The following is a 56,265-nucleotide window of genomic DNA, read 5'->3' as shown; positions in this document are numbered from 1 at the left end:
CGGAGCGGTACTGTAATCAAAAAAGGAGAGGCAACGCTTGAGGCGGCGGAAGTCGCCGAGGTTGCCAGTTTGGATGGGGTAGTTATGTCAAGCTGTTCCACAGCCCATACTCCGGGGCAAAGCGAAAAAAGCTGGCTTGCCCCTGCATGGGCTGGCTGGCTAAAAAGCCGCTGGAGTAGGAGAACCAGCGGCACGGATAACTTCTACATCTGGCTTTGCAGCCAGTTCTGAATACCGACTTTCTGCATGACGTCCAATTGCGTTTCCAACCAGTCGATATGCTCTTCTGTATCTTCCAGGATTTCCTTGAAAAGCTCTCGCGACACGTAATCCTTGGCTGCTTCGCACGCAGCAATTCCGCCGAGCAAAGTCTCGCGTGAAACCATTTCGAGCTTGAGGTCGCAAGCAACGCATTCTTCAGCTTTTTCACCAATCAAAAGCTTGCCGAGTTCCTGCAGATTGGGCAACCCTTCCAGAAAGAGGATGCGCTCGATCAATGCGTCGGCATGCTTCATCTCCTCAATCGATTCGTCGTATTCCTGCTTGCCCAGACTGGCGAACCCCCAGTTCTTATACATGCGGGCATGAAGAAAATACTGATTGATGGCCGTCAATTCATGTTGCAGTTGGCGGTTTAGCCACTGGATTATATCTGCGCTGCTTTTCATGTTTATGCCTCCTCAGGCGAGATCTCGAACAAGCGAGTGGGTTTATGTGGGATGGTGTTGCGTCAAGGTTTTTTGCATCAGTGCTTTTTCCAGCACCTCCTTGGCGTGACACGCACATATTCCACATTGCTCGCTCACGCCCAGGCAGGTCTTCAAATCCCGCATGCGGTCAGCGCCTTGGGAGACGGCTTCACGGATTGCGGTATCTGTTACACCTCTGCAGACACAAATATACATGATGAGCGCCCTAAGTCTACTATTTCCACTATTTGGTCAAAATCAGCTTGCCGTTACGGGTGCGCCGCAAACGGTATTGCTCGCCTTGATGCTGTATAAATACTTCGTCACCGTGCGAAAACAGGGAATCGCTGTAGATGCGCCTGTTCCGATCGGCCATCACGAAATTCTGTTTATCCACGTTGGTTTCCGGAATTGTCAGTAACTTTTCCATTTTGGCCGCTTCCGCAATTATTAATGAGAATGATTCGTAATTATATTCAAGTTTGGACGAAATGCAAGGAGTGCGTAAAAAAAAATATTAGAGCCAATTAATTCCAAGATCTGGTCGGGGCGGGCTACGACGGTAGAGCAATTCAAAACGCGGAAGACGGTTGTATTTTCAGCTGAAGCTCAAGAATTGATCAGAACGTCGTAAAATCATTTTGTGTTATGCTCTATTTGCACGCTCGCATGAGTACCTTCAGATGGGTTCAGCCCGTTTTTTCGGAATCGGCGGAATCGGGTGAAATGCCCCGCTACGAGGCGCAGGAATACTACGGATGCCTGCTGCCGCGAATGATGAAACCGGAACGCAACTTCCAGCTCTACCGCTAACGTCATGGCCATCTCAAAGCATGCCGCGCTAAAAATTCCGCTGGGGTTGCCAAACTCAGGATAATTGATACTGCCCGCGTATTTTGTCCAGTTTGTCCCGTCGCACTCAAACCCCTATCCTCCAATCGCATGCAGAACTTCTCCATCTTGCCGCGTGAAATGGCTGCAAGCCTCTGGCGTAATCGGGACCTGATCGCCGCCCTTGTTAAACGCGAAGTCATTGGACGCTACAGAGGCTCAGTCATGGGCATCGCCTGGTCGTTCTTCAATCCCTTGCTCATGCTGGTAATTTACACGTTTGTATTTTCCGTCGTATTCAAGGCACGGTGGGGTATAGGCGGAGAAGAAAGCAAAGCACATTTTGCCATTATTCTCTTCGTTGGCATGATCGTGCATGGATTGTTCGCCGAATGCGTCAACCGCGCGCCGGCATTGATTCTTTCCAACGTCAATTACGTCAAGAAGGTAATTTTCCCGCTTGAAATACTCCCTTGGGTCGCTTTCGGGTCGGCCCTGTTCCACACTGCCATTAGCGTCTGCGTTTTATTGATCGTACAGCTGGTACTAAGCCAACAGGTGCCGTGGACCGCCATTCTCTTCCCTTTCGTCCTGCTTCCACTGGTTTTGATTGCAATGGGATTTGCCTGGTTTCTGTCAGCCTTTGGTGTATTTGTGCGCGACGTGGGGCAAGTTACCGGCATGTTCACTACAGTATTGTTATTTCTTTCCCCCGTGTTCTATCCTTTAAGCATCTTGCCGCCCAAGTACCAGAGCTTGCTGCAACTCAATCCGCTTGCCTTTATTATCGAGGAAGGGAGAAAGGTGCTCGTTTTCGGGCAATTGCCCGACATTGGACAATGGGGCGTAATGATGGCGGCCGGAATGCTGGCGGCCTGGGCTGGTTTTGCCTGGTTCCAGAAAACCAGAAAGGGGTTTGCCGATGTTCTCTGAAGCCAAAAACATCGAACATGCCGGAATTTCACCCCGGGTTGAACAGGAAGAAAACAAGGAGCATCGGGGGAACGAAAAGATCGGCAGGGGGGAAAGCACGCTTGGCGATACGAGCGATATTGCTATCCGCGTTCAGAACCTTACCAAGTGCTATCAGATTTACGAAAAACCGCATCATCGCCTCAAGCAATCACTATATCCACGTATACAAAGGCTCATCGGCCATCATCCCAAGCAATATTATCGGGAGTTCTGGGCACTTAAAGACGTCTCGTTCGAGGTCAAAAAAGGTGAAACCGTAGGTATTGTAGGGCGCAATGGATCAGGCAAATCCACGCTGCTGCAAATCATTTGCGGCACGCTCGCGCCAACCGCGGGTAGTGTGGAAACGAAAGGCCGTATCGCCGCCCTGCTGGAGTTGGGCTCGGGCTTCAACCCGGAATTTACGGGGCGCGAAAATTTATACATGAACGGCGCCGTGCTCGGCCTGAATAGAGAAGAAATCGATGATCGTCTTGATGCCATCGTGTCTTTTGCCGATATCGGGCAGTTTATTGACCAACCCGTTAAAACCTATTCAAGTGGCATGTCGGTGCGTCTTGCATTTGCCGTACAGGCGCAGGTAGACCCCGACATTCTCATCGTGGATGAGGCGCTGTCTGTCGGTGACGCGAAATTTCAGGCCAAGTGTTTTGCACGTCTTCAACAATTGAAAGATAACGGCACAAGCATATTGCTGGTCACGCACTCAAGCGAACAAATCGTGACACATTGCTCTTCTGCAATCCTGATGAATGATGGCTTACAGCTTGAGATGGGAGAACCGCGGCGGGTAGTGAACCGTTACATGGACCTGCTGTTCGGCAAGGAAAAACGCACCGTCGACTCGCAAATAGGCGAGCTAGGCGATACAGCTCCGCAAGAAGAGATCAAAGCTGAAGTTTCATATCAACTGAGCCATACAAGTGACGTCTTTGCGAACCGTGCCGGTTATAATCCCCACGAATACCGCTGGGGTGACGGGACAGTATCCATTCTTGATTTCTATCTGGCCACGGACGATGGATCCTATCCTTCTGCTGTTACCGCAGGTCAGATCGTCACACTCGCGGTATCCGTAAAATTTCATTGCGATTTGTTACGGCCGATATTAGGCATCGCCATCAAAACAAAGGATGGGGTAACTGTATCCGGCACCAACTCCGAAATAACCGACGTCACCGATTTACACGTGCTTTTGAAAAAAGGGGGCTCGATACATGCCAAAATTAAATTCAGGTGTGGCCTTGCCCCAGGGGATTATTTTATTTCGATAGGCGTTGCGACAAGGGAAAACGAAGAGATCATCCCGCATGATCGGCGGTATGATTCAATACACTTCACCGTTCGGCCGCATAATTATTTTAATGGCCTCGCTGATCTTGAGCTCGATTTATCAATTGTTGAAATACAGGCATGACTCTGGCAACCCTCCTTTATCCAATTCGAGACTTACCGTTGCTTGATAAGTCAACTGAAAACAGGTACTGAATGTCTTTGTGCCGCGGATTACACACCATTCGAAGAATTGTGCAAGATGCAGACCGATGCTGTTGGCGCCTAAGCCATGATAGTTGACCTGACGGGAGAATGTGAAGACAGCTCTGTACTCGGTTTCTGGTCCAGACGGTTCTAATGATAAACCCTGTTCTAACTCCGGATTATGTCTTCGACATTGCCCTCAACGTTTGGGTGCGAGCGGAGTACGGCGGGATTTCATATAGCGATGGAAAAGAAGTTGAAGAACGTATTGCCGGGATCATCAATAACGCCGAAGATCTGACTACCTTATCGGCAGAGTTGGCATCGCACTGTACAGACTGGCCTACAACTTATCATTTATCACGTAAACGTGCCAACCTGCTGCGTCCGTTCGAGGATCAGTTGCGAGGGAAGAGCGTGCTTGAGATCGGTGCGGGTTGTGGTGCCATCACCCGTTACCTGGGCGAAACGGGTATGGAAGTGCTGGCGCTGGAAGGCAGTCTCTCCCGGGCCTCCATCGCGGCTTCACGCTGCCGTGATCTCGCCAACGTAAAGGTGGTAGCGGAAGCCTTCGATCATTTCAAACCCTTGAGTCAGTTTGACGTTGTCACATTTATCGGCGTCCTGGAATATGCGAGGAAATTTTTTCCCGGTAATGGCGTAGATCCCGTGGACGCCATGCTCGCAATGGCGAAAAGTTTGCTCGTGCCCGGCGGCAAATTGATCATCGCCATTGAAAACCAGCTCGGCCTGAAATATTTTGCCGGTTTTCCGGAAGACCATACGGGCAAGCCCATGTTCGGCATAGAAGAACATTACAGTAAAGATGGAGTAGTAACCTTTGGAAGGAAAGAGCTGGGCAGTCGCGTGAATAGGACCGGGCTTTCAGCGCAACAATGGTGGTACCCCTTTCCAGACTATAAGCTGCCGAGCCTGATGGTGTCTGAAGCTGGCGCTTTGCCGCAAGATGATATCGATCTGATTGTGGTCGTTCGCAGCGCTTGCATTACGGATCCACAAACTCCGCAAAGTATCAGCTTTAACCAGGGGAGAGCATGGCCGACCGTTATACGTAATTCGCTTCTGGGCGAGATGGCGAATTCCTTCGTCTTGCTGGCGTCCGACGCCAGCTTTTCTCAACAATGTCCACCGCTTGCTGTGCACTACGCTGCGGACAGACTGCCGGAGTTTGCAAAAAAAGTTGTGTTTAAGCGCGCAACAGACGGTACTGTCATTGCACATCAGATCGCGCTTTACCCCTCTGCAAAGCCGAACGGAAATTCAAGATTAAAGCAGCGGCTGGTTGATCAGCCTTTTGTAAAGGGTGAGCTTTGGCAAGACCGTTTGTTAGAAATCATGACGAGCCCGGACTGGACCGCGGAACAAATACACGAGTGGATGAAGGTTTGGTTTGATGCATTTTGCTCTCTCGCTGGCATCACTGATCGCAGGAACATTACTGATCGAAGAGTTTCGGGAAATTATCTCGATGCCATTCCACGCAATATGCTTATCGACAGGAGTGGCGCGCCGATATTTATTGATCAGGAATGGACTCTCGTTGACGATCTGAGTATTGGTCATTTAAGTTTTCGGGCGTTGCTGGCTTCATTCTCATCAATTGGAACGGTGGCCAAGCCTCGTGATAACGCGCAGTTACGGGTCTTGCCGCTAATCACGCATGTTATGCACTGCGTTAACATTGATCTGAGTGAATGCAGGATGAAGAATTATCTTCAACTGGAAGCCCAATTGGATCGACTGGCTACCGGAAAGCAAACTTACACCGGTGAAGCGCTTGTTACATGGCTCGCATCGCTTGAATTAAGAATGTTCGATACTCAGACGCCGGTGCATGAAAAATTGGCACGCCGTGATGAGCAACTCGCCGCTGTCAATCAGGCATTGGCTCAGCGCGACAAGCAACTTGCCACGGTCAGGCAGGATTTAGCTCGGCGTGAGGAACAACTTGGAGACATTCTTGGCTCAACGAGCTGGCGTATAACCCGCCCGCTCCGGGCAATCAAATCAGCACTGGCAGTTATTGGCAAACATGTGAATCGGGAAGGCTGATGGGATTCATGCGTTCCATTTGGGTCAACAGGTTGCTGCGTCAACTATATAGAAGCCTGCCATTGCCCTGGCATGTCAAGCAACGGCTCAAGGGAATCTACTTACGACGGCCTGGCGCGTGGAAAATACGCAATAAGGATGGATTCCAGCTTGACAGGAACAGGGAAGCGCTACCTCTGGTGGCGGCAAGCGCAAAACAATTCGACCCTGGCGATCCCTGGGTATTAGTGGTTGATTTACGGATACCTACCCCGGATCAGGACTCTGGCTCTGTACGCATGTTGGCGATCCTTCGTTTACTACAGGAAATGCAGTTCCGGATCACCTTTGTTTCCGATTCTGAGGAGTATTTGCCCGATTATCAGGAGGCATTGGAAAAACAGGACATCGATGTACTTCACGGATCTTACTCGGCGCACCGTCATCTAGCCGCCGTAGGCGGTAAATACCATTTTGTGCTGCTATCCAGACCAGAGGCAGCATTCAAGTATCTGCCCTATATACGAGCGTGCGCATTATATTCGCAGGTCATATATGATACGGTTGACCTTCATTGGCTCAGGCTCGAGCGTGAAATTCAGCTTTCGAACGATCGCAAACTCCTTAATTCGATAACGTATTTTCGACACATCGAACTTTTCAATACCGCTAGTGCAGACTTGACACTCGCGATTACCGACGAGGAAAAAAATCGCCTGCTCATTGAGCAACCTCAGGCCGATGTTGCCGTTTTGCCCAACATACATGAGATTTATCCGCCAAAAACACCTTTTGCGGGGCGCAGCGGACTGCTTTTTATCGGGGGCTTCTGGCACACGCCCAACCAGGATGCAGTTTTATATTTCATCGAGGACATCCTGCCGCTGATTACTGAAAAAATCCCCGATCTGATTTTCCATGTTATCGGAAGTAATATGCCTGCCTCAGTGAAATCCCTGCACTCAGCCAATATAGAACCTGTGGGATTTGTGCCCGACGTCGCTCCCTACTTTGAGTCTTGCCGTGTATTTGTAGCACCATTGCGTTTTGGCGCGGGGATGAAAGGCAAGGTAGGTCACAGCATCTCGCATGGACTGCCCGTAGTTACCACCCGGATTGGAGCAGAGGGCATGAATCTCCAGAATGAAGAACACCTTTTGATTGCTGATGACCCCCAGGATTTTGCCGATGCGGTAGTTCGACTTTATCGCGATGAAATTCTGTGGCAAAGGCTCTCCGCGGGAGCGATTGCACACCTAGAAGCCAATTACTCATATGCCGCAGCTCAAAAACGGATTGCCGATATCTTTGCCCGAACGCAAAACCAACCGGCCCAAGATGGGTGCACTGAAGACCTTGGCAGCGCGATTCCAACTTGCGGAGGGAGCGCATCATCTTGCTCCATAAAAGCCGGTGGAGCGACTGGATGAGAGATGTCGTACGGAAACCGGCAGAACGCCCGGTTTTGATAGCGGGAATATATCTTGCGGACAAAAAGAACGCTGCTCTTCACATTACCCGAGAGCTTGCTGACAGTAGCAACTGGAAGGTAGAACAGCGATGGGTGTCGCTCGGTGAGCGCCAACCCGACGCGGATTTGGCCCCCCTCACCGTGCAAGTGACGAACGCACCTTCACCGAAGTTCTTATTGCTGAATCAGATATTGAAAGCGGTCGAATTGCGCGATTTCGAGTACGTTATCGTGAGCGACGATGACATTGTTCTTCCGGCTGGCTTTCTGGATTCCTATCTCGCACTGGTGTCACGCCATAATCTTGCCGTCGCTCAGCCTGCGCGGACGCATGACAGCTATATCGATCATCGGTTCGTAGAGCAACTGGATGGCATTGATGCCCGTTGGACACGCTTCGTCGAGATTGGACCTTTATTCTCCCTGCATCGCAGTGCGTTCGATCACTTTTTACCATTTGACGAGGCCAGCCCCATGGGATGGGGCTGCGATTATGTATGGCCTCTTGTGGCAGAGAAACACGAGCTTAAAATGGGCATCGTCGACGCCGTGCCGGTTGCCCATAATATGCGGAAACCTGTGGCGTATTACGATCATGGCACCACCGGAACCGCAATGCGCGACTATCTCGCCGAACGGCCGCATCTTTCGAAAAAAGACGCCTTTTTTATATTGGAATCTTATGCCCGATAGTCTGCTGCGCACCTCCCGCAGCTCGGTTAAACCAGTGCTGAGTGTAGTAATTTGCACCTACAACCGCGCTCCATTATTGGACAGGGTGCTGGATAGCTTGTGCAGACAAACGCTGCCTTTGCGAGATTTTGAAGTTGTTATAATAAATGACGGCTCAATTGATGATACCGAAGCAGTGAGCGCATCCTACGCTTCAAAGTTGCCCCTTCGCTATATCTATCAACGTAATGCCGGATTGGCGAGCGCCAAAAACCACGGTCTTTTTGCCTCACGGGGCGACGTCGTACTTTTTCTCAATGATGATGACATTGCAGGCGAAGCCTTGCTGGAAGAGCATGTTAAAACGCATGCGGCGTTTCCTGCTGATAACTACGCTGTGCTTGGGTACACTGCACTTGATCAGGATATTAGCGACAATCCGCTCATGCATTTTATTACAGAGGTCGGCTGTTTCTTATTCTCCTACCCATCGCTGAAGCATGGCGATATCCTGGATTACACCTATTTTTGGGGTGGACGCTCTTCCTGCAAGCGCTCGCTGCTACTGGAGTTCGGTGTGTTTAACCCCGTTTTCCGATTTGGCGCTGAAGATATTGAATTGGGCTATCGGCTCTCCAAACAAGGATTGCGGGTCGTGTATAACGAGCATGCCGTATCCCACACGATCAGAAAAATTGATTTTGATGGTTTCTGCCACCGCCTCGAACGTCAAGGTGCTTCCAACTATGTTTTTAGCCAACTCCATCCCGAACCTGAAATTCAACATTGGTCGGAAGTAGCTGATTCAGAGCGAAACTGGAGCATGCTGGGCGGACACTATAGGGCCATAGTTAAATCAGCCCGCCATCTCGACTCAATGGCCAATTTGAAACTGGCATCTGGTCTGAATTTGGATGAAGAGATGCGCAACCTCCTCTACCGCGCATATTGGGCAGCATTCAAGGCCTGTAAGATAAAAGGGATCATGAAAAAGAAGGCAGCTTTCGCTATGCTGACGGAACACAAATAATTATTGCTGAGGAAAAAAGCCTGGGGCAATCTTTGGATAATTGTTATCACGTGCATCGTATTCAATAGCGTAAGCAATGTTATTGATTTGCTTTTTGATCCGGCGGAGTTTCATTATATAAATAGAAGCTAACTGATGAACATTCGAAATTTATTTAGGAAGTCAAATAAAAAACCAGCTATTTTTGTACATATTCAAAAAACCGCCGGTACCTCCATAATTGACCTGATGAAGCAACACTATCAGCAAAAGCACGTCATCAGCCACGGCGATTATCTGGACGGGGTTGATCATGCCCGGTTCAAAAACGATTCATGGATTGATGAACAACTTATAAGCAATTTCCGTAATATACCCTTTTTATCCGGCCATTTTGGCTATGATTTTGCCAGGCTTTTTATGCGTGAAAGATACTCATTCACGTTCTTGCGCGATCCTGTCGAAAGGGTTTTATCGTTTTATTATTTCTGTAGAAATCAGGATCCAAACGCATATGAAATATACAGACTCTGTCAGCAATTATCACTGGATGAATTTTTGAAAAGGGGATTGAAGCAGTCGGAAGTTAATGCTTACATATGGAATAATCAGGTTTGGCAACTCGCCTGCGGTTTTGGCAACCCTAAAAATCTTGATCTATCGTCCTTTGAACCAGAAAAACTTCTTGATATGTCCATCAAGCACCTTGATGAATTTTCTTACATTGGTTTTACAGAAACCTTCAAAACCGACTGTGAAAAAATTCTTGAAGACTTGGAAGCTCCTCTCCCTCAAAACATCGTTGCCTCAAATGTTAATCGTCGGCGCCAGCCATCAAAAGACTTGCCTGAATCATCGTTGACACTGCTGGAGCAGCTTACTCGGTTTGATCAAATTCTCTACCAAAGCGCGTGGTCCCGACGAGCTTAGCCAACTCATCCAGGCGAATTGCAAGAGCACAAGCCGGGCTCGAGCTGATTTTTTTTTGAACTACAACTAGAAAAACTATCGAGACTCTGCACTGTTCACTGAGTCAAGAAGTACTCACTATAACTGTTCGCTATGAACATTCCTGAATTTCGACCTTTAATTAAAGAGAGGAAATCTTCTGTGCTTATCTGGGAAGACGATTTACACCTGAAAGTTAATGACATCCATTTCCATTTAACTTGGGACTCGGCTGAGTTACACCGAGGGAGTTCCACAGTAGATGATTTTCTCCTGGGAAAATCTCGGGATATGGTAGAAAAAGCAGTTGAAATCGGGAAACAGCAAAATATCAAAAAAGTCTTGGAAATGGGAATATTCAAAGGTGGGAGTGTTGTTCTGTATGATCAAATCTTTCGCCCGCTCAAATTCGCGGCCATAGACTATATGCCACAGCCTGTCGATGCTCTAACACAGTACATAGCAAAGCACAGCAAGAACGATGTCATCAGGCCCTACTATGGCGTCAGTCAGGCTGATCGGCTATCCATGGAAAAAATATTATCTTCGGAGTTTCCGGACAGGGACATTGATCTTATGATTGATGACGCGTCTCACATGTACGAGGAAACCCGCGACGCTTTCAATATCTGCTTTCCCTATCTCATGCCCGGCGGAACATATCTCATTGAGGACTGGGCCTGGGCTCATTGGTCAGATGAGCTTTGGCAAGGTAAAAACTCACCGTTTTACGGTAAGACAGCTTTGAGCAATCTTCTTATCGAATTATTCATGCTAGCTGCCAGTCGTCCTGATTTGATTAAAAATATATTCGTAAATCATAACTCCATGCTCATTAAAAGAGGCGACGGAGTATTACCAACGGGCAACTTCAACATTGGCGACCATTATCTGTTAAGAGGAAAGCATTTTGGTGCCTGGCTGTAACACTCGCTAAAAAGGGTCGAATAACCATAAAGGAATTTGTTGGTAAACGGCTCACAAAAGCACAGCTTTATGTTGCAGCAGTATGGCTTGTGCAAGAGCAATATTATGTCGCTAATAATCATACTCGAGCGCTTGCTTTGGGTTACGTGCAATTTTTATAATGCTCGGATTTACTTAAATACTGACTCTTTTCGAAGAATTGGGATTCACCTTAGCGAACACCGAAGACGCATGAATATTGAAAAACGCAATGTTTACGAATATGCGGTGGATCTCACGGGGCAAACCGCGCCTGTGTATGTAATCCAACTGGTTGGACACTCAAAGCGCGTGTTGGAAATCGGTTGTGGACCCGGTTCGATCACCAAGGTCCTCGTCCAACAAGGGCAATGCCGGGTAACAGCTCTTGAGCTGGATTCAGATTCAATAAAAAAGGTGGAACCCTATTGCGAGACAGCAATGCAGGCTGATTTAAACTCGGAGGAGTGGCCTCATCTGCTTGATGGCGTCGAACCATTCGATGTTGTAGTGGCAGCTGATGTGCTCGAACATCTGTATGATCCTTGGACCACTCTCAAGCGCATGGCTTCTCTCATTGGCCCGAACGGCTATCTGGTGATTTCGCTACCGCATGCTGGCCATGCCGCGGTAGTGTCATGCCTGATAAATAGCGATTTCGAATATCATGACTGTGGCTTACTCGATCGCACGCATATCCGCTTCTTCGGCCTGAAGAACATACAGGACTTGTTTGCACAGGCCAATCTCAAAATAATTGAGGTAAGGTACGTCATTACGCCGCCAGAAGAAACGGATTTGGCAGCACACTGGTCCCGGCTCCCTGCCAAGGTACAAAATGCAATAAAGACCAGCGAGTACGCCAACGTGTATCAAGTGGTGGTTAAAGCAGTCCCGCTTGATTATCCCGGTGACGCATTGTCGGTAGCACCGCCTGAACCCGAACTTCCGCGAGCGCATATAGCAAACCCGGTATGGAGAACGCGGATCGGGCAACATTTGAGCCCCCAGCACAAGCAGCGTATTCGTAAAGGTCTAAAGTTGCTCGGAATAAATTTATGACGATGCATTGCCAGACACCGAAAAACGATCGGGAAGACTTTGCATTTCGTGATGGACTTGCTCCCAGGTTAATCGCTTTTTACCTTACCCAATTTCATCCAACACCGGAAAATGATCGCTGGTGGGGCAAGGGATTTACCGAATGGACCAACGTCACGAAAGCAGAACCTCTGTTTGATGGCCATCGTCAACCCCATCTTCCAACCGACTTTGGTTTCTATGACTTGCGGGTGCGGGAGACAAGACGCGACCAGATCAACGTTGCAAAACAATATGGTATAGACGGATTCTGCTACCACTACTACTGGTTCTCCGGTAAACGGATACTGAACCAGCCGCTGGATGATATGCTTTCCGATAGTGAAAGCGATATGCCGTTCTGTTTGTGCTGGGCCAATGAGAACTGGACCCGACGTTGGGACGGGGCTGACCATGAGGTTCTTATTGCCCAGGAATATTTGCCGGACGACGACCTTAATTTCATCAAGTCGCTGCTCCCATTCTTCGAGGATAAGCGTTATATCCGTATAGATGGAAAACCGTACTTTATCGTGTATCGGCCGCAACACCTCCCGAATGCGCGTGAGTCGGTTGCAATCTGGCGTGAATACTGCCGTTCCATTGGTTTGGGCGAAATTCACGTATGCGCCGCATTGACTCACGGCAACGAAGACTATACCCAATTTGGATTCGATAGCGGTGTCGAGTTTCCGCCGCACAATCCCCGATCAGCCCATATAAACGATCAGGTGAAATTCTTCAATCCGTTTCATGGCAATCTGATGCAGTACGATGAAATTGCCCAGTCATATCTTGACAGAACTTATGATGCGTCATATGTTTTTAAAGCCGTGTTTCCATCCTGGGACAATACGGCCCGTACTAAAGAACGGGCGCTCGTCGTGCTGAATGGGACGCCTGAAAATTATGAATACTGGCTCTCGGCGACCATTGACCTGGTGAAGCAATCGAACAGAAACGATGAGCTCGTATTCATCAATGCATGGAATGAATGGGCCGAGGGCTGTCATCTTGAGCCTGACCGTTTCTACGGCGATGGATTTCTTCAGGCTACTCTGAATGCAAAGACGGGGCTGCGCCGGTTTGCCGCATGCCCGGATATAGGCTTACCTCCTGCTCATAAAGTGGAACCTCGCAGGTTTTGGCGGGAAATATCGGAGGTAGCAAACTATCATTCCCGACTGAAGATTGAAAACCTGAAGCTCTCCGTGAACCAGATACCATGGTTGCGCTTTATATTGCTCCCTTTCGTCAGGGTGGCGCGGATTTTCCTGTCGCCAAGATAATTTCTGAAGTTGTTAGCAGGATCAGGAATCAATGACGTCCTACCATTCCTGAAAAAAATGAATCACAAAATTCTCTGCGTCGTTGGCACACGACCCGAGGCTATAAAAATGGCTCCAGTCATTCTGGCGCTAAAAAAAAATCCGGACATTGAATGCCGCATCCTGGCAACTGCGCAGCATCGAGATCTCCTGGACCAAGTCTTGCGTATCTTTGAAATTGAGCCGGACATCGACCTCGATATCATGCGTCCCGACCAGGCGCTAACAGCTCTTACTGCGCGTTTATTGCTCAGCCTCGATGATGTGCTTCAAGTCGAGAAGCCTGATGCCGTACTTGCTCAGGGCGATACCACTACTGTCATGTCAGTTGCCTTAGCCTGCTTTTATCGCGAGATCCCGTTCGGCCATGTCGAAGCAGGCCTGCGTACCGGCGATATGTCGAATCCGTTTCCTGAGGAGATGAATCGAGTGGTAACGGCCAGGCTGACGAAGTGGCACTTTGCCCCTACAGAGAGCGCGAGGCAGAATCTGCTGAAGGAAGGTATCGCGGATAGTGATATATTTGTAACTGGCAATACGGTGATAGATGCGCTGCTAAGCGTGGCTGAACGGGAAATTCCCCTTCCCTTCCCGCTCGCCCTGGATAAGCGCCTCATTCTGGTAACGGCGCATCGGCGGGAAAACTTTGGCGAGCCGTTCAAGCAGATTTGCCGGGCCATTCTGGCACTGGTGGAGCGAAATCAGGATGTGCACGTTGTATATCCCGTGCACCCTAATCCTAACGTTTATGATTTGGCTTCTCAGCTCCTGGGCAATCGCCCAAGAATTACGCTTTGCGAGCCACTGGATTATCTGCCATTTGTCCAGATCATGAAACGTGCATATCTCATCCTGAGCGATTCAGGGGGGGTACAGGAAGAAGCGCCTGCGCTGGGTAAGCCCGTGCTGGTTCTTCGCCGCAAGACCGAGCGGCCGGAAGCCGTTCAGGAAGGTGTTGTGCGGCTGGTAGGGGCGGATTTCGACGAAATCACAAGTACAACGCAACGCTTGCTGGATGACGAGGCAGCTTACAAGGAAATGGCTCGCGGCGTTTCGCCCTATGGCGATGGCAAGGCGTCGAGTCGAATTGCCGCAGTATTGCGCACATATTTCGCAGCATGCGTCTGATTTATCTTTCGCCAGTTCCGTGGAAGAGCTTTTCGCAACGCCCACATGAACTGGTCAGATATTTTCACTCATTCACGGAGGGTGAAGTTCTCTGGGTTGATCCTTATCCCGGACGCTTCCCGGCGCTGTCCGATGTGTTGAGCCAGCGTCCAGAATCCGGTGGAATGGACTGCGATGTTCCAGCATGGCTGACAGTTGTAAAACCAAAGGCAGTACCCATCGAGCCCTTGCCATTTTCAGGCACGGTCAATGGCCTGCTTTGGGGAGATGTTGGATTGGCGGTCAATCGATTTGCGGATAACTCAACCATTCTGGGGATTGGAAAACCTACCGTTCTGGCATTGCACCTGCTCGCAAAGCAGTGCTTCAGCGCGTCGTTTTACGACGCAATGGACGATTACCCCGCCTTCTATAAAGGTTGGTCGCGTCTTGCAATGGCAAATCGGGAAAGGAGGATAATAAGTAAGGTGTCAACGCTCCTGGCGTCGTCTTCAGCACTTCAAGAACGGCTGCGGCATCTTGCGCATGATGTCCGCCTCGTCCCGAATGCCTGTGCAGCAGAAAGATTACCTGCGCTGCCAAAAGGGCGTCAACGGATGAACGATCAGATTCCCGTGATCGGCTATGTGGGCACGATTGGCCAATGGTTCGACTGGGAGCTGGTTATTGCCCTGGCAAAATCCAATCCAAATACAGTAATACGTCTTATAGGCCCCCTCTATGTGAGGCCGCCGGCGCTACCCCATAATATTTGCCTTGAACCCCCGCTTCCTCATTCTGAGGCGCTGCATGCCATGTCTCGGTTTGACGTGGGCTTGATCCCGTTCAAAAGAAGCACGCTTACGGCTTCAGTAGATCCGATAAAATTTTATGAATACCGAGCCCTTGGGTTGCCGGTAGTGAGTTCAGCCTTCGGGGAAATGGCGCTCAGGAAAGAATGTGAGGGCGTTTACCTGATCGACCGGAATTCCGACATGATAAAAGTAGTTGGCCAAGCCTTGTCCAACTGCCCAACCCCGGAAAATACGGCACGGTTTCGAAAAGATAATTCGTGGGAGAACCGGTTTAGTGAGGGGCGTATCTTTGCATCCGGTTACAGAAGCTGATATCGCTGCCTTTTCCTTTTCTCCGGTTTCTGTTGCGGCCGGTTCATAAATTGGTTGCCGAGGAAAATACGCGCATAGATCAACTCCCGGTCTCGGTCATAGTAGTAAATTACAATGCCGGACGCCTTTTGGCGGAATGCATACGTTCGGCATTGCCATCAGTCAGCGAAGTATTGGTAGTAGATAATGCGTCTTCCGACTTTAGCCTTGAACTTTGCGCCCAGCGCTTTTCCGAAGAGCCGAAACTCAAAATCATCCGCAACACAGTCAACCTCGGTTTCGCCGCCGCCTGCAATATCGGTGCCGCGCAGGCTACCGAACCGCATCTCTTATTCCTCAATCCTGATTGTTTTCTGAACGCTGGCTCTTTGCAGCGCATGGTTCAAGTACTGGAAACGTTCCCGAAGGCGGGCATGGTGGGTGGATTATTGATCAATGAGAATGGCTCCGAGCAGGCCGGGGGCAGGCGCGCCGTGCCTACGCCCTGGCGTTCCTTCGTCCGTGCCTTCGGGCTGCACCGTCTCGGCCGCTACTGGCCCAGGTTGTTTTTCGATTTCCACCTGCACAAGCAGGCCCTGCCGAATGGCCCACTTGAGGTGGAGGCAATTTCCGGCGCTCTCATGCTGGTGCGCCGGGCTGCAATTGAAGATGTGGGTCTTTGGGACGAGGATTATTTTCTCCATTGCGAAGACCTGGATTGGTGTATGCGCTTTCGGAACAAGGGATGGAAGATTGTTTTCGTACCCGATGCGCCCGTCGTCCACCAAAAGGGGACGTGCAGCCGGGCTCGTCCCGTATTTGTGGAATGGCACAAGCACAGGGGAATGATGCGGTTCTACCGCAAGTTTTTCCGGAGTGACTACCCTGGCGTTGTGATGTGGCTGGTGGCGCTGGGCATATGGTTGCGGTTCTGCGCTATAGCCGCACTTCATGGGGCGCGCCGTGCTGGACGGTTACTCGGGCTTAAGCGAGAATGAACATCAGGCAAGCTTCCCGCCACCAGTCAGGCTGCTGGATAGCGGTCCGGAATATTCAAGACACTTAAACCGCGCTTAACAAGTCAATGCCCGAGTCCGCTTCTTCCCTTAAAATTATTGTTACGGGCGCCACCAGCATCATAGGCCACTACCTGCTGCCACGATTGATGAATGCCGGGTACGAGGTTCACGCCATTAGCCGCGGTGGCGAAAAAAACCCGGCCGCGACCGGCAATACATTGATCTGGCATCAGGCGGATATAATTCATCCGGAGCAACTGCCTGGAGTTAAAGCCCGGGCGCTCATTCATCTGGCCCCGCTCTGGCTACTGCCGAAGCTGCTGCCTGTTTTGAATACGTGCCGGATTAAACGCGTAATTGGCTTTGGTTCAACCAGCCTGTTTAGCAAGGCAAACTCTCCTGATCCATGCGAACGGGAATTGACGGTTCGCTTTTCCAAAGCGGAAGAGGCTATCCGTCATCACTGCGGCATTGCACAAACGAACTGGACCGTATTTCGTCCAACCTTAGTTTATGATGGCGTACGAGACAAGAATATCAAGCGAATAGCATCTTTTATCCGGCGCTATGGTTTTTTTCCATTGGTGGGAGAAGCGGCCGGCCTGCGCCAGCCCGTCCACGCCGATGATCTCGCGGAAGCGTGCCTTCTGGCGCTAGAGCAACCGGCGACATTCAACAGGGCATATAACTTGAGTGGCGGAGAAACGCTGACTTACCGGCAAATGGTCGAAAGGATCTTCAGTTCTCTTGGAAAGCCCGCACGTTTTATAATCCTTCCTCCCTGGATGTTTCGTGGCGCAATACGCGCGATGACGTTCCTTCCAGGCAAAAGAGGCATGACGCCGGAAATGGCAACCCGGATGAATGCCGACCTGTGTTTTAAGCATGCCGATGCGACGCGTGACTTCGGCTTCTTGCCAAGGCCTTTCTTGCCCTACGCAAAGACCTGCAGGAGTTCGCCGGATGGTTGGAAGTGAAACCTGGCCCATCAAGAGCTGAAAATCGCATGAAGGCAAACCGGCCAGGTAGATAAGCACTGGCATTGTCTGGTTATGGTCGAGGCTCGGTTTTACGCCCTGTGGGAAGCCGAACCCAGGCCGTCGACAATCCGCCTGGACTACCAAACGTTAACCCTGGCCCTATATGGATACCACTATTCCCGAAAACGAGATCGAGATCCGGGCCATTCGAGCGCAGGGCGCTGGCGGGCAAAATGTCAACAAGGTATCGAGCGCAATTCATCTGCGCTTCGATATAAGCGCTTCCTCGCTACCCGATCACTACAAAGAGCGTTTGCTGAAACTGAATGATAACCGGATCACCCGGGAAGGCGTTATCGTTATCAAAGCCCAGCAGTATCGCAGTCAGGAGAAAAACCGCGAGGAAGCATTGAAACGGTTGCATGAGCTCATCGAGAGCATAGCCGAACTGCCTGCAAAACGTACACCAACCAAACCGACACGTAGTTCGCAGAAAAAGCGGCTCGATAGCAAGATACACAGGGGCCAGATCAAGATTATGAGAAAAAAATTGCTGTCCGACCCTGCCTCATGACAAGCCAGCCGAAAGTTTCTAATGAGACGCAAGCTGACGGGCGCTTTGCCCTGCCTGCAACGATTCAGCGTGCGGAGTGACCGGACGTGCAAGCTGATTTCCGGATTGCTGCACGCCTTTTTCCGGACCACGTGCGTTTTCCACATACTGGAAGACGACAGAGAAAGCCGTTCCCACGTTTTGTTCGCTGGTAACTCTGATTTGCAGTTTATTATTTTCCGCAACTGTTTTTACTATCGATAATCCTATCCCGCTCGATGTCCTGTTATGCAGGGCAGCCCTGGGAGTATAAAAATATTCATCAAAAATATGTGGCAGATCGTTTTCCGCGATCCCGATCCCATGATCGACAACCGTTACCACGGCCGTCAGGTTTTGCCTGTCGACAGAAGTGCTGATTTCTACCGTCGCCCCGTCGTAAGAATAGGCTATTGCATTTGAAATAATGTTCTCGAAAAGTATTTCAAGCTGATTTGGAACACATGCCACAACGAATTCTTCGGTTAACGCTTCCAGGCGGATGTGCCGGGAATTGGCGATGGGAATCAATTTATCGATGCACTTTCCGATCACCGCTCCGATATTGACGCGCTCCAGATTGTCGACATCCCGGGCTGCCGCTTTCAGACGTTCAAGCTTGAGCACATCAAGAATCAGTCCTGCCATGCCTGCGGCGCGATTATCAATCTTGACCAGTACATCCCTTATTTCAGGCGAAACTTCCCCGCAATAATTTCCTTTTATCAGATTTATCTTGCTGCGTATCGCATCGAGCGGCGACTTGAGCTGATGTGTCATCAGCACGGCATACCGGTCTTTCTCGACCTGGGCGCGGCTGATCTGCTCATAGGCATCCCGAAGGTGGCGCTCATTCGTACGCACGACGATCGAAAGTCTTGAAACAACGTACCAGACAATGAAGAAGAGCACATCGAGAGTAAACATCCATAAAAGAATGTTGACTTTAAGCGGGGTAAGAAAGGATGCGCTGGAATCCGTCAGCACGGATTGAGGGGCCAGAAAAAGAAGCGGGCTTTCTATCAACAAGACAACTGCATACATGGCACAAACCAGAACCGTAACGATCAAGCTCTCCATGGTCGAGAAAAAAATACACGACAAGGCAATGTGCAGCACATAAAAAAAAGGGGCGGGTGTGCCGGTGCTGCCAACATAGTGGACGACAACAGACAGGCATAGCAGATCGACAATGATCTGGGTCCAGATGTTTATGGAGGGGGAGTTATACTTCGTTTGCCGGCGAAAATCGAGGGCATAAATGTAAAGTATGTTTGCGATGCATAACACCGCCGTTATCGCAATTGGCCACCCTTGCTGATGCGTGATCCCGATTGTGGTAAGCGTATCTGAAGCGATAAGTGCGGCTATCTGAAAAAGGAGGAGGACGGCGATGAAGGCCCATCTGAAAATAATGAACCACTTGGCGTTACCGACCAAAACCTCATCGCTCAACTTCGAGCCGGTTACTCCTATGCCAGGAAACGAGAAGCGCTTGCTGGACGCATTCCAGGAAAATTCGACAACCGCCATATCAAGTTCTCAAGGAAGAACCTGCTTTAAAATTCAGCTATCCAGCCGGCTGCGAATAATGGCCAGGAAACTGACCGGCTCAACCGGCTTTTCCACGATTAATATCCACTCATCGGATATGCCATTAAAATAAGGACGGATTTCTTCGCCAAGAGAAGTCATGAATATCATGTGAAGCTCGGGAAAACGTTTTCTCACTTCCACGTACGCTTCCAGACCCGCATCCATTGTTTCCACCATTACGTCGAGAATCGCCAGATCGGGCGGGTTGTCCGAATCCTGTAGCGCAACCATGAAATCATTCATCGTCTGGTAGCTGTCCACAGCGTATCCGTTGGCGACCAGGATACGCCGGGCGGTATCGCGGATATCCGGGTCGTCATCGATATGCGCGATCCTCTGCGCCCCGCCACTTTTCTTGACTGATATCGAGCCTTGCAACTGCTGACTTGTCCGCTTATCGGCGTCTTGCTGGATAGGTGCATGCATCGTGTTCCCTCCGGTTTCTATTTTTAAAATATCCCACGCTTAACAGGATAATGGTTGCTGTGTGAAGGATGTGTAACGCCGATGTAAAGGTTCTGTGAATTGTGTTCTGTGATTTGTCATAAATTGTATTTAAAAACTCGCAGGCACGCTCTCCTCGTGCATCGCGGCCCGCTTGAATCCAGGCTCCTCGCGTACATCCGGTAGCTATGCCAACACCCGTCGCAACCATTTGCTGATATCGGCGATTTCCTCCTGGCAAACAGCATGCGCCATCCGGTACTCGTGCCACTCCACTATATAGCCGGACTCGCGCAACTGCTTTCTTGATGCTTCCGCGAACATCATTGGTATGCTATGGTCAATCTCGCCGTGCGCCATGAAAACAGGCGTGGAAAAATTGGCCGGGTGCGCTTCAACTGCAAGCATCCGCGGCACTGGCAGATAACTGGATAAGGCGATTATGCCGGCAAGCTTCTCCGGATAACGCAAGCCGGTCTGCAATGCCATCGCCCCACCTTGAGAGAAACCGCCCAGAACGATATTCTCCGGTTTGACCCCCCGCTGCTTTTCGTTGGCAATCAACGCCTCGATTGCGCGCTGCGACGCGTGCAAGCTCGCCACATTTTCATGAAGCCCGATACCTGTATCAACTATGTCGAAATCATACCAGGCGCGCATTACCATGCCGCGATTAATGCTTACGGGCCGCGTAGGCGCGTGCGGGAACAGAAAACGTATGTGAAGCGCTGGCGGCAGCTCGAGCTCTTCCACGAAGGGAACAAAATCACTGCCATCCGCGCCCAGGCCGTGCATCCACAGGATGGTATGGGTAGGATTCGTGCCGGTTTCGCGTTCGATAGCCGGAATCAGGTTGGAAGGGATAGCGGTCACTGTGGGAAACGAGAATTCATTGGAACCGGTTGACTTGGAGAAGGCACAGTATTAGATTTGCACTTTCGATTTCCAGACAAAACCCATCGCAGGAGAAAGGCCATGAAACGCAGGGATTTTATCAAACTAGCGGGAGTGAGCGCTGCATTATTTCCCGTTGCGCCGTCGGCGTTTGGTCAGGAGATTAGCCAGCTGGTTATCCCGCCCAGACGGCAGACTTATCGCCTGACCTATCAGGTTGATCTTCCCGCAGAAGGGAAAAAAGCGCGCTTATGGCTGCCCTTGCCGGATACCAACGACACTCCCCACCAGTTTTCTCAAGGCAGCGTATGGAGCGGAAGTGCCGCCATTGCCAGGTTTGACAACGTTCCGGGAACGACTTCACCCATGTTTTATGCTGAATGGGCTGGCTCCGGTCCGCGTACTGTCACGGTCAGCAGCATTGTCAAGACCACCGACCGCATCGTTGATTTGAGCCATTATTCCGAACGGGCCGCGGATACGATTCCTGCTAACGTCAAGCGATTTCTACAGCCGACAAAGCATATACCGCTGGATGGTATTGTACGCAAAACGGCCTTGTCGATCGTCAAAGACGTTAACGCTCAGTCGCCCCTGGAAAAAACACGCGCCATATACAACTGGGTTGTGGACAATTCCTACCGGGATCCCGCTGCACGGGGCTGTGGACGGGGCGACATCAAGTCCATGCTGGAAAGTGGCAATCTCGGCGGCAAATGCGCCGACCTTAACGCGCTGTTTGTCGGGTTGGCGCGGGCCGTAGGGGTTCCCGCCAGGGATCATTATGGGATTCGTATAGATGAATCGGCGGCGCACAAGCCGCTGGGGCAATCCGGAGATATCAGCACTGCCCAGCACTGCCGGGCGGAGTTTTATCTCGCCGGCTTGGGCTGGGTGCCGGTGGATCCTGCCGATGTGCGTCAACTGGCGCTTGACGAGAACCTGGCAATTGCGCATCCCAGAGTGGCTGAACTGCGCGAGAAGCTGTTTGGCTCATGGGAAATGAATTGGGTGGCGTTCAATCATGGCAGAGACATCACTCTGGCAAGAGACAGCGTTCTGGGCCAATTGTCGTTTTTTATGTATCCCCAGGCAGAGGTTTCAGGCCACCAGCAGGATAGCCTGGAACCGGCGGAGTTCTCATATAAAATTGTCTCGTCACGATTGGTGGGCACGGGCGTGAAGTTCTAGCCGGGGACTAACCGGAAAACCGGGATGGCAGAAGCGCAGAAGCCGGCGCACTGATATTGGCGCATTCACTGGCGCCTGCGCTGCGGTCGGCATATGCAGCAAGGCGACCTATTCAGAAAATTTGTCTGAAGCTGTTACTCCTCTTTTATACCTGTACTCCCCGAATCTTCAGGAATAATTCTCTGCAGTTCCTGAAATAGCGCGCGAAAACTCTTGGGCGGCTTATCCGCAAGCCTTTCCTTTTGAACATTGCGAATAAGCATCCGCAGTTGCTGCAGGTCTGCGGCTGCATACTGTTGCCCAAGCTCGCCGAGCGCCTGCTCATCCGCGAGCAGCCGCTCGCGCCAGCGCTCCAGCGTGTGCAGCCAGGCTGTATGCTTTAAGCTCAAGCCGCTCCATACGTCAAGTTTCTCCCGGATCGGCTCTGCATCAACGCTACGCATCAGCTTGCCTATGAATTGCATCTGCCGGCGCACGGCGCCATGTTTGCGCATCCGCCTGGCCTCGAGTATGGCGTCCCTCAGCGTGTCCGGCAAATTGAGTTCGGTCAGCCGCTTGAAATCGAGCTGGACCAATTGTTCGCCTATTTCCTGCAACGCGTGCATTTCCTGCTTTCGCCGGGTCTTGCTCGGGAGCTCCTCGGAATTATCCGTCAGATTTTTTTGCATGACATTTTGCTTGAATACCCCAACTGTTCCCCTGCAAAGCGGGTCACTTCATGAAACGGGATGTGTGAAAGGTTGTTTAATGCCACGTTAAGAAACTGCTATCATATCGCTAATCCGCACATATTCTCAGACCAGTTCAGCCCGCCCGTTCCGCTCCCATGAACGCGCAAGCGCTATTCTGATAGCTGATCAATGTAATATCATCAGAGCTTCCCATGAACGATAACGCCACGCCTTCGCCCCGTTTTTCCTACCCTTTCACGGTACTTCAGCAAATTGCCCGGGACGTGCTTGATCAGGCCAGAAAGGGTGGTGCGAGCGCCTGTGAGACGGATGTATCGGATGGTTTCGGCCAGAATGTCACAGTGCGGCGGGGAGAGGTGGAAACCATAGAATACAATCGCGACAAAGGGCTATCGGTGACAGTATACATCGGCCAGAAGCGGGGCAACGCGAGCACCTCTGATTTTTCGCCCCGTGCAATAAGCGATGCGGTGGCGGCTGCGCTATCGATTGCAGGACATACAGCGGCTGACGATTGCGCAGGACTGGCCGACCCCGATTTACTGGCGCGCGAACTCCCGGACCTGGATCTGTATTTCCCCTGGGATTTGCCGGTGGAACAGGCAATAGAACTCGCCCAGGCGTGCGAGTCGGCCGCGTTCGCGGTCGACAAGCGCATCACCAATTCCGAAGGCGCGAGCGTCTCATTGAGCGAATCTCAGTTCGTGTACGCAAACAGCCTTGGCTTCATGGGGGGCTATCCCGGATCACGCCACAGCATTAGTTGCGCGGTCATAGCCAGCGAGGATGACACAATGCAGCGGGACTATTGGTATAGTGTAGCGCGTGACCCTGCCGATCTGGAACAGGCAGACAGCGTTGGCAGGAAAACGGGGACGCGCACCGTCTCTCGCCTGGGTGCCCGGAAAATTGCTACGTGTGAAGTGCCGGTTCTATTTGAAGCTCCAATCGCCTCCAGCCTGGTGGGACATTTTGTCAGCGCCGTAAGCGGTAGCAGTCTTTACCGGAAATCGTCATTTCTGCTGGACAGTATCGGTAAGCAAGTATTTGCGCCTGACATTCAATTGCGAGAGTCGCCTCATCTCAAAAAGGGGTTGGCTAGCCAGCCGTTCGACAACGAGGGAGTCGCCACGCGTGAGCGCCGGGTAGTGGAGAACGGCGCGGTGCAAGGCTACTTTCTGGGCAGTTATTCTGCTCGCAAACTTGGGATGGGCACAACCGGCAATGCGGGCGGCAATCACAATCTGATCCTGGACAATGGGGCAGGACTGGAATTCTCTGAACTGCTCAGGAAGATGGGCAAAGGAGTGCTGGTGACTGAATTGCTCGGTCAGGGCGTGAACCCTGTCACCGGCGATTATTCCAGGGGCGCAGCAGGTTTTTGGGTGGAAGACGGGGAAATTCGCCACGCGGTCGAGGAAATTACTATTGCAGGCAATTTGAAAAACATGCTTCTCGGCATTTCCGCGGTAGGCAACGATGTGATCGTGCGGGGTTCAAAACAATCCGGATCGCTGCTGATAGATAGAATGACAGTTGCGGGTGGCTAAAACCGGTCCAGGCCTTTAGCCGTCGTCAGCGCCGCCAGCCGTACTGCTTTGCGGGTATTTTCCGGACGAACTCCCTGTCCCGTCCTTTCTTGAAATCGAACTGGCGCGCAATGCCGGGTTTCGATATTTCTACGTACATCCACAATGAATCTGCATCTGCTTGTTCCCTCACTTTTCTGGCCAGACCCTGCGCTTTCCGAAATCTACCGCGATCTACCCTTGCCTGCGCTGGAGAGCCTGCTTGCAAAATGCTCCTGTATTGAAGATGAATTTGAAGGAATCGAAGCCTGGCTTTGCGGTGCATTCGGCGTTGCAAAACAGCAGGATTGGCCGGTTGCGCCTATTACCCTGCTAGCTGACTGCACAGAAGATATGAAAGCAGAAAGCGGCTACTGGATTCGCGCCGACCCCGTTCATTTGCGCATCGAGCACGATCAGATCGTGCTGGCCGATAGTCGTGTTTTCCAGATTTCTTCTGAGGAAGCCGTTGAGCTTACCTCTTCGCTTAACCAACATTTTGCCATGACTGGGGACGAAATCGAATTCCTGCCGCTGCGGGCCGATCGCTGGTATTTGCGTGCAAGGAAAATACCTCCCGCAACTACCCACTTACTCAGCGAGGCAGCGAATAAAAGCATCAACGACCTATTGCCATCCGGTGTGAACCATACCTTTTGGCGCAGCCTCTTCAATGAAGTCCAGATGGTGCTACATGAGCATCCGCTTAACCAATCGCGAGAAGCGCGCGGTCAGCCAGCCATTAACGGCATCTGGTTCTGGGGAGGCGGGATCATGCCGGAATCCCTGTCCAGCCCCTATACCCGCGTGTGGAGCAACGACGTTCTTTCCGCCTCCCTGGCCATGGCGTGCGATACGGATCATGCACAGCTCCCGCCGGGGGCAGCGATATGGCAGCAATCCGCCCTGGACGGCAGTCAACTTGTCGTGCTTCCTGCGTTGCACGGGCAAGCACAGTATGCGGATGCCTACGGCTGGCGCGAAAGTCTGAAGGAGCTGGAACGGAGCTGGTTTGTTCCTTTGTGGGCGATGTCGAAACAAGGGCGATTCGATCAAATAACCATCACGACGCCCGGTGAGAAAAGAAACAAGAGTTTCAACGCGAGGCGCGCCGATTTCAGGAAGTTCTGGCGCAGGATAAAACCTCTCTCGACCTACAGTAGCTGAGGAATATGATTGGGCGAAAAAAGTTTTATTTTTTCGGCATTTTCAAACGAACTGAAAAAATCCGCTATCCTTAGCTCATACCATTCCATCAATAAGCATTTCTCCTTCATTCGAACTTTAGCTAGTGTTGCCATGCTCACATTTAATAATGTCAATAGGCCGAAGAGACCTAAATCAAAGTATCATTAACTTATAGCTTCAAAGGTCCGTATAATTTTTGTGCATGATCGGGAAGACCTTACCAGGGAAGACCATAAAAATGGCCCCAACGGTACAATTGTAAGAATGCTGCGATAAAGTGGAGATATCGTGAGAGGAGAAAATCATGAATAATTTGAATATGTTCGAATCGCTGCTGGACTGCAAAACGGTAGAAGAACTTCATAGCAGTACCACAGCCATTGCCCGCGAGATGGGCTTCGAGCATTTTCTGTACGGCGTACAGGTGAATACTTCGCTCACACGTCCTTACCGATTCATCCTGAGCTGCTACCCCGACACATGGCGTAAACATTATGATGAGGAAGGTTACGCCAATATTGATCCCACTGTTTCCCACTGCGCCAAAACATCAATTCCCATTGTCTGGAAGAATGAAATTTTCAAGGGCCGAAAGGAAGCCAGGGTAAGAAGCGAAGCGAAGGATTGCGGATTGGTGAGCGGAGCCAGTTTTTCGGTCCATGGTGGGTGCGGCGAAGCTGCAATGTTGAGCCTTTCCACCTCGCGGGAGTCTCGCGAAGCGCAGGATGATATCCTCGCGGTAATGGGCAAGGCCCAGCTATTAACCTGCTACCTCCATGAGGCCGTGCAACGTATTGTTCTCAGTAAAGGCCCTGTTCCCTTGAAAAAAATCAACCTGACGGAACGAGAAAAGGAATGCCTGTTGTGGGCAGCCGAGGGCAAAACCGGCTGGGAAATTGCCAATATCGTCAGCATTTCGGAACGCACCGTAACCTTTCATCTTCAGAATGCGGCTCAGAAAATGGGTGTGGTCAACCGCCAACAGGCCATTTCCCGCGCGCTTTCCATGGGCCTGATCGAGCCTCACACGATTTTATAGCCGCTTTTGCCCTGACGGTTTGCTGATTCCACGGCTCGATCTTCGAACGTCTCGCAATAACTCCTGCGGGGAAACGCGTTTCCGACCCAAGCCGCGATCTCTTCAGATGCCTAGCTCCACCATTACCGGTGCATGATCGGAAGGCCGTTCCAGGCGGCGCGTTGCTTTATCAATGACGCACGCGGTGCACGTTTTTGCAAGATCACCGCTCAGTAGAATATGATCTATACGCAAGCCCATGTTACGGCGAAATGCCATCATCCGGTAGTCCCACCACGTAAAGGATTTTTCCGCCTGTTCGAATAGACGGAAGCTGTCTGTCAGTCCCAACTCGAGTACCTCACGAAATGCTTCGCGCTCCGGCACGCTGAACAGTACTTGCCCTTCCCACAATTTCGGGTCATGCACATCACACTCTTCCGGCGCGATGTTGAAATCACCCAGCAATACCAGTTTCTGATGTTTGGCAAGCATGTCCCGCATCCAGTCCCTGAGAGCCGCCAGCCATTTCAGTTTGTATTGGTATTTTTCCGACGTGACGTGCTGTCCATTGGGAACATATACGCAAATAACCCGAACGTCACCGTACACCGCGCCCAACACGCGCTTTTGCGCATCGTCCAGGTCCGGTATACCGCTGACAATCTCGAATCCCGGCTGCTTGCTCAGCAGGGCGACGCCGTTATAAGTTTTTTGACCTGAATAGATCGTCTGGTATCCCGCCGCTGCAATTTCCTCGATGGGAAAATTTTCATCCTGCAATTTCGTCTCCTGCAAGCATAATACATCTGGCTGATTCAGGGCTAGCCAGTCAAGGACGTGTTGCAGGCGTACTTTTAGCGAATTTACGTTCCAGGTAGCGATTTTCATGCCCCATTCTAGCAAATTTGCCTGCACATGGACGTGGAAACAGATGTGGTAGCAAATCCTGGATAATTCCTTATTTATATTGTGCTATTATGGAATAGGGACGTTGTCACAAAACCAATCGCGCCTGTGATTGAAATCGGGTGGATTGTCTATAATCTCGCCCGCTATCGCTAATCCAAACTTTCGTTCGTGCTGTTCTTCTGGCGCATTGCAAGCGCCGCTTTAACTGAAGTCATGTTGATGTAAGGCAAGGATCACTTCGATATCTGGTGCTTGTGCGATACTTACTCCACCGTTAAACAAAGGCAAGGTAATCATGAATAGTTCAGATAACTCGGAATTTGGAGTAGCCGACTGGCAGCGGCTATTGCGTTCAATCGGCGAAGACCCATCGCGACAGGGCCTGCGGGAAACGCCGGGGCGCGTGACACGTGCCTGGGCGCACTGGACCCGCGGTTATCAGCAGGACCCCGCGACTATTCTCAAGACATTCGCCGATGGCGGCGAGAGTTACGACGAACTGATCGTCGTCAGGCAGATACCGGTCTATTCCCATTGCGAACATCATCTCGCTCCCTTCTTCGGTCATGCAACCATTGGTTATCTCCCGAGTGGGCACATCGTCGGGCTCTCGAAATTGACTCGCCTGGTCAACTGCTTTGCCGCGCGCCTGCAGGTACAGGAGCGCCTGACACAGCAAATCGCACAGTCCCTGATCGAACACTTGCAGCCCAAGGCCGTCGGTGTAATTGTCCGTTGCCGCCATATGTGTATGGAATCACGGGGCATTGCGGTCGCAGGCGAAGAAACAGTTACTTCAGCAATGCTTGGAGACCTGAAGGAGAACGCTGCTCAGCGCGCCGAGTTTCTGGCATTGGCAGAGCAGCCCTGACCAGAGAATATTTACTTACGGTTTCACGGGATTTATCGCTTTGAATTAACGTTCCTTCATGCTGTCTTACAGTCACCTCGTCCAATCTGGCCCTCGTAGCTGGATATCCGGTCGATACCGCCCAATGAGACTGTTCTGATCATCGCAAAAGTTGCTCTATATCCGGGTTAAAAGAATTTGCCGTGGTGCCAATACTTACAACCCGAAAGCCACCCAGGCGCAGTTGCCTGTCACATTCTATTCATTCCCTATTGTTATCATTTGCACGAAATGGATTATCGTGCTTTTCGACTGGAGCCCACCCGTATGGCATCAACTAAATATCTCTCGATTTTTTCTCCGGCCACAAAGCAGGAAAGAAAAGACAATTTCGCAAATTACTGGGAGTTTTCTCAGCAACATGGTGGACAACTCTTTGAAAGCGAGAAGGACTTGGCAAAAAAACGTGCCAGGCTCATGTATTTTCGCGACAATCCCGTACGATTGCGCCAACCGCTTGCTGATCCTGAAGTCTTCTACCGCAACTATGTAGAGATGCATGATGATCCTGGATCAATGGATCGTCTGACGCTTATGTTGACGTGCATCTATAAATTTGCCAGGCACGAGTGGGTAGGCATAAAAGGCGCCTGGGATGCCATTCCGGATATGGCGAATGCGCACAGAATAGAGGATAAAATCAGCCGCGTGCATTTAGCTGAAGAATTCTGTCATGTAAGGCTTTTCAATGAAATGTTGTGTACATGCGGCCTGGATAAGGTGGAGTGGGTACCCTTGGGGCCGATCAAGGAAAAGATTTATGAACAGTTTCCTAAAGTTCCGGGATTCATTATGGACTCCCCCGCTTTTATTACGGAACTGATGGGCGTGACGTTTTATTGCCACCTGTACCGGCTGTTTGACGAGATATTGGCTGAAGAACCGGAAGTGCGTGATCGTTTAAAAGAGCTATTGGACGAAATTACGATAGATGAAGTGGCGCATGTCGGGCAAAGGAGGAATTTCGTGGGCCCCATTGGCGTGGGAATCTCGAAGGCGCTGGTTCGGCCCTTTTATACTTTTTTTTTCAAGGATATCCCCGAAATCAAGCAATTGCTCGATGTTGAGCAGATGATCAAGGATGGCGAAGCCTTCGATTTTAATGAATTGCCTGCTCATATGATCGAGCGCAGCTGGATTCCTTCCTATTGCAAAACCTGAGCTATTCTGCGAATTGCCTTTGCTTCTTTTTGGTCCGGCATCTCTATCGCCGCCTTGCGCTGACCTGTACCTGCCCCCGCGAATCTCAAACTATCGGAGCACAAAGAACCGCTGTCTTCTGCTGCTCAGAGTTCCTCCGCCCGGGCTGACAGCAACATTTCAGCCGCATGCTTGCGGGTGGTGTCGGTGATTTTCACGCCACCCAGCATGCGGGCAATCTCCTCGACCCGCTCCTGCTTCTCAAGCACGGTAATCCGGCTTGATACTTTGCCTGTATCTGGATCTGCGGATTTGGATACCTGCCATTGATGATCGCCAGCCGAAGCAACCTGGGCGAGATGGGTGATACACATTACCTGGCGTTCCGCGCCCAATCTTTTCAGCAAACCCCCTACTATTTCCGCAACCCGCCCGCCAATGCCCGCATCCACTTCATCGAATATGAGAGTGGGCGCCGCGCTGAGCTTGCTCGCAATAACATGTATCGCCAAGCCGATACGCGACAGTTCGCCGCCGGACGCAACCTTTGCCAAGGGTCGCAACGGCAATCCCTTATGCGCGGAAACCTGGAACTCGATTTGTTCCATACCGTTTGCATTGCCCTGCTCAAGCGGCATTACTGCCACGGAAAATTCACCGCCTGCCATCGCCAGCGTTTGCATGGCGGAGGTGACCTGACGCCCGAGCGTTACCGCCGCCTTTTTCCGCTGCACGCTCAACTCGGTTGCGAGCTTGCTGTATTCAGCTCTTGCAGCGGCCTCTTCCTTCGCCAGTCGCTCGCCATCTTCCTTATGCCCCAGTTCATCCAGTTGCCCTGTCGCGGTTTTCAGAAGTGCCGGCAATTCGTCCGGGCTGACGCGGTACTTTCTGGCCGCAGCATGGATGGCGCCCAACCTGTCCTCCACTTCCTGCAAGCGTTGCGGATCGAGATCAAGGCGCTGCTGATAGCGCCCGAGCTCATACACAGCCTCCTGCAGCTGTATCTGTGCCGGTTCGAGTAGATCCAGGACCGCTTTCAGGCTATCATCCCAGTCAACCAGATGACTCAAACGCGAAATCGTTGAATTGAGTTGCGAAAGAGCAGTGGCTTCACCTTCTGATAAAGCTTCGAGCCCCATCTGCGCGGCCTCGAGCAAGCTCGCGGCGTTGGACAGACGGCTATGCTCTGTCTGCAGAGTCTGCCATTCGTCAGCAGAAAAATTCAGCGCAGTCAGCTCGTTTATCTGCCACTCCAGTTGCTCGCGTTCCTGAGTCAAGGCATTGGCATTCTGCTCCCAGGCGACCCGCCGCTGTCGAAGCTCCTGCCAGACGCGATATGCTTCTTTCACCTGCCGCGCCAGCGGCCGGCTGCCTGAATAGCCGTCGATCAGTTCGCGCTGCGCTTCGCTGCGCAACAACAGCTGATGCGCATGCTGACCCTGTATATCCACCAGTTTTTCTCCGGCAGCACGCAATTGCTGCAATGTTGCGGACTGCCCGTTGATGAAACTGCGGGAACGCCCACCGGCATCCACCGACCGGCGCAGCAGGCAGATATGCTCGTCATCCCCGGTATTTTCAAATCCGTTTTCACGCAACCATTCAGCAATATCCGGCAGTTCACTGACGTAAAATTCCGCGCTGATTTCAGCGCGCTCGCAACCATGGCGGACGACACCTGCATCACTGCGCTCGCCAAGTACGAGAGCAAGCGCATCAATAAGAATGGACTTTCCTGCGCCGGTTTCGCCGGTAAGGGCGGTAAAACCGGGAACAAATTCCAGCTCTATCCGATCGACTATGACGAAATCCCTAATGCTCAGAAACTTTAACATGTTGGAAGTATCATGCCAGGTTTCTGGGCAGACCGCTCCAGCCAAGCTTCTCCCGCAGCATGCGGTAATAGCTGTGATTCGACGCGTGCAGCAACGTTACGGTATGAGGAGAGCGGCGTACGACAACTTTGTCATTTTCCTGCAAATCAAAATGAGAATGACTGTCCGAGTGGACGCGGGCAACCGCAGTGCGATGCATCAGGATTTCCACTATGGCGTCCGGCCCAACCACAATGGGACGATTGCTCAGCGTATGCGGACTGACCGGCACCAGCGTGATCAAGTCAAGACTGGGATGAAGGATAGGGCCTCCCGCCGACAAGGCGTATGCGGTAGAACCGGTGGGAGTCGCTACTATCAGGCCATCGGAACGGAGCAAGTAGACGTACTCTCCATTGATACGCACTTCGAATTCGATCATGTTGCCGCCAACGCCCCGGTTGACGGCCACGTCGTTTAACGCCAGGGCATCGTAAGCAACGTCATCACGCGCGACTTCGACGTATAACAGCATACGCCGCTCCGTAACATATTGGCCGTCGAGCATGGAGCCAAGCGTTTCGAACATGGTATCGATGGAAAGATCGGTAAGGAATCCAAGCCGGCCCTGGTTGATGCCGACCAGAGGCACCTTGAAAGGCGCGAGCTTGCGCGCGATATTCAGCATGGTCCCGTCCCCGCCAAGAACGATGGCCAAATCCGCATATTGGCCTATATCCTCTATCGTCATCGCCGGATATCTTGTCTCCGCCATTGTGGCGGCGGTAAGGCTGTCCAGCAGCACTTCCAGATTCCTGTCTTCCAGATACTGACCCAAGCTCAATAAGGGCGCCACGATATCGAGGTTTTTGTGCTTGCCGATCAGTGCAATTGTTTTGAATTGAGAACTCATCGCTTGATAGAATTGGAAAAAAGCCGCTTGAGACGCCGGTTAACCGGACTATTTGTTTCCCTGATTAAACCATATCAGCAGAAAGGTGACAAAGAATTCCCAGCCTTATGGGGAGAAAACTCGATTCGGGCGTGCAACAAATCCTGAATTCCTTCCCAAATTGAATTTTTTCTTCCGCTTGAAAACAAAGGAGGATATCCACTCCGTATTATGTGCACGAAAACCGGAAGGTTGTATCCTGGTGTAGAATGTGTTCATGTTAAATCAGCGCGCAAGAATTCTGCTCAAGACTCTGGTAGAACGCTATATCAGCGAAGGACAGCCGGTGGGCTCTCGCTCACTTTCGAAATTCTCGGGCCTCGATCTGAGCCCCGCCACGATTCGAAACGTTATGGCTGACCTTGAGGAAATGGGTTTTGTCGCCAGCCCCCATACTTCTGCCGGACGCATCCCTACTCACCAGGGCTACCGTTTTTTTGTTGATACGCTGCTGGTGGTCAAGCCCCTGGACGTCATGGAGATTCACCAACTCCAGGACCAGCTGCATCCGGATAATCCTTCACGGTTGATTAATTCGGCTTCACAATTGCTGGCTGAATTGACACGCTTTGCCGGCGTGGTGGTGGCGCCCAAGCGCAGCAGCGCTGTATTCCGCTATATAGAGTTCATGACCTTGTCGGAAAAGCGTATTCTGCTCATCATCGTTACCCCGGAGGGCGATGTTCAAAATCGTGTGCTTTTCACCGATCGCATATATAGCCAGTCGGAATTGACGGAAGCGGCGAACTTCATCAACAAAAATTATGCCGGGTGCGCCATCGATGAAATTCGCACGCGTCTGCAGAGTGAATTAAAACAGTTGCGTCATGATATGACTGGTCTCATGACTGCGGCTATTGAAGCGGGAGGGGCTGCCATCACGGAAAACAGTGAAAACGTGGTGGTGGCTGGGGAGCGCAAACTGCTGGATGTGCATGACTTGTCCAGCAACATGAGCAGCCTGAAAAAACTGTTTGATCTGTTTGAGCGCAAAACCGCCTTGCTGCAACTGCTGGAATTCAGCCGCCAGGCGGAAGGCGTGCAGATCTTTATCGGTGGCAAGTCCGATATGGTGACACTGGATGAATTCAGTGTCGTCACTGCGCCGTATGAGGTCGAGGGCAAAGTCGTCGGTACGGTGGCCGTAATCGGGCCGACACGCATGGCTTACGAGCGGATCATACCGGTGGTGGACGTGACCGCCAGATTGCTCTCCAGCGCACTGTCGCGTCACTGACGGTCGCCTTCTGCAATTACCAGTCAGCGCGCGAGATTCCACCCCTTGTCATCCAGGTTGCCGCTTGATTCGAATCCTGATCGAGACTGGATACATGAAGTTGGGAACAACCGTGGCAAAAACAATATATCCGGTACGGCAAGGGTCGAGGACGAAGCAGCCTGCTTATTGTTTCAAATGAGAGCCGGAAAAACTTGATATCCCCAGAACCCGCCTACCAGCATGGAGCGCCAAGTCAGACAGGCATTTTGCTGGTCAACCTCGGCACGCCCGACGCCCCCACCGCGCAAGCGCTGCGGCCTTATCTGAAGCAGTTTCTCAGCAATCCGAGAGTGGTGGAGATTCCGCGGTGGGCGTGGTGGCCAATTCTGAACGGAATCATACTCAATACCCGGCCGAAGAAATCGGCAGAAAAATACGCACAGATATGGATGCCGGAGGGCTCGCCCCTCAAAGTCCATACCATTCGCCAGACCCAGCTATTGCGGGATGTTCTAGCGGAACGCGTTCAGCCCGCGCCGATCCTGGAATATGCCATGAGTATCGGCAATCCTTCTATCGCGGAGGTTATGCGGGGAATGAAGGAGCATGGTTGCGATCACATCCTGGTGCTGCCGCTCTACCCCCAGTATGCGTCCAGCAGCACCGCGTCGGCGTTTGACGAAGTGTTTGCACAACTGGGGAAGATGCGTAACGTGCCAGCCATACGCACCGTGAAACATTATCATGATCATCCCGGCTATATTACCGCGCTGGCCCAAAATATAACGGATTACTGGGCGAAAACCGGTCGTCCCGACAAACTTGTGATGAGTTTTCATGGCGTGCCGCGCATTACCCTGGATCAAGGCGATCCCTACCATTGCGAGTGCCAGAAAACCGGGCGGCTTCTGGCCGAGGCGCTGGAGCTGAACGCGGGCGAATACCAGATCTGTTTTCAGTCCCGGTTCGGCCGTGCCGAGTGGCTGAGCCCCTATACCGCCGTTACCCTGGAGCAACTTGGCAAGGAGAAAACCCGGCGCATCGATGTGGTTTGCCCCGGTTTTGTTTCCGATTGTCTCGAAACCCTGGAAGAAATCGCCATGGAAGGCAAAGCGATCTTCACCCAGGCTGGAGGTCAGGAGTTTCATTACATCCCCTGTCTCAACGAGCGTGACGACTGGATACAAGCTTTGGCGGACATTGCTCTCGCCAATCTACAGGGATGGATGGGAGTTGGACATTCTGGCGAGAAAAGTTCAGAAGAGCATGCTGCGCAATCGCGTGCCCGTGCACTGGGAATGGGGGCCGGTAATTAAAGGCTGTAACACTACATCGCCTTACTCTACTTTTACTAAGGGCCTTTTGTAGGCGTTTGTGAGGCAACACCGCGACTTCCCAGCAAATTTCGCAAGAATTGAATGATGCCAGGAAGAACGGAGATGATGATGATGCCGAAAATGAAATAGGTCAGATTGTTTTTTACAAATGGGACGTTGCCGAAGTAGTAGCCGCCAACCACAAAGAAACTGATCCAGAAAACGCCGCCGAAGGCACTGTAAGCCACGAAATAAGGGTAGTTCATGCGCCCGATACCGGCAACGAAAGGTGCAAAGGTGCGAATGATAGGCAGAAAACGGGCAAAGATAATCGTTTTTCCCCCATGCTTTGCATAGAATTGGTTCGTCCTGTCCAGATGCGCGCGGTTCAACAGTTTTGAGTCTGCACGACTGAACATTCTCGGGCCGAAATAACGCCCGATCCAGTAGTTGGTGTTATCGCCGCAAAATGCCGCGAGTATGAGCAGGGCAACCAGCCACTGAACCTCCATTGCGCCTGTCGCAGCAATTGCACCGGCAACGAACAACAGTGAATCCCCCGGCAGAAATGGCGTCACCACCAACCCGGTCTCACAGAAAATGATCAGAAATAGGATGACGTATATCCAACTGCCGTAATTCTGGACAAGCCAGATGAGATGCTTGTCCAGGTGCAGAATGATGTCGATGAATGTGGTGAGAAGTTCCAAACCCGCCTTGAGGAAAATCGAGGAGAAACTGATAAAAACCCGTTGAAAAAATCAGGGTAGGGCTTCCGCCTCTTCCTTCTTCTCGGGTCTGACAATATCTTCACGCGAAACCCCCAGCAGCATGAGGAGGGGGCTCGCCACCAGCACGGAGGAATAAATACCGAAAAGGATACCGATGGTAAGTGCCAGCGCAAAATAATGCAGCGCTTCGCCACCGAAAAACAGCATGGATACCACGACCATCTGGGTGCTGCCATGCGTGATGATGGTGCGCGACATGGTTCGGGTAATCGCGTTGTTGATAACCTGCTCAACCGACGCCTTGCGCATCCTGCGAAAGTTTTCCCGTATCCGGTCGAACACCACCACAGATTCATTTACGGAGTAGCCGAGAATTGCGAGTATCGCAGCCAGTACGGTAAGCGAAAATTCCCACTGAAAAAACGCGAAGAAGCCGAGAATGATCACCACGTCGTGCAGGTTTGCGATGATACCCGACACTCCGAATTTCCACTCGAAGCGCATGGCGAGATAAGCAACAATACCCAGCGATACTACCAGCAGCGCCAATGCACCGTTTTCGACCAACTCTTTGCCCACTTGCGGCCCCACAAACTCAACCCGGCGTATCTCGGCTGTTTTGTCTTCCTCTTTTAGTGACGCTATCACCCTCTCGGACAGCTTGGCGCTCGACATATCAGGTTTGGCCGGAAGGCGTATCATCACATCCCTGGATGTTCCAAAATTTTGCACGCTTGCGTCCGACATGCCGAGCTTGATAAGCGTGTCGCGTATTTTGTTGATATCCGCAGTCTGGGCGTAGCTGACTTCCATTACCGTGCCGCCGGTGAAATCCACGCCCAGATTCAGCCCCTTGGTAACGAGAAAAAATACCGCCAGGACAAAAGTCAGCAAGGAAATGGTGGTGGTATATTTTCCCCAACTCATGAAGGGGATGTCGTGCTTGATTCTGAAAAATTCCATGCTGACCCTTTATTCTGCTTGTTTGCCGCTATTCCTGCTTATTCCGCTGAAACCGTTCCTTCCCCGCTTAACCTTGAATATCAGCGTTTCTCTGTCGCCGGCTTCCAAACCTGACCGATGGGAATCCGGTCCAGTTTGCGGCGGTTGCCGTACATCAGATTGACCATGCCGCGCGAAACCACGACCGCGCTGAATATCGATGTCAGGATACCTAGACACAGCACCACGGCAAACCCCTTCACAGGGCCGGTACCAAACGCAAATAATGCGATACCAGCGATCAAGGTGGTGATGTTGGAATCCAGTATGGTGCCGAATGCCCGTTCGTATCCCGAATTAATCGCCGCCTGCGGTTGCATACCTGCGCGCAACTCGTCGCGGATGCGCTCATTGATCAGTACGTTGGCATCGATTGCCATGCCGATAGTGAGCGCGATCGCCGCCATGCCCGGAAGCGTCAGCGTTGCCTGCATAATGGAAAGTAGGCCTATGAGCAGCAGCAGGTTTACACCCAGCGCCACCACCGAAATAAAGCCAAACACTACATAATAAATAGTCATGAAGACAGCAATGGCGGCAAAGCCGTACAGCGTCGAGTTAAATCCGCGGGCAATATTGTCCGCCCCCAGGCTTGGGCCCACCGTACGCTCCTCGATGATGTCCATGGGCGCGGCCAGGGCGCCGGCACGAAGCAATAGCGCCACATCCCGGGCCTCTTCGGTGGTCATGCGCCCACTGATCTGCACCCTTCCTCCACCGATTTCCTCCCGAATTACGGGTGCGGTAATGACTTCCGCCTGGTTTTTCTCGATGAGCAGAATAGCCATGCGCTTGCCGACATTATCTTTGGTCAACTGCCGGAATATGCGGGCGCCGTTGTTGTCGAGGTTAAGGTGTACGGCTGGCTGGTTGTTGTTGTCGAAACCGGCCTGGGCGTCGTTGATGCGGTCGCCCGTCAGGACCACCTGCTTTTTCACCAGCAATGGACCTCCGCCGCGCTCTGTGTAGAGTTCGGCGCCGAATGGAATCTGTCCGCGCAATGCTGCACTGAGGTCGTGTTCCTCATCCACCATCCGGACTTCGAGCGTAGCGGTGCGCCCTAGAATATCCTTGGCTTTGGCGGTATCCTGTACGCCGGGAAGCTGCACTACCACGCGGTCCGCGCCAGCCTGCTGGATAATGGGTTCGGCCACCCCGAGTTCGTTGACACGGTTGCGCAACGTGGTAATGTTTTGCTGTACGGCGGAATCCTGTATGAGCTTGTGCGCTTCGGGCTTCAAGGTCGCGGTTAAATGGAACTCGCTGCCCACGTTGTCCTCGCGTACGTTCAGATCGGCATAGGTCTTCCTGATTTCTGATTCGGCCTGGGCGCGCGATTCGGAATTGCGGAACTTGACAATGATCTGCGAACCGCGCTTGTCAAGCCCGGAATACGGGATCTTCTTCTCCCGCAAGCTGCCGCGTATATCCGCACTAAAACGATCCAGCGCTTTGGCGGTCGCGCCTTTCATGTCGACCTGCAACATGAAATGCACGCCACCGCGCAGATCAAGCCCAAGATACATTGGAAGCGCGCCGATGCTGGTCAACCACTGGGGAGAATTGGGAAGAAGATTCAGCGCGACCATGTAGCCATTGCCGAGCACCGACTGAAGCGTATCCCTGGCTTTGATCTGCACATCCGTGTCAGCGAAACGCGCCTTGATGCCCCCCTCCTCAAGAAACATCCCAGTGGTGGCGAGATTGGCCTGTTTCAGCGCATCTTCAACCCGCTGCAGTAATGCGGTGTCGGCTTTGGCCGTGGTGCGTAAAGGCGAAATCTGCACCGCTGGCGATTCGCCAAAGAAATTCGGTAGCGTGTAGATCAGCCCGAGCAGTATTGAAACCGCGATAATCACGTATTTCCAGGAAGGATAGCGGTTCATGTTTTTGGAGTAGAGATGCGAAAAAGAAGCGGTAATGGGAGATTAGGAGGGGATAGAGACCATGACGCACTCTTCGCGTCTTGGCGCCTTCATCTGGTGGGTCAATTATTCCCTCTCGATGCTGTTCAACGTTCCCTTGGGCAGCAGCGTCTGGATGGCGGTCTTTTGCATGACGACCTGCACATTTTCGGCAATTTGCAGTATCACGTAATTCCCGCTAACCTTAACCACCCGCCCCAATTCGCCAGCGGTGGTTGCTACCTCATCGCCTTTTTGCAGTGCCTCTATCATCAATTTCTGTTCTTTAGCCTTCTTAGCCTGGGGACGAATCAGCAGGAGATAAAACACCACGAATATGCCAACCAGCGGCAACAGGCTTAAAAAATCCGGACTTGCTTGGGCAGGAGCGGCAGCCTGAGCGAACGCTTCACTAATCAACATGGCATTTCTCCGAAGGCGGTTTCAAAAAAGAGGTGATTTTAGCATGATGCGGCGCGCGCTTGAAAAGCATGCACATATTCCTCGAACCGCCCGGCTTCGATAGCCGCGCGGATTTCGCCCATTAATTGCTGGTAATAATGCAGATTGTGCAGCGTATTGAGACGTGCACCGAGAATTTCGCTGGTCCTTTGCAAATGGTGCAGATAAGCCCGGGTGAAATGACGGCAGGTGTAGCAGCCGCACTGCTCATCCGGCGGCGCCGTATCCAGGCGGTACTGGCTGTTGCGAAGCTTGATTATCCCATTGCGGGTGTAAAGCCAGCCATTGCGCGCATTGCGCGTCGGAAGCACGCAATCAAACATGTCTATACCCTGGGACACCGCGTTGACTATGTCAGCCGGTGTCCCGACCCCCATGAGATAGCGCGGCTTCTCCGCCGGTAATTGCGGCGCGGCATGCTTGAGAATGCGCTGCATATCATCCTTGGGCTCGCCTACCGACAGCCCGCCTATTGCGTAACCGTCGAAGCCGATGTCCAGCAGTCTGGACAGCGACTGATCGCGCAGGTTTTCATACATTCCGCCCTGTACGATGCCAAACAATGCGTTGTGATTTCCTGCGTCGCCATGCGCACGTCTTGATCTTTCCGCCCAGCGCAGGCTCAATTCCATGGATGCACTTGCCGCCGGCTCGTCCGCCGGATAAGGGGTGCACTCGTCGAATATCATCACAATGTCGGAATCGAGTACATGCTGGATACGCATCGATTCCTCGGGCGTAAGGAAACATACGTCACCATTCACCGGCGATTTGAACCTGACGCCCTCCTCCGTGATCTTTCTCATAACCCCCAGGCTGAAAACCTGGAAACCACCGGAGTCCGTCAGTATTGGCGCATCCCAACCCATGAAACGATGCAAGCCCCCGTGCGCCTCGACCACTTCAAGCCCCGGGCGCAGCCATAAATGAAAAGTGTTGCCAAGCACCATGTGAGCGTTCACTTCCCGCAATTCTGCGGGCGACATCGTTTTTACCGCGCCATAGGTGCCCACCGGCATAAAAGCAGGCGTCTCCACCGTACCGTGCGTTAGCGATAGCGTACCGCGGCGGGCGGGACCGTCACTGCAATGCAACTTGAATTTCATGTCAGATCAACTGTTGAACGTAGCAATTTTATAAAGTGATGACGAGGGCAATCGACAGCGCGCTTGGCATATAACCCGGCCAAACAGCAATGCGCTTTGCGGGCCCCACTCAGTCATACGGAGTTTGCAGGTTCTTCGCAAAGCCGTATAACGAGGACCCGTTCTATGATTCCCTCTCGATCAGCATGGCATCGCCATAACTGAAAAAACGATAGCGCTCATCTATCGCATGCCGGTAGGCGCGGCGGATGTTTTCGAGTCCGCCAAACGCGGAGACCAGCATCAGCAAGGTTGAGCGGGGCAAATGAAAATTGGTCAGCAGACGCTCCACCACGCGAAAACGATAACCCGGCGTGATAAAAATATCCGTCTCGCCACGACCGGGTTTCAATTCGCCGCCGCTTCCGTCAATCCCCTCGATACTCGCTGCTGCGGCTTCCAGCGCTCGCAGCGATGTCGTGCCGACCGCCAGTACTCGTCCCCCTCCGGCTTTCGCCTGCCGGATTGATTCAACTGTTTCCGGCGGCACATGAAAAATTTCCCTGTGCATTTTGTGATCCGCAATATTTTCCACCCGAACTGGCTGAAACGTACCTGACCCGACGTGCAGCGTTATGTAGGCAGTAACCACGCCCATATCGGTCAGTTTCTTCAGTATAACGTCATCGAAATGCAAACCCGCCGTAGGCGCTGCGACGGCGCCGGTCTGCGTCGCATAGACGGTTTGATAGCGTGCCTCATCCGCCTGTGTAGCGGGTCGCGAAATGTAAGGCGGCAACGGCAGATTGCCGTAGCGTTCCAGTAGCTCGATTACCGCGGTTTCGTGATCGAAATGCAAGGTATAAAAACCGTGCTCGTGCGCCAGTACCGTCACTTCGATTGCATCAGCCAGAAAAAGCTTTGAAGCGGGCTTTGGCGAGTGACCGGCGCGTATAACCGCCAGTACGCGGTGCGTATCCAGCACACGCTCCACCATCACCTCTACCCTGCCTCCGCTATCCTTTACACCATACAGGCGCGCCTTAATGACGCGAGTGTCGTTAAATACCATCACGTCACCCGCGTGTAGATAGTCAGGCAGATCGGCAAACATCGCGTCCCGCAATCCACCTGTAGATCCTTCCATGTGCAGCATGCGGCTGCTCGCCCGCTGCCCGGCCGGAAACTGCGCGATGAGTTCAGGGGGAAGATCGAAATCGAAATCCTGAATTTTCATCGCGCGTATTATACCGATACGCTCGACCTTGCTTATGCAAGTTGCCGCGATTCAGGTTTTCAGTAATAATGCCTCTCCTGAAAAGAAGCAGGCAAATCATGCCGGGATGGCGGAATTGGTAGACGCACGGGACTCAAAATCCCGCGACCGCGAGGTCATGGGGGTTCGATTCCCCCTCCCGGCACCATCAGATAGACCAAATAAGTCCGAATAAGTATAAATATCCAGATTTACCGGACTTGAGCGCCATCGTTCTCAACTTCCTTTGACGCACATCACTGCTTTTAACGTGTGAACTACTTCCACCAGGTCTGCCTGGTTTGCCATCACCTCATCGATGTCCTTATACGATGAGGGTATTTCGTCCAACACCATTTTATCCTTGCGACACTCGACCCCTTTGGTCTGCTGAACCAGGTCAGCAACTGTAAATATGCTTCGCGCCTGACTTCGGGACATTTTGCGGCCCGCACCGTGCGAGCAGGAGCAGTAGGATTCAAGTTCGCCCTTCCCCCGCACTATATAGCTCCGCTGGCCCATTGAGCCGGGAATAATACCCAGGTCGTCCACCCGCGCACGTATTGCTCCCTTGCGGGTCACCCATAAATTCCGCCCGAAGTGCGTTTCCTTTTCCACGTAATTGTGATGACAGTTAATGGCTTCCCGGGTAAGGGTAAAATTAATGGGAATGTGGCGTCGTAACGCTGCTATTGTTGTCTCCATCATGATCCGCCGGTTCTCGAGCGCATAGTCCTGCGCCCAGTCAACAGCCTCCACATAATCGTCGAAGTCATCCTCGCCTTCTGCCAGCCACGCAAGATCGCCATCCGGCAGGTGAATGGAAAGGCGTTCCATCCGGCGCCGGGCTTTTTCGATGAAATAGCTTCCGATCATGTTGCCAATACCCCGGGAACCAGAGTGGAGCATCACCCACACGTCCTGATTCTCATCTGTGCACAACTCGATGAAGTGATTGCCTGAGCCCAAAGTTCCGAGTTGTGATTCGGCCTTTTTTAACAGGCTGATCTCATCGGTCTTTCGACTCTGGGCGAAACGCCCGTACCATCGCTTGTAGCCATGACCCTCGTTAAGCGCAGAGGAAAGCTTGCCCAGTGCAACCGGTTTTTTGCGGCTTCCGCCAGCACCCAGGGGAACATCACGTTCAATCTGGCGACGGACAGAGAGCAACGAATCCGGCAGGTTGGAAGCTTTGAGGGAAAGGCGGACGGCGTTCATGCCGCAGCCGATATCGACACCTACCGCGGCGGGTATGATGGCTTTGTCTGTTGCGATTACGGTGCCAACCGTCGTACCTTTGCCAAGATGGCAATCGGGCATGAGGGCAATACCGTGTCGATCGACGAAAGGCAGTCGCGCAAGATTCCTGGCTTGGGAAAGCGCGTCGTCATCAACATCACTCCAGGCCTTGATAGGTCTGAAACCTTCCTCGCTATAAATATTCTTCATTGCCAGAGGCCTCGATCACGCGAACGTGCTTTTACAATGGGGGTACGTTGTGGACAAAGGCGGCTGTTTTTGGTTCGACGTGTCCGAAGGACGGGCCAAGCGGCAACACCAAGTGCTTCCCTGGAGAGCTGTAATCAAACACCGAATGATGAAGAGAGCCGGTGGTTTTGTTGATTACGTCAGCCAAGCTTTATCCGGCACACGGAAAAACAGTTGAACTTGCGGAATGTCTTCGACGATAGCGTAAAAAAGCTTTACTAATGCTTCGAATCTCACCAGGGACATTCACGCCACTTCCCCGGGTGTCTTTTCAGGCGACTGCGGAGTCGGAGCTTCTCGTGTCAGCTCCTGGAGTTTCTTGACTACGGCCTTTCCCACGGCATGAGCACTTCCAGGATTTTGGCCCGTAATCAATAGACCATCCTCTACAACATGTGTTGTAAAGGGTACTAAGGCCTTGCTGTAATTGGCATCCCGCCTTTGCAGCTCTTCCTCCAGATTGAATGGAACTGCATGATCGCGTTTTGCCAGGAGTTCTTCATTCCACGAAAAGCCGGTTACATTCTTACCTTTAATCAGATATTCCCCGTTGCTCAGCTTTGCCTCCAGCAGTCCACACGGTCCATGGCATACAGCCGAAATAACTTTGTTCGACTCATAAAACCTGGCCGTCAACGCTGCCAGGGACTCGCTGTTGGGGAAATCGAACATGACTCCATGTCCCCCTGCCATGTATACAGCATCATATGCGGCAGGGTCGACGTCCGACACCTTTAGCGTGTTATCCAGCAGGTTCATGAAGGCCCTGTTTTCGTACCGCTTAAAGACTTCGCCTTTCAAACCTGCCACATCACCCACCTTCGGGAGGATTACGCTTTCCGGATCGATAGGGACTTTCCCGCCCGATGGGCTAGCGATGTCCATTTGGTAACCTGCCTCCTCGGCGACCTCCCAAAAATGGATCAGCTCGCCAAGCCACAGCCCCGTCCTGATTCCCACCTTTTGGAATTCGTCATCATTTGTCACGACGATAAGTATCCTGTTGGTTGCTTTCATGGTTCTGCTCACTATTTGTCATTTGAAGAGCGTAGCCCAAAGACCGACTTGTCGATAATGAAATATATGTACTGGAGCTTCTGTGCGGTGCCCTACAGTGAGGATAAAAGAAGCTTAACGCCTGGAGCAGTATAGAAATACAAAAAATGCTATGTATGAAACCGCACAGTGGCCGGCTCAAATTAAACGCAATATATGAGTATATGTATGAGTTAACAGATGGCGCCGTGTAAGTAGGCATATCAAGCCTCACTGGCTGTAGGAATAGAAGGGTTTATGGTAATCCAAGGCCGCTTCTAGCCTGTCCTGCTAGCCTTGCTCGGCACATTGCCAACATTTCTCGATATGAAATCGTCAGCACATATTATTGGCGCCGGAGGTATTGGCGTTGCAGCAGCAGCATGTCTTATCCGTGCTGGATGGGACGTAACCATGGTCGATTCGAACCCAGAAAAGATCGCCGCTGGCCGCCGGGATGAAGTGATGCTCGACGGCCAGCCCATTTGCGGCGCGCACTTCATTCATTTTGATGAATGGGTGCCGCCAACGGACAAGGTAGTGTTGCTATGCACAAAAACATTCGATAACGCTCCGGTTCTGCAACGGATCGCGAACACTCAAGCATTGCTGCCAATTCAAAATGGCTATGACAATAAACTTGAGGAACGTGACCACCCTGCAGAAGCCATTGCTTCATTTGTTTCCGAATGCCCCGCTGATCGCGTCAGCGCTCGCATTACCCGCGCGGGGTCTTTGCACATTGGCCCGCGGCGAAAGGCAACAAGCGCAGCAGAACATGAACATATCGACGCTCTTGCCTCCGCGTTTACCGAAGGCAAACTATTTCCCGTCCAGCGCGTTTCAGACATTGGGCCATTCAAGGCAACGAAACTGATGTACAACGCAGCCATTTCACCGCTGGCAGCAAGCGCCGGTGTTGACAACGCAGAGCTGCTCATCGAACCGCTCACGCAAAAACTATTCTTCGCTTTACTGCAGGAAAATTATTCCATCCTGCGTTACGCCGGCCTTACGCTCGAACAAATTGGGCCATTTCATCCCAACACCGTCATGCGCATATTGCAAACCCCCATCCTGCCCAAATTCATGGGGGTATTCTTCCGTCCTTCCTTGCGAGGGACATATTGTTCCATGAGTCCGGATATGGGAAGCGGACAAACTGAGATTGATGCTTATAACGGGCATCTTGTTCGACTTGCAGGAGGCTTTCCCTGTCCAATTAATAATGCCGTTATCAATCTGATTGCTCGAATCTCTGGTGAGCGACTCCCTCAGGCACGAGCGCACCTTCATCATCTCGCGGCTTCTCTGCCACATGGTGCTTTGAAGTGAACCTGGTCACGGGCGGCGGCGGATTTATTGGTTCGCATCTCGTGCAGCATCTGCTCGCTCGAGGCGAACCGGTACGGGTTCTTGAGCATCCTGCCGCTGTAGTAAGTCATTTACCCCTTGAACGCATTGAACTCGTTCGAGCAGATGTTCGAGACTCAGGAGCGATGCGAAATATGGTGCGCGGTTGCGATCGTGTCTATCATCTGGCTGCTGATCCAAATCTTTGGCGCCGTAATCGCGCTGAATTTAACGAAATTAATCACACTGGCGCTCTCAATGTCATTCGGGCGGCACTTGACAGCGGCGTGAGCCGGGCGCTTTATGTGAGCACCGAAAGTATTCTTACATCGAACGAGTTCAGCGGTGGAGCCGTTGAGTCCGTGCGCTTTCGCGAAAAGGATATGATCGGGCCTTACTGCTTGAGCAAATTTCGTGCGGAACAAGCGGTGTTCCAACTAGCCGAAGCCGGCGCCCCAGTCGTTGTATGCAGTCCCACGTTGCCGGTCGGACCGGGGGATAGAAATCAAACGCCTCCAACCCGTCTTTCGGTTGCGTTCTGTCAGGGCAAGATTCCGGCCTATCTTGATTGTAAATTGAACCTGATTGATGTCCGCGACGTGGCGGATGGACTGGTGCGCGCAATGGAACGGGGTCGACCGGGCGTTCGATATCTGCTCGGAGGACACAACTATCAGTTGATCGAGTGGCTTCAAATTCTTGGGCAAATTGTAAATCGCCCTGCGCCACGATGGACCATTCCATATCCCCTAGCGCTGGCGATTGGCTGGTTCAGTGAATTATGGGCCGACCATATTTCACATCGCATGCCTATGGCCACTGTCACGGGTGTTCTGCTTACAAAACGTACCATGCATTTCGATCCTTTGAAAACCTTTGCCGAACTTGATTTGAAGCCACGGCCCATAGAGGAATCAGCAAGGGATGCGGTAAGTTGGTACCGCCAGCAGCATTGGATCTAAACCAGCGCAAGTCGAGGGTTAAGTAGCACTGAATTCATGTACTTAATATGTGATTTTTAGTCCCACTATTTATCGTCTGTGACGAGGTTTTTTTCGTCGGTATCGAGGACAAAGACAGCCAGCAGGCGTGCAGGCCGAGTCTTACTGTTGTTTGCGCTGACGCCATGATGATCGCCAGGCAGTTCGGTGAAGTTCTCGCCGGCGCGATACACCTTTTCGGGACCGTCATTGACTTTGCTACGAATTTCCCCCTCCAGGACCGTTGCATAGATGAAAGACGACTTTGGATGGGTATGTGCCGGCGATGAACCACCCGGCTGGTATTCAACAAGCACGCCTTTCATGCTCTTGCCGGGCACATTCGGAAGAACGTGATCAAAGACCAGCGTGACCTTGGACTTATCAGCAGGCAAGCTATCGGCTAACGATGCACTTACCGACAGAGCCGCGAGTGCAACTCCGCACAGAAATTTATTAAACATTGTGTTCTCCTTCGTGGTTATCACTCTAGCCCAACGGTGCAAGTCAAAGCGGGCGCTTACTTTTCTAGTACCAGGGATGAAGCACCTTTCTCCTTAACCAGGAAAACAAGAAATTTTGCTGGCTTTGCGCTACTCGCGTTCAGGGAAACAGTGTGAATGTCGTTGGGATCTTCATAATAAGTCTGACCTGGCGTCAGCGTGATTTCTTTTCCGCCTTTCACCTGCGTCACGATGGAACCCTCTAGTACGTAAAGAAACACCTGCGCATTGTGGCGGTGGACAGGGCTTGAATAGCCCGGCGGAAAGTCCACCGTATACATCAGAACTTCCTTGCCGGAAAAACTCCTGCCAGATCTTTCGATACGAGCGGCGTGACGGTCTCTTGAGCCATTAGGGGACTGTTTATGATAAGAGGACCGGTGATGAGAAATCCCAGCAACAACATCGGTTTTACAGACATGTGCATTGCTCCTTTTAAGGATAATCGTGGTTTAGAATTGTGTGAGAGGACAGCACACTAGAGCTGGGGCCGCTCGTTTGGACAGCGGCTCCAGTTTTATAGGTGGAATCTTCCCTGATCCTCGCGCTGCCAGTGCAACCGTTAGCAGCGTCACTGCATAAGTCTCATCAGGTGTTTCCCTCCCAAGCTCGAATGAGGGCCCTATATAAGTTGTACCAATCCAGGTATTGATTGGTAATCAACGGCGTCACGCGCACCGACGCAATGTGATCACTGCAAACCGGATTTTTCCAAGCCTAATGCCTTGTCATACGAGCCGGGTACGGTCTGGAAGCCTACGCTGACGCGATTCCAGGCGTTGATCGACATCACCAGGAATGTCAGGTCCGACAATTCCTTCTCGGACAACTGCGTCCGAACATGCTCGTAGACGTCATCTGGCACGCCCTCGGCGGGGAGTTTAGTAAGGATTTCAGTCCATGCCAGCGCAGCGCGCTCGCGCGGAATAAACAGTGCGGACTCGCGCCAGATGGCGATATGGTGCAGACGGAGAGGTCGTTCACCATGAATCGTCGCTTCCTTGACGTGCATGTCCACGCAGAATGCGCAGCCATTGATCTGCGACGCCCTGATATTCACCAGATCATGAATCGACTCCTCGATCGAGGAGTGCCTGAGGGCCATGCTGAACTCCATGAATTTCTTGAACAGTTCAGGGGATTGCTTCTGGTAGTCAATGCGCTGTGTCATGATGAATCCTCGATGGTTGACAAGGCCAATGAAGGTAACTGGATATCTGGTGGGGCGATCACCTGCCGTCCCATTCACCGGTGGCGCAATCATGAGATCAGCTATCCCAGCCACTTCCTACTCTATCTATAGCATAAAACTCCAGATTTTCCTTCTGACGGTATCTAAACTGAATGTCACGGCTTAGGCGTCTTGAGACCGTATTGAAACCCTATGCGAGCCGTCGGACGCTTCGTTTATTAAGGCTTGACCTTGGCTGAGCCCCATCGTCCACTTCAAGCTACTCCTTACAGGAGCTGCTTATCAAGACGTTGGCGACAGTGCTGATACAGGACATCCACGAGGCTGAGCAGCAGGTGTTTTTACGTTGCCTAAACGCCAGCGGAGGACGCCGCAGCCGCAGCGCCAACCTTCGCGCCCAAGTCCATGGCCGATCGCTGGAGCGTTTCGGATTCGTCCAGGCCATCGAGGAAGCGCGGGGGTATTCCCGATAGCCCGACCTGGGCCCCGACGAGCGCGCCGGTCAACATGGCGCGGGCTTGGTTTTCGCCGCCACCATTTATGGCATGGAGCACAGCGGATTCAAAGTCGTCGGGAAAGCGGGCAGAGAGATGGTAGGCTGCGGGAAGCTGGTGGTAAATGGCGCATGTCATGCCATAAACGATGGAGACTTTCCAGGCTGGCTCTATCCGGATATCCGGGTCCACCGCGGCTGCAGCCACATACGAGGGGGTAAGCAAAGCGTCCGGAGAGGCGAAATGCCCGCTTTTCCGTGGATAGTCCGCCTGCGGCGGCTGCAGGTCGGTATGCGTAATCGTATGGAAAGGAAGTTTTCCGGCCCTTGACAATCGCATAAGCTTGCCTGAAAGGCTCCTGTTGAGCTTGTGCCCCTGCACCAGGAGGCCCAACACCGCCCCGTACGCGACAGTCAGGGTAACCACAGTATCATCGATCTGCGTAAGCCGCGTATTGCTGGAGATGGCGGCTGCCAACTCCTCTGGCTGGAAAGCATAGCGAACCGCCAAAGCGAGGGTGCGCGCTATCCCTTCGGTGGTATCGGCCTGGCCTCCCGTTTGGCCCCAGGGCAGGTTCTGCTGGACACGCTTGCGCCAGGCATCCCGGATCGATTGCTGGGTATATCCGCCAGGGCCGTTTACGGGCATGCCGTTTAGCAGCGGAAAAATCTCCTGATCCATTCTCCGGCAGAAATCAGCCTCGTCATAGCCGCCGCGTGCGACGAGCGAGGCCAGCATAAGCCGGAGTAGGATGCCGTTCTGGGAGAGCTTGCCCGCCTTGAGATCGCTATGGTAGCGGCCCGGCTTGGGGTCGGTATAGGTCGTGATCCAGTCGCCGTAGTCGCGGCGGAGCACCGCCAGATCGTAGTACCAGTGGGGGCCAAGGCCTAAGGCATCCCCGATAAAAGCGCCCATGATGGAACCGGCGGCTCGATCCTGTATGGCGGCGTCGGACATGTTCTGATCCTCCTCTTGGTTAACCTGATTGTTTAAATCATAGATCTTTTCGGGGAATGGTAGGCCCTTGGGACACCCACCAGCCCGCAATAGCGGCTATCGAAAGACTACCGCTTACACCGGACATGAGCAATAGTTCTAAAACCTGAGTGGATATCTGCGCCGGTAGATTGTCATCGGCCTCACGGTCTTATGCGTTCTGCCTTGCAAGCAATGCAGTCATGGGACGATTTAAAGCACGACCGATCTCGGTCTGAACCGGCAATGTTTCCATTGTAATGGGAAAGCCAAATCAGGTCGCGCCAGGAAAATACATATCGCCCTACATCAGTGCGTTACCGTACGGATCGAGATACACCGCGTTTTATAATACTTGTGAATGGTTTATGTTGAGAAAGTGTGAATTAATGATGCGCAAAGATCCTGTCCTTAATTTTCTAGGAGATAAGCATGAGCTATGAACATAACACCCACGGTCTGGATAAAATTACCGAAGGCAAAGGGTCTGGACCCAGACTGATGGGTGCGACCTGGCCCATTGGAGAGAATGTCTACAATAATAAAGGCGAAAACCTCGGGGAAATCAAAGAAATAATGCTGGACGTGGAAAATGCCAAGGTTGCTTACGCAGTATTGTCCTTTGGCGGATTCCTCGGGATAGCAGACAAACTTTTCGCTGTGCCGTGGAACGCCTTGACGTTGAAGCTGGAAACTTTGGATACCCGTTTCATACTGGATGTAGAGAAAGAGCGTCTTGAATCAGCACCAGGGTTCGACAAAGACAATTGGCCGGATATGGCTAACGGCGGGCTTTATGCCAGCCAGATCCGCTCTTACTACGGGACAAAATAGACGGGCACAACCGTTTAAAGCGTAAGGTTCTACTGCGCTATGTTGCTGATCCAGGGGCGGCGCAACGTATTCCTACCCCCTTTGGCAGAACTGCCATTTAGCAACCCGCAGAGCGATGACAGAGTCACTCGCTTAGTCCGCGAGGCGCCGTTTGCAGAGATTCGAGCAAGCTCAGGGGCAACTGAAGAGTCATCGATGCTCCTGAGCGTTGAGATCGCTTAGTTAAATGGACTTCATGTCTCGAAATCCTGCTCCCGATTTCAGAAAAAACACCACAACTGTGCTAAGATTTGCAGAGTCACAACCGGACTAACAGAAAGGTTTGCCATGTCGCTCAATCTGGATTCAGAGACGATCATGATCAGGTGTCCTCATTGCTCGGCAATGTACGAGGAGCTCATCTCGCGACTTAAGTACGAGCCGAAGCTTTCCTGCCCTAGCTGCGAAAAGTATGTTGGCGTAAATCTTCTGGAACTGTATACCGCGCTTGACTCGGCCGAGAAGTCCTGTGAAGCGCTCTTCCAGAAGTTAGCTGGCGCGGCAGGGGGTCGCAGCCTGCCCGAGTAATAGTCCCGGGCACGTATTCGCCACGGACATATTCAGCTTGATTCTCGGAGGCGATGATGCCCGCATTGTTCAATCATCCCTAACCCCACCCAAATACATTCTTTACACTTCTTGCCACTGCCACAGGGCAGGGCGAGTGCCCGCGCCGCTTTATCATATAAATTCAATCCGCTCGTAAAGGGCGTCATGCAAGTCCGTATACCTATCCCGCTTGATTCGGCATATCACCCGCTTTGAATCCACTTCTAGCAGTGCAGCACCAAGCCCGGTTTAATTCTGCGTCACCTTAACATCGGCAGTCTCGTCGCCGGTGTTGCTCAGATTAAACTTGACTATAAAGCAAACGCTGCTATGAATAAATCTCTGAATCGATTGCTCTGAGATGATGAGGATAGCGAATGAGGATAATGCGCACCACTGCTTCCGAATGATAGGGCATTCAAGCGGTTACCGGGATTTTTACCAATTCAAACGAAAAGGAGGCGTTATCATGAAACAGTTGAAGATAATCGGGGTCTTCTCCGCCTTGGTGGGGTTATGTAGCGTGCTTGGCGCCGTTGAGATTATTCCAGTATCGCAGGCAGAAGCGGTAAAACCTTCCAAGACCATCAAAACCGAATATCAATATGCAGCCAAAGTCGCTTGTTCGCTGCTGGCACCGCACCAGGACGGAACGTTGGCACGCGGCACCTATCGCACGACCGTCAATATACATAATCCCACAAACAAAAAAATTACTGTCGCCGCCAAGGTGGCGCTTGCATCACAGTTTGGATCCGATCCCGGGCCCTTCGGCGTGACGCCATTCAAGGAAGCGGTTATCCAGCCGGACGGAGCGGTCGGCGTGAATTGCTTTGACATCGCAGGCTATTTTTGTCCGATCGACGGAGTTTGTGTGGACTTTGCCTTCCTGGAAGGCTTTCTGGTGGTGAAAAGCCCCGTACCTCTGGACGTTGTCGGTGTCTACACCGCGCGGCATACAGACGGGGAAGTGGAGTCCATAGACGTGGAAGCGGTAGAGCCGCGGCAAATCCGCGAGACTGTCAAGATTGGCGCGGAAGAACCCACTAAGCCGGGAGGCAAACGGGTCGACTACCCGCCCAAGGGAAGCTCCGCCTACGGGGATAAAGAACCCAGGCAAATGTGTGGCGGAATTGCCGGATTTCCCTGCCCCGAGGGCAAGAAGTGCGTGGATGATCCCTCGGATAATTGTGATCCGGCACGAGGCGGAGCCGACTGCATCGGCATCTGCGTGAAATAGGCTGCTGCACGAGGATGCCGAAGGAGTTATTTGTATAAAGCAAACCTCTTAGGTATTTCATGAGCCTCTCGCGTAACCCCCCATACCCTTTCCGCCTTTTCCAGGGCGGAAAGGGTACTGTTCGAATTCTGAACTGTAGAAGCCGCCATAATGGAAGAGGATAAATTGGTCTCTTTCGAATTTGCAGGGCGTTCGCGCGAACTGCCCCATTCAAGGCGAAAGAGCAAATCATCCAATCGGGCGTCTTCTTCCGGATCACCGCTCAATCCGAACATGTCTATTAAATTTGATTCTTTCATTATGTGCTTTCCTATCCGGTGCTGAAGTAATTAAAACGGCGCCAGTGAGCAAAAGGTTGACAAGCGTTTTCGCTTTCGCACCCGCGAAAAGCCACAACAAGCTGAGCTGGCGCGAATGCGGGCAAGTAACTAACTGCGCAGCTTGGCTAATTCTCTCATTTCGAAGCCGGGTAGCTCTGTGCGCTAGTCCACAGACGCGGCTCTTTAAATTTGTTGAGCCTGAAGCAAGATCAACGCTAACGAATGCGATGTAGAGGTTTTACCTGATCATTAGTTCCACCGATAATTTTCTACATGGATGGAAGATTTCCGGTCGAATTCGATACAGGCGCAAATTATCAGCTCTGCAAGCGCACCGTGCGTATTGCCGGCGAAAATCGCGAAACATCACACGGCTGATGGTTGTTGATGCAGGCGGGAAGGACGGATGAGAATTTTATTTCTAGATTTATGAGACGATCGGCAGGCCAAGCCTGGGGAATCACGGCTTCTTGCGCCATTCATCACCTTTTTTCTCATATTCCTTCTTTACTGCTGCCCAGGCTACCTTGTGCGCTGTTTCTTCGCGTGATGCATCCCCCCTTCGCTCATCCGGGTCCTTATATTCATCCCATGCGTTATTGAAGGCCGCCTGGTATATCTCCTGGGCATGCCTGGGCAATACATTTTTAACGTTTTCCGGAAGGTCTTTTAGCGTACCGTAGGGCATGAGTTTCTCCTGAACAGTTTTAACCGGACTATGTTGAATTGCAAAGGACGGAAAATTCAATATAGCAAACTTGCACAAAGAAGATCGAAGGTGCGTGAGACGAGGAGGCGAGAGGGGCTCCGCACGGTACACGATCTCCCTACCCTGGTTCGATTTAAACAGCCAATGGGTTCGAACCGGGGATCAATGGACGATGGATCATCATTTCCCGAAGCGCTCCTTATGATTATACTTACCTGTCCCGCATGGATAAGCCCCGGCTCCGGGCACTCAACCATAAGAAGGAAACATGATGCCGCAGCCACACTCTCCATCCGTCAGTGTAGTGATCCCGACTTATGAACAGGCGCCGTTCATCGGACGTGCGCTTGACAGCCTGCATGCACAAGTCCTGTCCGATTGGGAAGCGATCGTTATCGACGATGGTTCGCGGGATGCAACAACGGAAGTAGTGTCCACATACCTGAGCGACAAACGCATCCGATATTGCCAGTTGGCGGAAAATCAGGGGCTTGGCCATGCCCTGAACGAAGGCATTATCAAAGCGAAAGCGCGGCTTATCGCTTACTTGCCAAGCGATGACGTTTATTACCAGGATCATCTCGGCAGTTTGAAGGAACGCCTCGATACCGAGACGGAAGCAGTGTTGGCTTACTCTGGTGTACGCCACCATTACAATCGCGATGCGAGCGGGCAGATTGCGGGATTCCCATTGCAACTGGTGCAGTGCATGCATAAAAAAAATGCAATGCGCTGGGTGGAGCGGGCAGAACTGGAGTCGGATGACCTGGAGCGGCTCTACTGGACGCGGCTACGCCCTCTCGGCGGTTTTGTCGGCACCAGCAGCATCACTTGCGAGTGGGTCTCCCATCCGATGCAGCGGCACTTGATCATGCAGGAACCTGAAGGCGGGATAAACCGGTTTCGTTCGTATTACCGGGTCAAGGAACCAATACGCTTTCATACGTCTGTCGGCCATTCGATTGATGAAGCGAACCACTATCGAAGGATGCGGGAGCGGCCTGATACGCCTCGAGCCGACGATGGACTGAAAATACTCCTGGTCGGTGAACTCGCCTATAACGCCGACCGCGTGCTCGCGCTGGAAGAGCAGGGACATAAACTGTATGGCTTGTGGATGCAGAATCCGACCTGGTTCAATACCGTGGGACCCGTACCTTTCGGGCATGTCGAGGATCTGCCGCGAGACAGCTGGCGCGAAGCGATAAAGCAGATCCAGCCGGATGTTATCTACGCGCTGCTGAACTGGCAGGCAGTGCCGTTTGCGCATGAGGTATTAAGGGCGACGCCCGGCATTCCATTCGTCTGGCATTTCAAGGAGGGGCCGTTCATTTGTCTGGAAAAGGGAATGTGGCAGCAATTGATCGACCTGCACCAGTATTCGGATGGACAGATCTTCTCGAGCCCGGAAATGCGGGACTGGTTCGATACTGTCGTCCCCGGCCTGTCCCGGAACAAACCAACGCATGTGCTGGATGGGGATTTGCCCAAGCGCGACTGGTTTGACCGGCCGCGTACGCCGCTGCGTTCCGCAGTTGATGGTGAAATTCACACAGTGTCGCCGGGCCGACCTATCGGCCTCCACCCGCATCATGTGGCGGAGCTTGCCAACCACGGCATTCACCTGCATTTTTACGGGGAGATAACGCATGGACTGTGGCTCCAATGGATTGAAAAAATCCAGGCAATGGCACCTGGATACCTGCACTTGCATCCCAACGTAGACCAAAGCCGCTGGACCGAGGAGTTCTCCCAATATGATGCAGGCTGGCTGCACCTCTTCGACAGCGGCAATGGAGGCGAAATACGGAGAGTAAACTGGGATGACCTGAACTACCCGGCCCGGTTAAGCACGCTTGCCGCAGCCGGCCTGCCAATGCTGCAGAAGGGGAACGACGGGGCGCTCGTCGCTACGCTAACATTGTCGAAGCAGCTTGGCACCGGAATATTTTTTGATACCATGGATGAGCTTGCCGTCCAGCTACGGGATCGCGAGCAAATGCAAACCGTACGCGAGCGGGTATGGCAGCAGCGGCACCTATTCACATTCGACCACCACGTGCCGGAACTGGTCAGCTTCTTCCGCGGCGTGATCGCGTCCGCATCCGGGAAATCTGGGCGAGCAACAAGTTCTGTTGTGGGATCACCTCGCTTGCAAAACCAAAAACTGGCGTGAAAGCACGGAATACTATGAGCACATGATGCGCCCGTATTTCTGGCGATCTTCACTTGCGTCATGTGGGACTACACGGACGACTTTCTATATTGGCATTAGTAAGCACAAGACCTCAATACTGTCCATCCGGCGAGGAAGTTTGACCGGGATTATGGAACGAAACATACAGAGGGAGAAGTAGGCCTCGTTTCAGAGTTACCTCAGGATTTCTCACGAGATCGTGCATCTGCAATCCGGAAGAGATGTTTTGCCATAAGAATAATCTCGATTGCTTCAGCTGGATCATTCAGATCCACGTCGCGACGGGAATGCAGCCGATAATCGTAGCCTCCAACAGCCCCCACAATGAAAGGGGCTTTAGCTCCAATATTTCCTCCGCCAATACCCTTAAAGTCTAATAGGCCCACTTTTGGCTTTCCTAATCCAATAGCAATCAATATGTCTCTAGCCTCCCACCGTGGAACGTCCAGGCCAGCTGTCGGCACTAAGAAAGCGTAGGCAATGGCGAGATTTTTTACACAGCGGAAACACCCCCCCTTAAGTTCTAACATAAGGAGATGAAAGCGAAGATATTGTTAAAACAGGCACGACTTTTGCTTAAAAGACGAGAATTAACTCATACGCGGAGGATTTATGATTTAACCCTTCATAAATCTCGGCGCGAGGCCGTTACAAGCTTATCGCACAATCGACCCGATGGCTTCAGCAGAACTGGTGGGACATAAGAACGTAAACCAATTAGTTACATACTACAAACTAACCGCAACAGAGATTGCAGAAAAACCGTGAGGAAAAATGAAAA

56 protein-coding genes and 1 tRNA gene are annotated in these 56,265 nt (G+C 52.0%); 31 read left to right on the top strand and 26 right to left on the bottom strand.

The genetic code is table 11. From position 1 onward, the window contains the following. Positions 1-203: 203 nt before the first annotated feature. From bfr to hemP, 3 genes are read right to left on the bottom strand one after another with little or no spacing between them, the layout of a single operon-like run. A complete protein-coding gene (gene bfr / locus BMZ14_RS09600) occupies positions 204-668 on the bottom strand; it encodes a bacterioferritin (RefSeq protein ID WP_074797028.1) in 465 nt (154 codons plus the stop codon). 42 nt (positions 669-710) lie between these two features. Further along, positions 711-905, bottom strand: coding sequence for a (2Fe-2S)-binding protein (locus tag BMZ14_RS09595; protein WP_074797027.1), 195 nt, complete (start codon positions 903-905; stop codon positions 711-713). 28 nt (positions 906-933) lie between these two features. Further along, positions 934-1,119: a hemin uptake protein HemP gene (gene hemP, locus BMZ14_RS09590; protein WP_074797026.1), complete on the bottom strand. Its 186-nt coding sequence runs from the start codon at positions 1,117-1,119 to the stop codon at positions 934-936. A gap of 239 nt (positions 1,120-1,358) precedes the next feature. Here hemP and BMZ14_RS15135 point away from each other — a divergent pair, with 239 nt between their 5' ends. From BMZ14_RS15135 to arfB, 16 genes are all read left to right on the top strand, one after another. Continuing rightward, positions 1,359-1,502 (top strand): hypothetical protein, encoded by a 144-nt coding sequence (locus BMZ14_RS15135; RefSeq protein ID WP_177186954.1) that lies wholly within the window; start codon positions 1,359-1,361, stop codon positions 1,500-1,502. A 129-nt stretch (positions 1,503-1,631) separates the two neighbouring features. Further along, positions 1,632-2,453 (top strand): ABC transporter permease, encoded by an 822-nt coding sequence (locus tag BMZ14_RS09585; RefSeq protein ID WP_074797025.1) that lies wholly within the window; start codon positions 1,632-1,634, stop codon positions 2,451-2,453. Beyond that, a complete protein-coding gene (locus BMZ14_RS09580) occupies positions 2,443-3,912 on the top strand; it encodes an ABC transporter ATP-binding protein (protein WP_083396737.1) in 1,470 nt (489 codons plus the stop codon). The genes BMZ14_RS09585 and BMZ14_RS09580 overlap by 11 nt, the downstream gene beginning before the upstream one ends. A 215-nt stretch (positions 3,913-4,127) precedes the next feature. Further along, the gene (locus BMZ14_RS09575; protein ID WP_074797024.1) at positions 4,128-6,047 is read left to right on the top strand and encodes a class I SAM-dependent methyltransferase; all 1,920 of its coding nucleotides are present in this window, start codon (positions 4,128-4,130) and stop codon (positions 6,045-6,047) included. Positions 6,048-6,055: 8 nt separating this feature from the next. Further along, complete coding sequence (locus BMZ14_RS09570; protein WP_177186953.1) at positions 6,056-7,456, top strand: glycosyltransferase; 1,401 nt, start codon at positions 6,056-6,058, stop codon at positions 7,454-7,456. Further along, positions 7,453-8,190, top strand: a complete 738-nt coding sequence (locus BMZ14_RS15130) for a hypothetical protein (RefSeq protein WP_074797022.1) — start codon at positions 7,453-7,455, stop codon at positions 8,188-8,190. Before BMZ14_RS09570 ends, BMZ14_RS15130 begins: the two co-directional genes overlap by 4 nt. Further along, the gene (locus BMZ14_RS09560; protein WP_074797021.1) at positions 8,180-9,199 is read left to right on the top strand and encodes a glycosyltransferase family 2 protein; all 1,020 of its coding nucleotides are present in this window, start codon (positions 8,180-8,182) and stop codon (positions 9,197-9,199) included. The genes BMZ14_RS15130 and BMZ14_RS09560 overlap by 11 nt, the downstream gene beginning before the upstream one ends. A gap of 135 nt (positions 9,200-9,334) precedes the next feature. Beyond that, positions 9,335-10,108 carry a sulfotransferase family 2 domain-containing protein gene (locus tag BMZ14_RS09555; protein ID WP_074797020.1) on the top strand — a complete coding sequence of 258 codons (774 nt, stop codon included), beginning with the start codon at positions 9,335-9,337 and terminating at the stop codon, positions 10,106-10,108. Positions 10,109-10,240: 132 nt separating this feature from the next. Next, positions 10,241-11,053, top strand: a complete 813-nt coding sequence (locus BMZ14_RS09550; protein ID WP_083396735.1) for a class I SAM-dependent methyltransferase — start codon at positions 10,241-10,243, stop codon at positions 11,051-11,053. Positions 11,054-11,284: 231 nt separating this feature from the next. Further along, positions 11,285-12,133: a class I SAM-dependent methyltransferase gene (locus tag BMZ14_RS09545; RefSeq protein ID WP_074797018.1), complete on the top strand. Its 849-nt coding sequence runs from the start codon at positions 11,285-11,287 to the stop codon at positions 12,131-12,133. Further along, positions 12,130-13,440 (top strand): glycosyltransferase WbsX family protein, encoded by a 1,311-nt coding sequence (locus BMZ14_RS09540; RefSeq protein ID WP_074797017.1) that lies wholly within the window; start codon positions 12,130-12,132, stop codon positions 13,438-13,440. Before BMZ14_RS09545 ends, BMZ14_RS09540 begins: the two co-directional genes overlap by 4 nt. A 57-nt stretch (positions 13,441-13,497) precedes the next feature. Beyond that, positions 13,498-14,607: a non-hydrolyzing UDP-N-acetylglucosamine 2-epimerase gene (gene wecB / locus BMZ14_RS09535; RefSeq protein ID WP_074797016.1), complete on the top strand. Its 1,110-nt coding sequence runs from the start codon at positions 13,498-13,500 to the stop codon at positions 14,605-14,607. Further along, positions 14,598-15,713, top strand: a complete 1,116-nt coding sequence (locus BMZ14_RS09530) for a glycosyltransferase family protein (protein ID WP_074797015.1) — start codon at positions 14,598-14,600, stop codon at positions 15,711-15,713. Before wecB ends, BMZ14_RS09530 begins: the two co-directional genes overlap by 10 nt. 32 nt (positions 15,714-15,745) lie before the next feature. After that, complete coding sequence (locus BMZ14_RS09525) at positions 15,746-16,690, top strand: glycosyltransferase family 2 protein (RefSeq protein WP_218145008.1); 945 nt, start codon at positions 15,746-15,748, stop codon at positions 16,688-16,690. 86 nt (positions 16,691-16,776) lie between these two features. After that, a complete protein-coding gene (locus BMZ14_RS09520) occupies positions 16,777-17,688 on the top strand; it encodes an NAD-dependent epimerase/dehydratase family protein (protein ID WP_074797014.1) in 912 nt (303 codons plus the stop codon). 166 nt (positions 17,689-17,854) lie between these two features. Then, positions 17,855-18,265 (top strand): alternative ribosome rescue aminoacyl-tRNA hydrolase ArfB, encoded by a 411-nt coding sequence (gene arfB / locus BMZ14_RS09515; RefSeq protein WP_074797013.1) that lies wholly within the window; start codon positions 17,855-17,857, stop codon positions 18,263-18,265. 18 nt (positions 18,266-18,283) lie between these two features. Here arfB and BMZ14_RS09510 read toward each other — a convergent pair whose 3' ends face one another. From BMZ14_RS09510 to BMZ14_RS09500, 3 genes are all read right to left on the bottom strand, one after another. Then, entirely contained in the window at positions 18,284-19,816 is a 1,533-nt protein-coding gene (locus BMZ14_RS09510; RefSeq protein ID WP_074797012.1) for a sensor histidine kinase, read from the bottom strand. A 33-nt stretch (positions 19,817-19,849) separates the two neighbouring features. Then, positions 19,850-20,305 carry a response regulator transcription factor gene (locus tag BMZ14_RS09505; RefSeq protein WP_074797011.1) on the bottom strand — a complete coding sequence of 152 codons (456 nt, stop codon included), beginning with the start codon at positions 20,303-20,305 and terminating at the stop codon, positions 19,850-19,852. 204 nt (positions 20,306-20,509) lie between these two features. After that, positions 20,510-21,196, bottom strand: coding sequence for an alpha/beta hydrolase (locus tag BMZ14_RS09500; RefSeq protein WP_074797010.1), 687 nt, complete (start codon positions 21,194-21,196; stop codon positions 20,510-20,512). A gap of 102 nt (positions 21,197-21,298) precedes the next feature. Between BMZ14_RS09500 and BMZ14_RS09495 the strand changes: the two genes are divergently transcribed. Further along, positions 21,299-22,408 (top strand): transglutaminase-like domain-containing protein, encoded by a 1,110-nt coding sequence (locus BMZ14_RS09495; RefSeq protein ID WP_074797009.1) that lies wholly within the window; start codon positions 21,299-21,301, stop codon positions 22,406-22,408. A 134-nt stretch (positions 22,409-22,542) separates the two neighbouring features. Here BMZ14_RS09495 and yjgA read toward each other — a convergent pair whose 3' ends face one another. After that, the gene (gene yjgA / locus BMZ14_RS09490) at positions 22,543-23,076 is read right to left on the bottom strand and encodes a ribosome biogenesis factor YjgA (RefSeq protein WP_074797008.1); all 534 of its coding nucleotides are present in this window, start codon (positions 23,074-23,076) and stop codon (positions 22,543-22,545) included. Between the two features lie 215 nt (positions 23,077-23,291). Between yjgA and pmbA the strand changes: the two genes are divergently transcribed. From pmbA to BMZ14_RS09475, 3 genes are all read left to right on the top strand, one after another. Beyond that, positions 23,292-24,650: a metalloprotease PmbA gene (pmbA, locus tag BMZ14_RS09485; protein WP_074797007.1), complete on the top strand. Its 1,359-nt coding sequence runs from the start codon at positions 23,292-23,294 to the stop codon at positions 24,648-24,650. A 144-nt stretch (positions 24,651-24,794) separates the two neighbouring features. Beyond that, the gene (locus BMZ14_RS09480) at positions 24,795-25,835 is read left to right on the top strand and encodes a phosphoglycerate mutase (RefSeq protein WP_074797006.1); all 1,041 of its coding nucleotides are present in this window, start codon (positions 24,795-24,797) and stop codon (positions 25,833-25,835) included. A gap of 325 nt (positions 25,836-26,160) precedes the next feature. Next, a complete protein-coding gene (locus BMZ14_RS09475) occupies positions 26,161-26,895 on the top strand; it encodes a LuxR family transcriptional regulator (RefSeq protein ID WP_074797005.1) in 735 nt (244 codons plus the stop codon). Between the two features lie 102 nt (positions 26,896-26,997). Here BMZ14_RS09475 and xth read toward each other — a convergent pair whose 3' ends face one another. Then, positions 26,998-27,765, bottom strand: a complete 768-nt coding sequence (gene xth, locus BMZ14_RS09470; protein WP_074797004.1) for an exodeoxyribonuclease III — start codon at positions 27,763-27,765, stop codon at positions 26,998-27,000. 316 nt (positions 27,766-28,081) lie between these two features. Between xth and folE the strand changes: the two genes are divergently transcribed. Together folE and BMZ14_RS09460 are read left to right on the top strand one after the other, a co-directional pair. Beyond that, entirely contained in the window at positions 28,082-28,657 is a 576-nt protein-coding gene (gene folE, locus BMZ14_RS09465) for a GTP cyclohydrolase I FolE (protein ID WP_074797003.1), read from the top strand. A 306-nt stretch (positions 28,658-28,963) separates the two neighbouring features. Next, entirely contained in the window at positions 28,964-29,857 is an 894-nt protein-coding gene (locus tag BMZ14_RS09460; RefSeq protein WP_074797002.1) for a hypothetical protein, read from the top strand. Positions 29,858-29,982: 125 nt separating this feature from the next. On the opposite strand, the gene recN is transcribed toward BMZ14_RS09460, so the two are convergent. Then, positions 29,983-31,671 carry a DNA repair protein RecN gene (gene recN / locus BMZ14_RS09455; RefSeq protein WP_074797076.1) on the bottom strand — a complete coding sequence of 563 codons (1,689 nt, stop codon included), beginning with the start codon at positions 31,669-31,671 and terminating at the stop codon, positions 29,983-29,985. Positions 31,672-31,681: 10 nt separating this feature from the next. Then, positions 31,682-32,563, bottom strand: a complete 882-nt coding sequence (locus tag BMZ14_RS09450; protein WP_074797001.1) for an NAD kinase — start codon at positions 32,561-32,563, stop codon at positions 31,682-31,684. 256 nt (positions 32,564-32,819) lie between these two features. Between BMZ14_RS09450 and hrcA the strand changes: the two genes are divergently transcribed. Beyond that, the gene (gene hrcA, locus BMZ14_RS09445) at positions 32,820-33,839 is read left to right on the top strand and encodes a heat-inducible transcriptional repressor HrcA (protein ID WP_074797000.1); all 1,020 of its coding nucleotides are present in this window, start codon (positions 32,820-32,822) and stop codon (positions 33,837-33,839) included. A gap of 197 nt (positions 33,840-34,036) precedes the next feature. Beyond that, positions 34,037-35,137 (top strand): ferrochelatase, encoded by a 1,101-nt coding sequence (hemH, locus tag BMZ14_RS09440; RefSeq protein WP_074797075.1) that lies wholly within the window; start codon positions 34,037-34,039, stop codon positions 35,135-35,137. A 35-nt stretch (positions 35,138-35,172) separates the two neighbouring features. Here the strand turns inward: hemH and BMZ14_RS09435 are convergent, their stop codons facing one another. The 6 genes from BMZ14_RS09435 to queA all read right to left on the bottom strand — a co-directional run bounded on the left by BMZ14_RS09435 (position 35,173) and on the right by queA (position 41,558). Then, positions 35,173-35,847 carry a DedA family protein gene (locus BMZ14_RS09435; protein WP_074796999.1) on the bottom strand — a complete coding sequence of 225 codons (675 nt, stop codon included), beginning with the start codon at positions 35,845-35,847 and terminating at the stop codon, positions 35,173-35,175. Between the two features lie 51 nt (positions 35,848-35,898). Beyond that, a complete protein-coding gene (gene secF, locus BMZ14_RS09430; protein WP_074796998.1) occupies positions 35,899-36,831 on the bottom strand; it encodes a protein translocase subunit SecF in 933 nt (310 codons plus the stop codon). A gap of 80 nt (positions 36,832-36,911) precedes the next feature. Then, positions 36,912-38,756 carry a protein translocase subunit SecD gene (secD, locus tag BMZ14_RS09425; protein ID WP_074796997.1) on the bottom strand — a complete coding sequence of 615 codons (1,845 nt, stop codon included), beginning with the start codon at positions 38,754-38,756 and terminating at the stop codon, positions 36,912-36,914. Between the two features lie 105 nt (positions 38,757-38,861). Beyond that, positions 38,862-39,197, bottom strand: coding sequence for a preprotein translocase subunit YajC (yajC, locus tag BMZ14_RS09420; protein WP_074796996.1), 336 nt, complete (start codon positions 39,195-39,197; stop codon positions 38,862-38,864). 38 nt (positions 39,198-39,235) lie between these two features. Next, positions 39,236-40,342: a tRNA guanosine(34) transglycosylase Tgt gene (tgt, locus tag BMZ14_RS09415; RefSeq protein WP_074796995.1), complete on the bottom strand. Its 1,107-nt coding sequence runs from the start codon at positions 40,340-40,342 to the stop codon at positions 39,236-39,238. A 163-nt stretch (positions 40,343-40,505) separates the two neighbouring features. Then, positions 40,506-41,558 carry a tRNA preQ1(34) S-adenosylmethionine ribosyltransferase-isomerase QueA gene (gene queA / locus BMZ14_RS09410; RefSeq protein WP_074796994.1) on the bottom strand — a complete coding sequence of 351 codons (1,053 nt, stop codon included), beginning with the start codon at positions 41,556-41,558 and terminating at the stop codon, positions 40,506-40,508. Between the two features lie 100 nt (positions 41,559-41,658). Here queA and BMZ14_RS09405 point away from each other — a divergent pair. Beyond that, a tRNA-Leu gene (locus BMZ14_RS09405) sits at positions 41,659-41,745 on the top strand. A 68-nt stretch (positions 41,746-41,813) separates the two neighbouring features. On the opposite strand, the gene BMZ14_RS09400 is transcribed toward BMZ14_RS09405, so the two are convergent. Together BMZ14_RS09400 and BMZ14_RS09395 are read right to left on the bottom strand one after the other, a co-directional pair. Beyond that, a complete protein-coding gene (locus tag BMZ14_RS09400; RefSeq protein WP_143071942.1) occupies positions 41,814-43,025 on the bottom strand; it encodes an RtcB family protein in 1,212 nt (403 codons plus the stop codon). A gap of 285 nt (positions 43,026-43,310) precedes the next feature. After that, a complete protein-coding gene (locus tag BMZ14_RS09395; RefSeq protein ID WP_074796992.1) occupies positions 43,311-44,081 on the bottom strand; it encodes a type 1 glutamine amidotransferase domain-containing protein in 771 nt (256 codons plus the stop codon). 345 nt (positions 44,082-44,426) lie between these two features. On the opposite strand from BMZ14_RS09395, the gene BMZ14_RS09390 reads away from it, so the two are divergent. Together BMZ14_RS09390 and BMZ14_RS09385 are read left to right on the top strand one after the other, a co-directional pair. After that, the gene (locus BMZ14_RS09390; RefSeq protein WP_074796991.1) at positions 44,427-45,434 is read left to right on the top strand and encodes a ketopantoate reductase family protein; all 1,008 of its coding nucleotides are present in this window, start codon (positions 44,427-44,429) and stop codon (positions 45,432-45,434) included. Further along, positions 45,431-46,414 carry an NAD-dependent epimerase/dehydratase family protein gene (locus BMZ14_RS09385; RefSeq protein WP_074796990.1) on the top strand — a complete coding sequence of 328 codons (984 nt, stop codon included), beginning with the start codon at positions 45,431-45,433 and terminating at the stop codon, positions 46,412-46,414. Before BMZ14_RS09390 ends, BMZ14_RS09385 begins: the two co-directional genes overlap by 4 nt. A 65-nt stretch (positions 46,415-46,479) precedes the next feature. Here BMZ14_RS09385 and BMZ14_RS09380 read toward each other — a convergent pair whose 3' ends face one another. The 5 genes from BMZ14_RS09380 to BMZ14_RS09365 all read right to left on the bottom strand — a co-directional run bounded on the left by BMZ14_RS09380 (position 46,480) and on the right by BMZ14_RS09365 (position 49,578). Further along, a complete protein-coding gene (locus tag BMZ14_RS09380) occupies positions 46,480-46,896 on the bottom strand; it encodes a cupin domain-containing protein (protein ID WP_074796989.1) in 417 nt (138 codons plus the stop codon). A 56-nt stretch (positions 46,897-46,952) separates the two neighbouring features. Next, positions 46,953-47,216, bottom strand: a complete 264-nt coding sequence (locus tag BMZ14_RS14830) for a cupin domain-containing protein (protein WP_143071941.1) — start codon at positions 47,214-47,216, stop codon at positions 46,953-46,955. Continuing rightward, positions 47,216-47,356 (bottom strand): hypothetical protein, encoded by a 141-nt coding sequence (locus tag BMZ14_RS15125; protein WP_177186952.1) that lies wholly within the window; start codon positions 47,354-47,356, stop codon positions 47,216-47,218. Before BMZ14_RS15125 ends, BMZ14_RS14830 begins: the two co-directional genes overlap by 1 nt. Positions 47,357-47,626: 270 nt before the next feature. Beyond that, positions 47,627-48,106: a carboxymuconolactone decarboxylase family protein gene (locus BMZ14_RS09370; protein ID WP_074797074.1), complete on the bottom strand. Its 480-nt coding sequence runs from the start codon at positions 48,104-48,106 to the stop codon at positions 47,627-47,629. A 371-nt stretch (positions 48,107-48,477) separates the two neighbouring features. Next, positions 48,478-49,578 carry an ADP-ribosylglycohydrolase family protein gene (locus tag BMZ14_RS09365; protein WP_074796987.1) on the bottom strand — a complete coding sequence of 367 codons (1,101 nt, stop codon included), beginning with the start codon at positions 49,576-49,578 and terminating at the stop codon, positions 48,478-48,480. A 450-nt stretch (positions 49,579-50,028) separates the two neighbouring features. On the opposite strand from BMZ14_RS09365, the gene BMZ14_RS09360 reads away from it, so the two are divergent. The 3 genes from BMZ14_RS09360 to BMZ14_RS09350 all read left to right on the top strand — a co-directional run bounded on the left by BMZ14_RS09360 (position 50,029) and on the right by BMZ14_RS09350 (position 52,258). After that, complete coding sequence (locus BMZ14_RS09360; protein WP_074796986.1) at positions 50,029-50,430, top strand: PRC-barrel domain-containing protein; 402 nt, start codon at positions 50,029-50,031, stop codon at positions 50,428-50,430. 357 nt (positions 50,431-50,787) lie between these two features. Beyond that, complete coding sequence (locus tag BMZ14_RS15295) at positions 50,788-50,997, top strand: hypothetical protein (protein WP_218145007.1); 210 nt, start codon at positions 50,788-50,790, stop codon at positions 50,995-50,997. A 490-nt stretch (positions 50,998-51,487) separates the two neighbouring features. Beyond that, positions 51,488-52,258, top strand: a complete 771-nt coding sequence (locus BMZ14_RS09350) for a Kazal-type serine protease inhibitor domain protein (RefSeq protein WP_074797073.1) — start codon at positions 51,488-51,490, stop codon at positions 52,256-52,258. A 26-nt stretch (positions 52,259-52,284) separates the two neighbouring features. Here the strand turns inward: BMZ14_RS09350 and BMZ14_RS09345 are convergent, their stop codons facing one another. Then, positions 52,285-52,557: a hypothetical protein gene (locus BMZ14_RS09345; protein WP_074796984.1), complete on the bottom strand. Its 273-nt coding sequence runs from the start codon at positions 52,555-52,557 to the stop codon at positions 52,285-52,287. A 481-nt stretch (positions 52,558-53,038) separates the two neighbouring features. After that, entirely contained in the window at positions 53,039-53,266 is a 228-nt protein-coding gene (gene chaB, locus BMZ14_RS09340; protein WP_074796983.1) for a putative cation transport regulator ChaB, read from the bottom strand. Positions 53,267-53,555: 289 nt separating this feature from the next. Here chaB and BMZ14_RS09335 point away from each other — a divergent pair, with 289 nt between their 5' ends. Beyond that, complete coding sequence (locus BMZ14_RS09335) at positions 53,556-55,463, top strand: glycosyltransferase family 2 protein (RefSeq protein WP_256208532.1); 1,908 nt, start codon at positions 53,556-53,558, stop codon at positions 55,461-55,463. A gap of 200 nt (positions 55,464-55,663) precedes the next feature. Here the strand turns inward: BMZ14_RS09335 and BMZ14_RS09330 are convergent, their stop codons facing one another. Next, entirely contained in the window at positions 55,664-56,014 is a 351-nt protein-coding gene (locus BMZ14_RS09330; protein ID WP_074796981.1) for a hypothetical protein, read from the bottom strand. Between the last annotated feature and the right edge of the window lie 251 nt (positions 56,015-56,265).

The sequence above is a fragment of the Nitrosospira briensis genome (assembly GCF_900115125.1).
In the GTDB taxonomy this organism is placed as follows: domain Bacteria; phylum Pseudomonadota; class Gammaproteobacteria; order Burkholderiales; family Nitrosomonadaceae; genus Nitrosospira; species Nitrosospira briensis_A.
Note: the sequence above shows the minus strand (reverse complement) of the source record. Positions and strands in the feature narration are given on the sequence as shown.

What these genes read in the sequence shown, in the direction of transcription:
- bfr (WP_074797028.1), bottom strand. Translation starts at nt 668, where the DNA reads ATGAAAAGCAGCGCAGATATAATCCAGTGGCTAAACCGCCAACTGCAA.
- BMZ14_RS09595 (WP_074797027.1), bottom strand. Translation starts at nt 905, where the DNA reads ATGTATATTTGTGTCTGCAGAGGTGTAACAGATACCGCAATCCGTGAA.
- hemP (WP_074797026.1), bottom strand. Translation starts at nt 1,119, where the DNA reads ATGGAAAAGTTACTGACAATTCCGGAAACCAACGTGGATAAACAGAAT.
- BMZ14_RS15135 (WP_177186954.1), top strand. Translation starts at nt 1,359, where the DNA reads ATGAGTACCTTCAGATGGGTTCAGCCCGTTTTTTCGGAATCGGCGGAA.
- BMZ14_RS09585 (WP_074797025.1), top strand. Translation starts at nt 1,632, where the DNA reads ATGCAGAACTTCTCCATCTTGCCGCGTGAAATGGCTGCAAGCCTCTGG.
- BMZ14_RS09580 (WP_083396737.1), top strand. Translation starts at nt 2,443, where the DNA reads ATGTTCTCTGAAGCCAAAAACATCGAACATGCCGGAATTTCACCCCGG.
- BMZ14_RS09575 (WP_074797024.1), top strand. Translation starts at nt 4,128, where the DNA reads ATGATAAACCCTGTTCTAACTCCGGATTATGTCTTCGACATTGCCCTC.
- BMZ14_RS09570 (WP_177186953.1), top strand. Translation starts at nt 6,056, where the DNA reads ATGCGTTCCATTTGGGTCAACAGGTTGCTGCGTCAACTATATAGAAGC.
- BMZ14_RS15130 (WP_074797022.1), top strand. Translation starts at nt 7,453, where the DNA reads ATGAGAGATGTCGTACGGAAACCGGCAGAACGCCCGGTTTTGATAGCG.
- BMZ14_RS09560 (WP_074797021.1), top strand. Translation starts at nt 8,180, where the DNA reads ATGCCCGATAGTCTGCTGCGCACCTCCCGCAGCTCGGTTAAACCAGTG.
- BMZ14_RS09555 (WP_074797020.1), top strand. Translation starts at nt 9,335, where the DNA reads ATGAACATTCGAAATTTATTTAGGAAGTCAAATAAAAAACCAGCTATT.
- BMZ14_RS09550 (WP_083396735.1), top strand. Translation starts at nt 10,241, where the DNA reads ATGAACATTCCTGAATTTCGACCTTTAATTAAAGAGAGGAAATCTTCT.
- BMZ14_RS09545 (WP_074797018.1), top strand. Translation starts at nt 11,285, where the DNA reads ATGAATATTGAAAAACGCAATGTTTACGAATATGCGGTGGATCTCACG.
- BMZ14_RS09540 (WP_074797017.1), top strand. Translation starts at nt 12,130, where the DNA reads ATGACGATGCATTGCCAGACACCGAAAAACGATCGGGAAGACTTTGCA.
- wecB (WP_074797016.1), top strand. Translation starts at nt 13,498, where the DNA reads ATGAATCACAAAATTCTCTGCGTCGTTGGCACACGACCCGAGGCTATA.
- BMZ14_RS09530 (WP_074797015.1), top strand. Translation starts at nt 14,598, where the DNA reads ATGCGTCTGATTTATCTTTCGCCAGTTCCGTGGAAGAGCTTTTCGCAA.
- BMZ14_RS09520 (WP_074797014.1), top strand. Translation starts at nt 16,777, where the DNA reads ATGCCCGAGTCCGCTTCTTCCCTTAAAATTATTGTTACGGGCGCCACC.
- arfB (WP_074797013.1), top strand. Translation starts at nt 17,855, where the DNA reads ATGGATACCACTATTCCCGAAAACGAGATCGAGATCCGGGCCATTCGA.
- BMZ14_RS09510 (WP_074797012.1), bottom strand. Translation starts at nt 19,816, where the DNA reads ATGGCGGTTGTCGAATTTTCCTGGAATGCGTCCAGCAAGCGCTTCTCG.
- BMZ14_RS09505 (WP_074797011.1), bottom strand. Translation starts at nt 20,305, where the DNA reads ATGCATGCACCTATCCAGCAAGACGCCGATAAGCGGACAAGTCAGCAG.
- BMZ14_RS09495 (WP_074797009.1), top strand. Translation starts at nt 21,299, where the DNA reads ATGAAACGCAGGGATTTTATCAAACTAGCGGGAGTGAGCGCTGCATTA.
- yjgA (WP_074797008.1), bottom strand. Translation starts at nt 23,076, where the DNA reads ATGCAAAAAAATCTGACGGATAATTCCGAGGAGCTCCCGAGCAAGACC.
- pmbA (WP_074797007.1), top strand. Translation starts at nt 23,292, where the DNA reads ATGAACGATAACGCCACGCCTTCGCCCCGTTTTTCCTACCCTTTCACG.
- BMZ14_RS09480 (WP_074797006.1), top strand. Translation starts at nt 24,795, where the DNA reads ATGAATCTGCATCTGCTTGTTCCCTCACTTTTCTGGCCAGACCCTGCG.
- BMZ14_RS09475 (WP_074797005.1), top strand. Translation starts at nt 26,161, where the DNA reads ATGAATAATTTGAATATGTTCGAATCGCTGCTGGACTGCAAAACGGTA.
- xth (WP_074797004.1), bottom strand. Translation starts at nt 27,765, where the DNA reads ATGAAAATCGCTACCTGGAACGTAAATTCGCTAAAAGTACGCCTGCAA.
- folE (WP_074797003.1), top strand. Translation starts at nt 28,082, where the DNA reads ATGAATAGTTCAGATAACTCGGAATTTGGAGTAGCCGACTGGCAGCGG.
- BMZ14_RS09460 (WP_074797002.1), top strand. Translation starts at nt 28,964, where the DNA reads ATGGCATCAACTAAATATCTCTCGATTTTTTCTCCGGCCACAAAGCAG.
- recN (WP_074797076.1), bottom strand. Translation starts at nt 31,671, where the DNA reads ATGTTAAAGTTTCTGAGCATTAGGGATTTCGTCATAGTCGATCGGATA.
- BMZ14_RS09450 (WP_074797001.1), bottom strand. Translation starts at nt 32,563, where the DNA reads ATGAGTTCTCAATTCAAAACAATTGCACTGATCGGCAAGCACAAAAAC.
- hrcA (WP_074797000.1), top strand. Translation starts at nt 32,820, where the DNA reads ATGTTAAATCAGCGCGCAAGAATTCTGCTCAAGACTCTGGTAGAACGC.
- secF (WP_074796998.1), bottom strand. Translation starts at nt 36,831, where the DNA reads ATGGAATTTTTCAGAATCAAGCACGACATCCCCTTCATGAGTTGGGGA.
- secD (WP_074796997.1), bottom strand. Translation starts at nt 38,756, where the DNA reads ATGAACCGCTATCCTTCCTGGAAATACGTGATTATCGCGGTTTCAATA.
- yajC (WP_074796996.1), bottom strand. Translation starts at nt 39,197, where the DNA reads ATGTTGATTAGTGAAGCGTTCGCTCAGGCTGCCGCTCCTGCCCAAGCA.
- tgt (WP_074796995.1), bottom strand. Translation starts at nt 40,342, where the DNA reads ATGAAATTCAAGTTGCATTGCAGTGACGGTCCCGCCCGCCGCGGTACG.
- queA (WP_074796994.1), bottom strand. Translation starts at nt 41,558, where the DNA reads ATGAAAATTCAGGATTTCGATTTCGATCTTCCCCCTGAACTCATCGCG.
- BMZ14_RS09400 (WP_143071942.1), bottom strand. Translation starts at nt 43,025, where the DNA reads ATGAAGAATATTTATAGCGAGGAAGGTTTCAGACCTATCAAGGCCTGG.
- BMZ14_RS09395 (WP_074796992.1), bottom strand. Translation starts at nt 44,081, where the DNA reads ATGAAAGCAACCAACAGGATACTTATCGTCGTGACAAATGATGACGAA.
- BMZ14_RS09390 (WP_074796991.1), top strand. Translation starts at nt 44,427, where the DNA reads ATGAAATCGTCAGCACATATTATTGGCGCCGGAGGTATTGGCGTTGCA.
- BMZ14_RS09380 (WP_074796989.1), bottom strand. Translation starts at nt 46,896, where the DNA reads ATGTTTAATAAATTTCTGTGCGGAGTTGCACTCGCGGCTCTGTCGGTA.
- BMZ14_RS14830 (WP_143071941.1), bottom strand. Translation starts at nt 47,216, where the DNA reads ATGTATACGGTGGACTTTCCGCCGGGCTATTCAAGCCCTGTCCACCGC.
- BMZ14_RS15125 (WP_177186952.1), bottom strand. Translation starts at nt 47,356, where the DNA reads ATGTCTGTAAAACCGATGTTGTTGCTGGGATTTCTCATCACCGGTCCT.
- BMZ14_RS09370 (WP_074797074.1), bottom strand. Translation starts at nt 48,106, where the DNA reads ATGACACAGCGCATTGACTACCAGAAGCAATCCCCTGAACTGTTCAAG.
- BMZ14_RS09365 (WP_074796987.1), bottom strand. Translation starts at nt 49,578, where the DNA reads ATGTCCGACGCCGCCATACAGGATCGAGCCGCCGGTTCCATCATGGGC.
- BMZ14_RS09360 (WP_074796986.1), top strand. Translation starts at nt 50,029, where the DNA reads ATGAGCTATGAACATAACACCCACGGTCTGGATAAAATTACCGAAGGC.
- BMZ14_RS15295 (WP_218145007.1), top strand. Translation starts at nt 50,788, where the DNA reads ATGATCAGGTGTCCTCATTGCTCGGCAATGTACGAGGAGCTCATCTCG.
- BMZ14_RS09350 (WP_074797073.1), top strand. Translation starts at nt 51,488, where the DNA reads ATGAAACAGTTGAAGATAATCGGGGTCTTCTCCGCCTTGGTGGGGTTA.
- BMZ14_RS09345 (WP_074796984.1), bottom strand. Translation starts at nt 52,557, where the DNA reads ATGAAAGAATCAAATTTAATAGACATGTTCGGATTGAGCGGTGATCCG.
- chaB (WP_074796983.1), bottom strand. Translation starts at nt 53,266, where the DNA reads ATGCCCTACGGTACGCTAAAAGACCTTCCGGAAAACGTTAAAAATGTA.
- BMZ14_RS09335 (WP_256208532.1), top strand. Translation starts at nt 53,556, where the DNA reads ATGATGCCGCAGCCACACTCTCCATCCGTCAGTGTAGTGATCCCGACT.
- BMZ14_RS09330 (WP_074796981.1), bottom strand. Translation starts at nt 56,014, where the DNA reads ATGTTAGAACTTAAGGGGGGGTGTTTCCGCTGTGTAAAAAATCTCGCC.